General features: G+C 63.3%; 57 protein-coding genes (1 of these 57 only partly in view). 36 read left to right on the plus strand and 21 right to left on the minus strand.

Annotated features, from left to right (window positions below; all coding sequences use genetic code 11):
* The first annotated feature begins 148 nt into the window (after positions 1-148).
* From GQB03_RS11205 to GQB03_RS11245, 9 genes are all read left to right on the plus strand, one after another.
* Entirely contained in the window at positions 149-1,393 is a 1,245-nt protein-coding gene (locus GQB03_RS11205) for an Eco57I restriction-modification methylase domain-containing protein (protein ID WP_159688929.1), read from the plus strand.
* 144 nt (positions 1,394-1,537) lie between these two features.
* Positions 1,538-2,836: a glutamate--cysteine ligase gene (gene gshA / locus GQB03_RS11210; RefSeq protein ID WP_159688932.1), complete on the plus strand. Its 1,299-nt coding sequence runs from the start codon at positions 1,538-1,540 to the stop codon at positions 2,834-2,836.
* 7 nt (positions 2,837-2,843) lie between these two features.
* Entirely contained in the window at positions 2,844-3,785 is a 942-nt protein-coding gene (gene gshB / locus GQB03_RS11215) for a glutathione synthase (RefSeq protein WP_159688935.1), read from the plus strand.
* A gap of 127 nt (positions 3,786-3,912) precedes the next feature.
* Positions 3,913-6,588 (plus strand): sensor domain-containing protein, encoded by a 2,676-nt coding sequence (locus GQB03_RS11220; protein WP_159688938.1) that lies wholly within the window; start codon positions 3,913-3,915, stop codon positions 6,586-6,588.
* A gap of 11 nt (positions 6,589-6,599) precedes the next feature.
* Complete coding sequence (locus GQB03_RS11225) at positions 6,600-7,655, plus strand: FAD:protein FMN transferase (RefSeq protein WP_159688941.1); 1,056 nt, start codon at positions 6,600-6,602, stop codon at positions 7,653-7,655.
* 150 nt (positions 7,656-7,805) lie between these two features.
* Positions 7,806-11,003 carry a transglycosylase domain-containing protein gene (locus GQB03_RS11230; protein WP_200832186.1) on the plus strand — a complete coding sequence of 1,066 codons (3,198 nt, stop codon included), beginning with the start codon at positions 7,806-7,808 and terminating at the stop codon, positions 11,001-11,003.
* Between the two features lie 210 nt (positions 11,004-11,213).
* Positions 11,214-12,341 (plus strand): homoserine O-succinyltransferase MetX, encoded by a 1,128-nt coding sequence (gene metX / locus GQB03_RS11235; RefSeq protein ID WP_159688944.1) that lies wholly within the window; start codon positions 11,214-11,216, stop codon positions 12,339-12,341.
* 2 nt (positions 12,342-12,343) lie between these two features.
* On the plus strand, positions 12,344-12,931 hold the full coding sequence (metW, locus tag GQB03_RS11240) for a methionine biosynthesis protein MetW (protein ID WP_159688947.1): 588 nt from the start codon (positions 12,344-12,346) through the stop codon (positions 12,929-12,931).
* A 65-nt stretch (positions 12,932-12,996) separates the two neighbouring features.
* Positions 12,997-14,313: an MATE family efflux transporter gene (locus GQB03_RS11245; RefSeq protein ID WP_200832187.1), complete on the plus strand. Its 1,317-nt coding sequence runs from the start codon at positions 12,997-12,999 to the stop codon at positions 14,311-14,313.
* Positions 14,314-14,385: 72 nt separating this feature from the next.
* Here GQB03_RS11245 and GQB03_RS11250 read toward each other — a convergent pair whose 3' ends face one another.
* Entirely contained in the window at positions 14,386-14,703 is a 318-nt protein-coding gene (locus GQB03_RS11250) for a hypothetical protein (protein WP_159688952.1), read from the minus strand.
* A gap of 193 nt (positions 14,704-14,896) precedes the next feature.
* On the opposite strand from GQB03_RS11250, the gene GQB03_RS11255 reads away from it, so the two are divergent.
* The gene (locus GQB03_RS11255; protein WP_159688955.1) at positions 14,897-16,180 is read left to right on the plus strand and encodes an AmpG family muropeptide MFS transporter; all 1,284 of its coding nucleotides are present in this window, start codon (positions 14,897-14,899) and stop codon (positions 16,178-16,180) included.
* A complete protein-coding gene (locus GQB03_RS11260; RefSeq protein WP_235027028.1) occupies positions 16,177-16,920 on the plus strand; it encodes a uracil-DNA glycosylase family protein in 744 nt (247 codons plus the stop codon). The genes GQB03_RS11255 and GQB03_RS11260 overlap by 4 nt, the downstream gene beginning before the upstream one ends.
* A gap of 49 nt (positions 16,921-16,969) precedes the next feature.
* On the opposite strand, the gene GQB03_RS11265 is transcribed toward GQB03_RS11260, so the two are convergent.
* The 4 genes from GQB03_RS11265 to GQB03_RS11280 form a co-directional block, all read right to left on the minus strand.
* On the minus strand, positions 16,970-17,629 hold the full coding sequence (locus tag GQB03_RS11265) for a DUF799 domain-containing protein (RefSeq protein WP_235027029.1): 660 nt from the start codon (positions 17,627-17,629) through the stop codon (positions 16,970-16,972).
* 14 nt (positions 17,630-17,643) lie between these two features.
* Positions 17,644-18,003, minus strand: a complete 360-nt coding sequence (locus tag GQB03_RS11270) for a DUF4810 domain-containing protein (protein ID WP_159688964.1) — start codon at positions 18,001-18,003, stop codon at positions 17,644-17,646.
* Between the two features lie 18 nt (positions 18,004-18,021).
* Positions 18,022-18,693, minus strand: a complete 672-nt coding sequence (locus tag GQB03_RS11275) for a CsgG/HfaB family protein (RefSeq protein WP_159688967.1) — start codon at positions 18,691-18,693, stop codon at positions 18,022-18,024.
* 190 nt (positions 18,694-18,883) lie between these two features.
* A complete protein-coding gene (locus tag GQB03_RS11280; protein ID WP_159688970.1) occupies positions 18,884-19,348 on the minus strand; it encodes a winged helix-turn-helix transcriptional regulator in 465 nt (154 codons plus the stop codon).
* A gap of 175 nt (positions 19,349-19,523) precedes the next feature.
* On the opposite strand from GQB03_RS11280, the gene GQB03_RS11285 reads away from it, so the two are divergent.
* Together GQB03_RS11285 and alr are read left to right on the plus strand one after the other, a co-directional pair.
* Positions 19,524-20,837 carry a D-amino acid dehydrogenase gene (locus tag GQB03_RS11285; protein WP_159688972.1) on the plus strand — a complete coding sequence of 438 codons (1,314 nt, stop codon included), beginning with the start codon at positions 19,524-19,526 and terminating at the stop codon, positions 20,835-20,837.
* A complete protein-coding gene (alr, locus tag GQB03_RS11290; protein WP_159688975.1) occupies positions 20,834-21,898 on the plus strand; it encodes an alanine racemase in 1,065 nt (354 codons plus the stop codon). The genes GQB03_RS11285 and alr overlap by 4 nt, the downstream gene beginning before the upstream one ends.
* Positions 21,899-21,904: 6 nt before the next feature.
* Here the strand turns inward: alr and GQB03_RS11295 are convergent, their stop codons facing one another.
* The 9 genes from GQB03_RS11295 to GQB03_RS11335 all read right to left on the minus strand — a co-directional run bounded on the left by GQB03_RS11295 (position 21,905) and on the right by GQB03_RS11335 (position 30,088).
* Positions 21,905-23,332: an exonuclease domain-containing protein gene (locus tag GQB03_RS11295; protein WP_159688978.1), complete on the minus strand. Its 1,428-nt coding sequence runs from the start codon at positions 23,330-23,332 to the stop codon at positions 21,905-21,907.
* Positions 23,333-23,385: 53 nt separating this feature from the next.
* A complete protein-coding gene (locus tag GQB03_RS11300; protein ID WP_159688980.1) occupies positions 23,386-23,574 on the minus strand; it encodes a DUF3460 family protein in 189 nt (62 codons plus the stop codon).
* 65 nt (positions 23,575-23,639) lie between these two features.
* A complete protein-coding gene (ptsP, locus tag GQB03_RS11305) occupies positions 23,640-25,364 on the minus strand; it encodes a phosphoenolpyruvate--protein phosphotransferase (RefSeq protein ID WP_159688983.1) in 1,725 nt (574 codons plus the stop codon).
* 77 nt (positions 25,365-25,441) lie between these two features.
* Entirely contained in the window at positions 25,442-25,711 is a 270-nt protein-coding gene (locus GQB03_RS11310; RefSeq protein ID WP_159688986.1) for an HPr family phosphocarrier protein, read from the minus strand.
* Between the two features lie 7 nt (positions 25,712-25,718).
* Positions 25,719-26,102, minus strand: a complete 384-nt coding sequence (locus GQB03_RS11315) for a PTS sugar transporter subunit IIA (protein WP_159688988.1) — start codon at positions 26,100-26,102, stop codon at positions 25,719-25,721.
* A 12-nt stretch (positions 26,103-26,114) separates the two neighbouring features.
* The gene (locus tag GQB03_RS11320; protein ID WP_159688991.1) at positions 26,115-28,319 is read right to left on the minus strand and encodes a RelA/SpoT family protein; all 2,205 of its coding nucleotides are present in this window, start codon (positions 28,317-28,319) and stop codon (positions 26,115-26,117) included.
* A 27-nt stretch (positions 28,320-28,346) separates the two neighbouring features.
* Positions 28,347-28,562, minus strand: a complete 216-nt coding sequence (gene rpoZ, locus GQB03_RS11325) for a DNA-directed RNA polymerase subunit omega (protein WP_159688994.1) — start codon at positions 28,560-28,562, stop codon at positions 28,347-28,349.
* Positions 28,563-28,565: 3 nt separating this feature from the next.
* Positions 28,566-29,180, minus strand: a complete 615-nt coding sequence (gene gmk / locus GQB03_RS11330; protein WP_159688996.1) for a guanylate kinase — start codon at positions 29,178-29,180, stop codon at positions 28,566-28,568.
* A 41-nt stretch (positions 29,181-29,221) separates the two neighbouring features.
* Positions 29,222-30,088 carry a YicC/YloC family endoribonuclease gene (locus GQB03_RS11335; RefSeq protein ID WP_159688999.1) on the minus strand — a complete coding sequence of 289 codons (867 nt, stop codon included), beginning with the start codon at positions 30,086-30,088 and terminating at the stop codon, positions 29,222-29,224.
* Positions 30,089-30,181: 93 nt separating this feature from the next.
* On the opposite strand from GQB03_RS11335, the gene GQB03_RS11340 reads away from it, so the two are divergent.
* The 21 genes from GQB03_RS11340 (at position 30,182) to GQB03_RS11440 (ending at position 49,027) form a co-directional block, all read left to right on the plus strand.
* Positions 30,182-31,129 (plus strand): serine/threonine protein kinase, encoded by a 948-nt coding sequence (locus tag GQB03_RS11340; RefSeq protein ID WP_159689002.1) that lies wholly within the window; start codon positions 30,182-30,184, stop codon positions 31,127-31,129.
* Positions 31,126-32,049: a PP2C family protein-serine/threonine phosphatase gene (locus GQB03_RS11345; RefSeq protein WP_159689005.1), complete on the plus strand. Its 924-nt coding sequence runs from the start codon at positions 31,126-31,128 to the stop codon at positions 32,047-32,049. The genes GQB03_RS11340 and GQB03_RS11345 overlap by 4 nt, the downstream gene beginning before the upstream one ends.
* 8 nt (positions 32,050-32,057) lie before the next feature.
* On the plus strand, positions 32,058-32,774 hold the full coding sequence (rph, locus tag GQB03_RS11350) for a ribonuclease PH (RefSeq protein ID WP_159689008.1): 717 nt from the start codon (positions 32,058-32,060) through the stop codon (positions 32,772-32,774).
* Between the two features lie 25 nt (positions 32,775-32,799).
* Positions 32,800-33,396 (plus strand): RdgB/HAM1 family non-canonical purine NTP pyrophosphatase, encoded by a 597-nt coding sequence (rdgB, locus tag GQB03_RS11355; protein WP_159689011.1) that lies wholly within the window; start codon positions 32,800-32,802, stop codon positions 33,394-33,396.
* Positions 33,393-34,604, plus strand: coding sequence for a radical SAM family heme chaperone HemW (gene hemW, locus GQB03_RS11360; RefSeq protein WP_159689014.1), 1,212 nt, complete (start codon positions 33,393-33,395; stop codon positions 34,602-34,604). Before rdgB ends, hemW begins: the two co-directional genes overlap by 4 nt.
* A 98-nt stretch (positions 34,605-34,702) precedes the next feature.
* A complete protein-coding gene (tpx, locus tag GQB03_RS11365) occupies positions 34,703-35,203 on the plus strand; it encodes a thiol peroxidase (protein WP_159689017.1) in 501 nt (166 codons plus the stop codon).
* Between the two features lie 125 nt (positions 35,204-35,328).
* Positions 35,329-36,213, plus strand: a complete 885-nt coding sequence (locus GQB03_RS11370) for a DMT family transporter (protein ID WP_159689020.1) — start codon at positions 35,329-35,331, stop codon at positions 36,211-36,213.
* A gap of 70 nt (positions 36,214-36,283) precedes the next feature.
* Complete coding sequence (locus tag GQB03_RS11375; RefSeq protein ID WP_200832188.1) at positions 36,284-37,567, plus strand: cation:proton antiporter; 1,284 nt, start codon at positions 36,284-36,286, stop codon at positions 37,565-37,567.
* Between the two features lie 133 nt (positions 37,568-37,700).
* Entirely contained in the window at positions 37,701-39,605 is a 1,905-nt protein-coding gene (gene mnmG / locus GQB03_RS11380) for a tRNA uridine-5-carboxymethylaminomethyl(34) synthesis enzyme MnmG (RefSeq protein WP_159689023.1), read from the plus strand.
* Positions 39,602-40,231, plus strand: a complete 630-nt coding sequence (gene rsmG / locus GQB03_RS11385; RefSeq protein WP_159689026.1) for a 16S rRNA (guanine(527)-N(7))-methyltransferase RsmG — start codon at positions 39,602-39,604, stop codon at positions 40,229-40,231. The genes mnmG and rsmG overlap by 4 nt, the downstream gene beginning before the upstream one ends.
* A gap of 46 nt (positions 40,232-40,277) precedes the next feature.
* Positions 40,278-41,048, plus strand: a complete 771-nt coding sequence (locus GQB03_RS11390) for a ParA family protein (RefSeq protein ID WP_159689029.1) — start codon at positions 40,278-40,280, stop codon at positions 41,046-41,048.
* A 6-nt stretch (positions 41,049-41,054) separates the two neighbouring features.
* Positions 41,055-41,912, plus strand: a complete 858-nt coding sequence (locus GQB03_RS11395; RefSeq protein WP_159689032.1) for a ParB/RepB/Spo0J family partition protein — start codon at positions 41,055-41,057, stop codon at positions 41,910-41,912.
* Positions 41,913-42,127: 215 nt separating this feature from the next.
* The gene (locus tag GQB03_RS11400) at positions 42,128-42,469 is read left to right on the plus strand and encodes an ATP synthase subunit I (RefSeq protein ID WP_159689035.1); all 342 of its coding nucleotides are present in this window, start codon (positions 42,128-42,130) and stop codon (positions 42,467-42,469) included.
* A 2-nt stretch (positions 42,470-42,471) separates the two neighbouring features.
* Positions 42,472-43,296, plus strand: a complete 825-nt coding sequence (atpB, locus tag GQB03_RS11405; protein WP_159689038.1) for a F0F1 ATP synthase subunit A — start codon at positions 42,472-42,474, stop codon at positions 43,294-43,296.
* Between the two features lie 69 nt (positions 43,297-43,365).
* On the plus strand, positions 43,366-43,614 hold the full coding sequence (gene atpE, locus GQB03_RS11410) for a F0F1 ATP synthase subunit C (protein WP_159689040.1): 249 nt from the start codon (positions 43,366-43,368) through the stop codon (positions 43,612-43,614).
* A gap of 49 nt (positions 43,615-43,663) precedes the next feature.
* A complete protein-coding gene (locus GQB03_RS11415) occupies positions 43,664-44,137 on the plus strand; it encodes a F0F1 ATP synthase subunit B (RefSeq protein ID WP_159689043.1) in 474 nt (157 codons plus the stop codon).
* A 3-nt stretch (positions 44,138-44,140) separates the two neighbouring features.
* Positions 44,141-44,677, plus strand: coding sequence for a F0F1 ATP synthase subunit delta (locus tag GQB03_RS11420; protein WP_159689045.1), 537 nt, complete (start codon positions 44,141-44,143; stop codon positions 44,675-44,677).
* Between the two features lie 10 nt (positions 44,678-44,687).
* Entirely contained in the window at positions 44,688-46,226 is a 1,539-nt protein-coding gene (gene atpA, locus GQB03_RS11425; RefSeq protein ID WP_159689048.1) for a F0F1 ATP synthase subunit alpha, read from the plus strand.
* Positions 46,227-46,247: 21 nt separating this feature from the next.
* Positions 46,248-47,117, plus strand: a complete 870-nt coding sequence (atpG, locus tag GQB03_RS11430) for a F0F1 ATP synthase subunit gamma (RefSeq protein WP_159689051.1) — start codon at positions 46,248-46,250, stop codon at positions 47,115-47,117.
* A 25-nt stretch (positions 47,118-47,142) separates the two neighbouring features.
* Positions 47,143-48,543 (plus strand): F0F1 ATP synthase subunit beta, encoded by a 1,401-nt coding sequence (atpD, locus tag GQB03_RS11435; RefSeq protein ID WP_159689054.1) that lies wholly within the window; start codon positions 47,143-47,145, stop codon positions 48,541-48,543.
* A gap of 58 nt (positions 48,544-48,601) precedes the next feature.
* The gene (locus tag GQB03_RS11440) at positions 48,602-49,027 is read left to right on the plus strand and encodes a F0F1 ATP synthase subunit epsilon (RefSeq protein ID WP_159689057.1); all 426 of its coding nucleotides are present in this window, start codon (positions 48,602-48,604) and stop codon (positions 49,025-49,027) included.
* A gap of 163 nt (positions 49,028-49,190) precedes the next feature.
* On the opposite strand, the gene GQB03_RS11445 is transcribed toward GQB03_RS11440, so the two are convergent.
* Genes GQB03_RS11445 through GQB03_RS11460 form a run of 4 tightly spaced genes read right to left on the minus strand, consistent with a single transcriptional unit; the run spans position 49,191 to position 51,876 of the window.
* The gene (locus tag GQB03_RS11445) at positions 49,191-49,787 is read right to left on the minus strand and encodes a ubiquinone biosynthesis accessory factor UbiJ (RefSeq protein WP_159689167.1); all 597 of its coding nucleotides are present in this window, start codon (positions 49,785-49,787) and stop codon (positions 49,191-49,193) included.
* Between the two features lie 19 nt (positions 49,788-49,806).
* On the minus strand, positions 49,807-50,661 hold the full coding sequence (locus GQB03_RS11450) for a Tim44 domain-containing protein (RefSeq protein WP_159689060.1): 855 nt from the start codon (positions 50,659-50,661) through the stop codon (positions 49,807-49,809).
* A gap of 49 nt (positions 50,662-50,710) precedes the next feature.
* On the minus strand, positions 50,711-51,448 hold the full coding sequence (gene ubiE / locus GQB03_RS11455; protein WP_159689063.1) for a bifunctional demethylmenaquinone methyltransferase/2-methoxy-6-polyprenyl-1,4-benzoquinol methylase UbiE: 738 nt from the start codon (positions 51,446-51,448) through the stop codon (positions 50,711-50,713).
* A 2-nt stretch (positions 51,449-51,450) separates the two neighbouring features.
* Positions 51,451-51,876 (minus strand): gamma-butyrobetaine hydroxylase-like domain-containing protein, encoded by a 426-nt coding sequence (locus GQB03_RS11460; protein WP_159689066.1) that lies wholly within the window; start codon positions 51,874-51,876, stop codon positions 51,451-51,453.
* A 141-nt stretch (positions 51,877-52,017) separates the two neighbouring features.
* Here GQB03_RS11460 and phoB point away from each other — a divergent pair, with 141 nt between their 5' ends.
* Entirely contained in the window at positions 52,018-52,728 is a 711-nt protein-coding gene (gene phoB, locus GQB03_RS11465; protein ID WP_159689068.1) for a phosphate regulon transcriptional regulator PhoB, read from the plus strand.
* A 48-nt stretch (positions 52,729-52,776) separates the two neighbouring features.
* Positions 52,777-54,081 carry a phosphate regulon sensor histidine kinase PhoR gene (phoR, locus tag GQB03_RS11470; protein WP_159689170.1) on the plus strand — a complete coding sequence of 435 codons (1,305 nt, stop codon included), beginning with the start codon at positions 52,777-52,779 and terminating at the stop codon, positions 54,079-54,081.
* Here phoR and GQB03_RS11475 read toward each other — a convergent pair.
* The 3 genes in view from GQB03_RS11475 to GQB03_RS11485 are tightly spaced (at most 58 nt apart) and all read right to left on the minus strand, a layout consistent with a single transcriptional unit that may run on beyond the window.
* On the minus strand, positions 54,056-55,648 hold the full coding sequence (locus GQB03_RS11475) for a hypothetical protein (protein WP_159689071.1): 1,593 nt from the start codon (positions 55,646-55,648) through the stop codon (positions 54,056-54,058). The genes phoR and GQB03_RS11475 overlap by 26 nt on opposite strands.
* Positions 55,649-55,706: 58 nt before the next feature.
* Positions 55,707-56,138 carry an HIT family protein gene (locus tag GQB03_RS11480; RefSeq protein WP_159689074.1) on the minus strand — a complete coding sequence of 144 codons (432 nt, stop codon included), beginning with the start codon at positions 56,136-56,138 and terminating at the stop codon, positions 55,707-55,709.
* Positions 56,131-56,387 carry the 3' portion of a class II glutamine amidotransferase gene (locus tag GQB03_RS11485; RefSeq protein ID WP_159689077.1) on the minus strand. 592 nt of this gene lie beyond the right edge of the window, so 257 of the gene's 849 nt are visible here — the last part of the coding sequence; its start codon lies beyond the right edge, outside the window; the stop codon is at positions 56,131-56,133. Before GQB03_RS11485 ends, GQB03_RS11480 begins: the two co-directional genes overlap by 8 nt.

Here is a 56,387-nt window from a genome sequence, read left to right on the forward strand (position 1 = left end):
TAGATTCCCGCGCATCGATTCGAAACCGGATTGCCGTCCCCGCTCGGGCTGATTGGGGGCGAGTACCGGCGCAGGACCGATGGTAGGATAGCGCGCGCCCGCCACGGCGCCCGGGACCCTTTCCACGAATTCTTCGTTGCACTGCCTGATGTCGCCTGTCCAGTCCGCCCTGCCGTTTCTCGAAATTGAAAGCCTCGGCCAGATATTCACGCCCGAGCCGGTGGTGCGTGCAATGCTCGCGCTCAGGCGGAACCGCGGCCGGCTGCTTGAACCATCCTGCGGTGACGGGGCGTTCATGCGGCACCTGAACGGCGAGGCGGGAGTGGTGGGCATCGAGTTCGATCCGGCGCATTGCCCGGACGGGGCGCTGAACATGGATTTCTTTGCCTACCCGACGAGCCAGCGCTTCGACACGATCATCGGCAACCCGCCTTACGTGCGCTTCCAGGATATTTCTCCCGGGACGCGCGCGTTGCTTGCCGCGGAGCACTTCGATGGGCGCTCCAACCTCTATCTGTTCTTCATCGAGAAATGCCTGCGTCACCTCGCGCCGGGTGGCGAGCTGATCTTCATCACGCCGCGGGACTTCCTCAAGGCGACCTCGGCGGTCAAGCTCAACCGCTTGCTGTGGTCGCAGGGCAGCATTACCGACGCGATCGAACTCGGCGACGCCCGGATTTTCGAGGGTGCATTGCCGAACTGCCTGATCTGGCGCTTTGAGAAGGGCGCCACCGAGCGCAGCATGCGCCATGCGGAACTGGGGCAGGGGCATGACCTCGTTGCCATGCTGGCTGATCCGCCGTGGCAGGAGCGTCGCTTGCTCGAATGCGAAGGCCACCTGATGTTCGCCCGTGGCGATTATCCGCTGCGCCTGTCGCAAGTCGCTTTCGTCAAGGTCGGCGCGGTGTCCGGGGCTGACGAAATCTATGCTGACGCCGAGCACGGGAATCGCGACTTCGTCTGTTCGGCCACGGTGAGAAGTGGGCGGACGCGTCGCATGCTGTGGTGCGAACCGGGCGGACAGCAGGCACCGGCGGCCTTGCTGCCGCACAAGGCCCGGCTGCTCGCGCGTCGCATCCGGCGCTTCGGCGAGGCGGACTGGTGGCAGTGGGGGCGGGGTTATTACCAGTCGCCGTTGCCGCGGGTGTATGTGAACGGCAAGACCCGGGCGGCGGCGCCGTTCTTCATCCATGACTGCCCTCATTACGATGGTGCGGTGCTGGCGGTGTTTCCGCGGCGGCCGGATGTCGACCTCGCTGCCTTTCGCGATGCCCTCAATGCGGTGGATTGGCGCGCCCTCGGTTTCGTTTGCGACGGGCGTTTCCTGTTCACCCAGCGCAGCCTCGAGAATGCGCCGCTGCCGCAGGAGTTCGAGGCCTATCTGCCGGACTGAAAGCTACGGTGGGGGAACCGTAGCGTATCGCACCGGTCTGCCTGCGGTCGGGCGTCTTTTCGAGCCGGTGGCGGCGCTGGTGTAACATTCGCTCCAAAACAAAGGCCTCTTCGAGCGGCATCGCCCAATTCACCGAGAACAGCAATGGTCCCTCATCTCACCACAGCACTTTCCGGCCCGCTCCTCGAGCTGGAGAAGCACTTCCTCGACAACGCCACCGCCATCGAGCACTGGATGCGGGGGCAGTGGCAGGAGCACACTCCGCCCTTCTATGGCTCGACCGATCTGCGCAACAGCGGTTTCAAGCTGGCGCCAGTCGACCTCAACCTCTTTCCGGGCGGTTTCAACAACCTCAACGACGCCTTTCTGCCGCTGTGCATCCAGGCGGCCCAGGCGGCGGTCGAGCGGATCTGCCCGGGGGCGAGTCAGCTGCTGCTGATTCCGGAAAACCATACCCGTAACCAGTTCTATCTGCAGAATGTCGCCAAACTGGTTTCGATCCTGCGTCTCACCGGCCTGAAGATCCGCGTCGGGACCCTGTTGCCCGAGATCACCGAGCCGACCGTGCTGGAGCTGACCAATGGCTCGAAGCTCACGCTCGAGCCGATCCAGCGCAGCGGTGGCCGCCTGGTGATGAAGGATTTCGATCCCTGCGCGGTGCTGCTCAACAACGATCTCTCGGGCGGCATTCCTGCGCTGCTGCAGGGGCTTGACGAACAATGGGTGATCCCGCCGGTCCACGCCGGCTGGCACTCGCGTCGCAAGTCGAATCACGCCGCGGCCTACGACCGGGTGACGCGTGAATTCGCCGACGTCATCGGCATCGATCAGTGGCGCCTCAATCCGGCCTATGACACCTGCACCGGCCTTGATTTCCACGCCCGTGCCGGGGAGCAGGAGCTGGCGGACAAGGTCGCGGCGATGCTCGACAGCATCCGCGCCAAGTACCGGGAATACGGCGTTACCGACGAGCCCTTCGTGGTCGTCAAGGCCGACGCCGGCACTTACGGCATGGGCATCATGATGGTCAAGGACGCTGCCGAGGTGACCGGTCTCAATCGCAAGCAGCGCAACAAGATGAGCGTCATCAAGGAAGGTCTCGAGGTGCATGACGTGATCATCCAGGAGGGCGTGCATACCTTCGAGACGGTCGAGGGCGCGGTAGCCGAGCCGGTCGTGTACATGATGGACCACTATGTCGTCGGCGGTTTTTACCGGGTGCACACCGAGCGAGGCCGTGACGAGAACCTCAATGCGCCGGGCATGCACTTCAAGCCGCTGGCCTTCGAGACCTGCTGCTCGCTGCCCGATTCGGCGCAGGGCCCGGATGCACCGCCCAACCGCTTCTACGCCTACGGCGTGGTCGCCCGGCTGGCGCTGCTGGCGGCTTCGGTCGAGATCGAGGAGACCGCGCCGATCGAACTCGCCGAACTCGCGGCCTGAGCGCAGCATGCAGATCGCTTTCATTCTCGACCCGCTGGACGGACTCAAGGCCTACAAGGATTCGAGTATCGCGATGATGCGCGAGGCTGCACGGCGTGGCCATCGGGTGTGGACCATCCAGCGCGAGGCGCTGGCCTGGCGTGACGGGGCGGTGCTGGCCAGTGCGCTGGCGATCGAGCCATGTGCCGACGATCACGACTGGTACGTGGCGGGCGAGCAGGCGGTGCGACCGTTGACCGATTTCGACGCGGTGCTGATGCGCCAGGACCCGCCCTTCGATTTCGAGTACGTGACCGCGACCTGGTTGCTCGAGCGTGCGGTCCAGGCGGGGGCGCGGGTGTTCAACGATCCGCGCGCGGTCCGTGACCACTCCGAGAAGCTCGCCATCACCGAGTTTCCGGAGTTCACCGCGACAACGCTGGTGAGTCGCGATCCTGATGTGATCCAGGCCTTTGTCGACGAACTGGGCGATACCATCCTCAAGCCGCTCGACGGCATGGGCGGCAGCGGCATCTTCAGGGTTCGTTCGGACGATCCCAACCGCAACGCCATCTGCGAGACACTGACCGATCTTGGCCGGCGCACCATCATGTGCCAGCGTTATCTGCCGCAGATCGCCGAAGGCGACAAGCGCGTGCTGATCATCGGCGGTGAGGTGGTTCCCTACTCGCTGGCCCGAATTCCCAAGGCAGGTGAGACCCGCGGCAACCTGGCGGCGGGCGGCCGGGGTGTCGCGATGGCGTTGACCGCTCGCGAACGCGAAATCGCCGAGGCGCTGGCGCCGACCCTGTGGGCGCGCGGGCTGCTCATCGTGGGACTCGACATGATCGGCGGACATCTTACCGAGATCAATGTCACCAGCCCGACCTGCATGGTCGAGATCACCGCACAGCAAGGTTTCGATGTGCCGGCACTGGTGCTCGAGCGTCTCGAGGCCGGCCTCGCCTGAGCCGTACTGGAAAACGCGGATTGCGGTGTGACGGACTGAACTCCATACTATTACCTTTGTAATAGAAAGTTGCACGATCCGTGCCGGTGCTTGCCGGTCGGGACGGCAGCGGGAGTGCGAAACATCGATGCGCCTGCCGGCCCAAGCCTTGACGAAGATCTGGCGCGCCCTGCCGAGCCTGCTGGCGGGATTGCTTGCGCCCATGCTTCCGGCTGCGGCGAATGCAGCCGGACAATCCGGGGAGCCTCTGCTGGCGGGCATGTCGTTTCCTGCCGGGTTTGCCGCGGTGCTGGCGATTGCGCTGCTGCTTGTCTGGGGGATCGTCGGCCGTCGCAGCGCCTTGGCGCGCGCGCAGAAACTTTCCGCCCGGCTTGACGCGCTCAGTGCCGGCCAGGCGCGGCTGTGTGCCCGGTTTGAAGATGCGAAGCTCCCGGTTCTCATCGTCGATCGTGACTTGCGATGTGTTCTGGCAAGCCGCGGCATGTGTGAACTGCTGGGCTACGGGGATGCGACGCTGGCCGGCCTGACGCTCGGCGACTTGCTGCCGAAGCCGGAACGCGAGGCGCATGCAGCGCGTTTCAGGGCGATGCTGGACGAACCGGGTGGGGACGTCACGACCGCCAGCTTTGCCTTTCTCCGTCGTGACGGCAGTACGCTCGTGCTCGAACTCGAGGTGCTGCCGCTGGCGGACACCTTGCTGATGACCAGCCATGAGAACGACGGCGTGCCGGACGAAGTGGCGCATCAGCTGGCGCTCAGCGAAGCGCGCTACCGCGGCCTGTTCGATGGTGCGGGTACCGCCATGCTGCTGATCGGTCCGGACCGCCGCGTGCAGCGCGCAAACGCCACTGCGGCGGCGATGCTTGGCGCGGAGGCGTGGCAGCTCGAGGGCGTGTTGTTCGAACGATTCATCGCCGAGGAGGATCGGGCGCGCCTTGTCGATTATCATCGCCGCCGCCGCGACCCGGCAGCCGAGCAACCCCCTCGGCAGTTCGAACTGCGCTTGCTGCCAGCCGATGGCGTCCCGCGCTGCGGGCTGGCCAGCGTGGTGATGCTGCCGGATCAGGGCGTGGCGGTCCTCTCGGTGATCGACATCACCGAGCGCAAGGCCGCCGAAGAGGGCATGCGGCTCGCCGCGGCGGTTTACGAGAGCACTGCGGAAGGCGTGCTGATCACCGATCCAGCGCGACGAATCGTCGCCGTCAATCGCGCCTTCTCGCGTATTACCGGATACGCGCCGGAGGAGGTGCTCGGCCGCCAGCCTTCGCTGCTGCGCTCGGGACGCCACGAAGATGATTTCTATCAGAACATGTGGGTGTCGATCGAGGAAGAAGGGTTCTGGCAGGGCGAAATCTGGAACCGCCGCAAGAGCGGCGAGGTGTACCCGGAATGGCTGACGGTCAGCCGTGTCATGAACGACGTCGGCGAGATCCAGAACTTCGTTGGCGTGTTCTCCGACATCACCCAGCTCAAGCACTCCGAAGCCCGGCTCCATCACCTTGCCCACTACGATGCGCTGACCGGTTTGCCCAACCGGGTCCTGCTTTACAACCGGCTCGAACACGCGATTTCCCTTGCGGATCGACACGGCAACAGGGTTGCGGTGCTGTTCCTCGATGTCGATCGCTTCAAGAACGTGAACGATAGTCTTGGCCATCCCGCCGGTGATGCCTTGCTGATAACGCTGGCGCGTCGCCTGAGCAGCAGGGTGCGGAAGGACGACACGCTGGCGCGTGTCGGCGGCGACGAGTTCGTGGTGGTGATGGAGGAGCTTGACCGCCCCGAGCAGGCGGCGGAACTCGCCCAGGACATGATCGAACTGGTCAGCCAGCCACTGAAGCTGGAGGGCGGCGAGGAAGTCTATATCGGCGCCAGCATCGGCATCAGTCTTTATCCCGACAATGCCCAGGACAGTCACGGCCTCATCCGCAATGCCGATGCCGCGATGTACCAGTCCAAGGAGAGTGGCCGCAACACCTTTCGCTACTACAGCGAAGAGCTGACCCGCCTTGCGCGCGACCGGCTCGAACTTGAGGCGCGGCTGCGTCGCGGGCTTGAACGCAATGAGCTCGAGGTCTATTACCAGCCGCAGGTGAAGGCGGGCGATGGTGCGCTGTGCGGGGTCGAGGCGCTGGTGAGGTGGCGATCGGGTGGCGAGCTGATCGGTCCCGAGCGTTTCATTCCGCTGGCGGAAGACACCGGTCTGGTGGTGCCGCTCGGTGAATGGGTCCTGGCCGAGGCGTGCCGTCAGTTGAGTCGCTGGCGGCGCCACGGGCTGACCGGCTTCAACGTGTCGGTCAATCTGTCTCCGCGACAGTTCCGCCAGCGCGATCTGGTCGAAAAGCTGCAAGCGATGCTTGTGGAGAATGCGCTCGACGGCTCCCTCCTGGAGCTCGAGATTACCGAAGGTGCGATCACCGAGTCCCCGGAGGAGGCGGTGCTGTGCATGCAGGCCCTGAAGCGCCTCGGCGTGCGCCTGTCGATCGATGATTTCGGCACTGGATATTCGTCCCTCGCGTATCTCAAGCGCTTCCCGATCGACAAGCTCAAGATCGACCAGAGTTTCGTCAATGGACTGGGGCGACCCGGGGACGATCGCGAGATCGCCAGCGCGATCATCGCGATGGGCCGGAATCTCGGGCTCACGGTGCTTGCCGAAGGCGTGGAGACGCCCGATCAACGGGATTTCCTGGTCGATTCGGGGTGCGACTGCTTTCAGGGCTTCCTGTACGCGGAGGCGATGCCGGTGGCCGACTTCGAGCGCTGGCTTGGCGATGCGCGCCCGCGGAGCAAGCCGGGTTAAACTTGCGCCCCATGTTCCGCTTACAGTCAGTCGGCCGCACCTGGCCATGCTTCGTCCTGGTCCTCGCGCTGCTCCTCTCGGCCTGCAGCCGCGAACAGGTCTTCAAGCAGGAGTCGTTCGTTTTCGGAACGCGCGTCGAAGTGGCCGTGTATGGCAGCGACGAGGCGCTTGCCGGCAAGGCCATGGGTGCCGTCCTGCGAGAGTTCGACCGCCTGCATCGCGCCTACCATGCGTGGGAGCCGTCCGAGCTGACCGCCCTCAACGAAGCCATCGCCGCCGGTGGCCAGGAGATTCCGGTGTCGCACGAGCTGGCAACGCTGCTTGCCGGCGCGCGCGACATTTCGGTTCGTGGCGATGGCCTCTTCGAACCCGCGCTGGGACGGCTGATTGCGCTGTGGGGTTTCCACTCCGACGAGTTCAAGCCAGTTCTTCCGGACCCCGCCGCGGTGGCGCGCATTCTTGCGCAGCATCCGCGCATTGCCGATCTGAGCATCGACAAGGACCGGGTGAGCAGCCGCAACCGGGCGGTCGAGCTCGATCTCGGCGGCTATGCGAAAGGCTATGCGCTCGACCGTGCCGCAGCAATCCTGCGTGCCGAGGGCGTTGCCAACGCGCTCATCAACATCGGCGGCAACGTGATGGCGCTCGGACGCAAGGGCGACCAGCCCTGGCGGGTCGGAATCCAGCACCCACGCGAGCCGGCCCCGCTCGCGTCGATGCCGCTCTATGACGGTGAGGCGATTGGCACTTCGGGCGACTACCAGCGCTATTTCGAGGTCGGCGGAAAGCGTTATTCGCATCTGCTCGATCCTCGCAGTGGTGCGCCGGCGGACGCGACGCGTTCGATGACCATACTGGTGACGCCGCGCGACGGCGCCGGCACCCTGTCCGACGCCGCCAGCAAGCCGGCCTTCATCGCTGGCGACGACTGGCGTGACATGACGAAACGCTACGGCATCGAGCATGCCCTGAGGGTCGCCGCCGACGGGCGCATCGAGGTCACCCGCGAGCTCAATGCCCGCCTGGAGTATTACGGCGGGATCAAGCCGGATGCCGTCGTGCCCTGAATTGCATTGGCGGCCATTGTGTTGGCGTTGATGCAAGTGTGGTATTAATGCAACGCAACATCGGCAGGGCGGTGACAGGCGCCCTCGGCGTCGGCGACACTGTGCCTCCATGTCCGGCGGGTAGCGCCGACCCAAGAGAACGACAGTAACTTGAGCACCCCAGCCCCAACCAGCGGCATGTCGCGCTGGCGTTTCGTCCTGACCCTTCTGGCGGTCCTCCTCGTCATGGCGATTGCCGTCCTTGTGGCGATGGTCGTCGAGGAGATGCGCAGCTCGCGTCTGCAGGCGCACTATCTCAGCCGGCTGGCCGCCGAGCTGCACTACGATGTGCGACCGGGTATCAGCGCGCACATCCGTTTTCCAGGTGAAGGGCCGTACGACCTCCGGCTCGGCTACAGTCGCTTGCCGGCCTTCATCGAGCGCGCCACCGCGCGTGGCTATACGGTGAGCGCCCAGGCGAACATTTCCCCTCGCATGGAGCAGATTGCCGATCGCGGCCTGTTCCTGCCCTACCCCGAGAAGACGCAGGCCGGGCTCAGTCTGGCCGGGTGCGGCGGCGTGCCGATCTACAGTGTGGCGTTTCCGGAGCGGGTTTTCGCATCCTTCGATGAGGTGCCGTGGCTGATGAGCGAAAGCCTGCTCTTCATCGAGAACCGCGAACTGTTCGACGAGCGTCATCCCGAACACAATCCGGCGATCGAATGGGACCGCTTCGGCAAGGCGGTGGTCGATCGTGCCTGGCAGATGATCGATCCCGACCATGATGGTGGCGGTGGCAGCACGCTGGCGACCCAGATCGAGAAATACCGCCACTCGCCGGAAGGCCGCACGACCTCGGGCAGCGAGAAGCTGCGGCAGATGGCTTCTGCCTCGATCCGCGCCTACATGGGCGGCGAGGATACCCGCCCGGAGCGCCGGCGCATCGTGCTCGAATACCTCAATACGGTGCCGTTGTCGGCGCGCGCCGGTTTCGGCGAGGTGAACGGCATGGGCGATGGACTATGGGCCTGGTACGGGCGCGACCTCACCGAAGTGAGCCGCCTGCTGGCCGACCCCGAAGCCGGCCGCATCGGCGCCGGTGCGCCCGCGACGGACCAGCTCGCCGCGCGTGCGCTGGCCTACAAGCAGATGCTGTCGCTGATGATCGCGCAGCGGCGCCCTTCCTATTATCTCGGCGGCAGCGAGACCGCCCTCGAGAACCTCACCGATCGCCACCTGCGCCTGCTTGGCGAACTCGGTGTCATTTCACCCAAGCTGCGCGACGCGGCGCTCGAGGTGAAACTCGCCTTCCGGCGCGACAATCCTGCGCCCCGGCCGGTCTCCTTCGTCACCCGCAAGGCTGCCACTGCGCTTCGCACCAGCATCGCAGGGCTGCTCGGCGTGCCGCGGCTCTATGACCTCGACCGGATCGACCTGGCGGCGGTGAGCACGCTCAACGCGCCGGTACAAAGCGCGGTCACGGATGCCTTGCTGGCGATCGGCGATCCCGACGTGGCCCGCAAATCGGGATTGGTCGAGCATCGGCTGTTCGCGCCCGGTGACGATCCCGCGAAGGTGTTGTTCAGCTTCACCCTGTTCGAGCGGGTCGGCGACGCCAACCTGCTGAGAATCCAGACCGACAACCTCGATGCACCGTTCGACATCAACGGCGGCGCGCGCCTCGACCTGGGCTCCACCGCCAAGCTGCGCACCCTGATCAGCTACCTCGAGGTCATCGCCAAGGTGCATGAGCGCTATGCCGATGCCGACCGCGAAACCCTGCGAGCGGCGCTCGACGAGCGTCGCGGGCCACTGGCCAGCTGGACCATCGAATATCTGCTCGGCGCCAAGGACAAGTCGCTGGCAGCGATCATGGCCGCGGCCATGGAGCGCCACTATTCCGCCAATCCGGGGGAAACCTTCTTCACCGGGGGCGGGCAGCATCGTTTCGGCAACTTCGACCATCGCGAGGACGGCAGTGCGCCGACGGTCAAGGACGCACTGCGCAACTCGACCAACCTGGTGTTCATCCGCATCATGCGCGACGTGGTGCGCCACTACATGTTCGAGACACCCGGCTCGAGTGCGCTGGTGCTCGAGGACAGCGAGGACCCGCGCCGCAAGGAATACCTCGAGCGCTTCGCCGATCGGGAAGGGCGGCTGTTTACCAATCGCTTCTACGCCAAATATCGCGGCAAGAAACCCGAAGAGGTCGAAGCCATCCTGCTGCAGGGCGTGCGTCCGCTGTCGCGACGACTTGCGACGGTATATCGCAGCATCCATCCGGACGCATCCTTCGAGCGCTTCGCGAGCTTCATGCGTGCCCGCATGGAGGGCGACGATCCGTCCGAGGAGAGCCTGCGCCGGCTCTTCGATGCCTACTCCATCGAGCAGTTCAATCTCGCTGACCGGGGTTACATCGCCGGCATCCATCCGCTCGAGTTGTGGCTGGCGACCTATCTGATCGCCCACCCGGAAGCGGATTACCGCAGCATGCTCGATGCCGGCGCCGATGCGCGCCAGTCGGTGTATGGCTGGCTGTTCCGCACCCGTCACAAGAATGCGCAGGACATCCGCATCCGCAGCCTGCTGGAGGTCGAGGCCTTTCTCGAAATCCACCGCAGATGGCAGCGTCTCGGTTATCCGTTCGATGCCCTGACCCCGTCGTACGCCACCGCGATCGGCAGCTCCGGCGACCGCCCGAGCGCGCTCGCCGAGCTGATCGGTATCATCCAGAACAAGGGCGTACGCCTGCCGGTGATGCGTCTGCAGAGCCTGGATTTCGCCAGTGGCACGCCGTTCGAGACCCGTCTGGTGCAATCGCCCGGCAAGGCGGAGCGGGTACTACCCGAGGAACTCACCGCGGTGGTGCGCGATGCGCTCGTCGGGGTGGCGAAGAACGGTACCGCCAAGCGCATCTGGGGCAGCTTCGCTTCGGCCGAGGGCGTGCCGCTCGATATCGGCGGCAAGACCGGCACCGGTGACCACCGTTTCGAGGTCTATGGCCGCGGCGGCCGGCTCGTGTCGTCGCGCGTGATCAGCCGTTCCGCGACTTTCGTGTTCCTGCTCGGCGATCGCTTCTTCGGGGTTATCACCGCGCATGTGCGTGAGCCGTATGCCGAAAAATATGGTTTCACCAGCGCCTTGTCCGTGCAGGTGCTGAAGAACCTCGCGCCGGTACTGCAGCCACTGCTCACCGCTACGGCCGATGCGGCCTGCTTCGCGACGCCGACCCCCGCCGTGGTGCCTTCGGTGGCGCCACCGGTATCTGCCGGAGGGGCGGCGGAGCCGATCGAGGGGACGCCGAACGACATCACACCACCGGCGCAGGACGAGGACCGGGACGCGGCGCCTGCCGCGCCGCGCTGATCTGCTCCGGCCGGTCTGGCCGCCCGCGGGTTTGACATTTGCCGGTGTGCGCGCTAATTTTCGTCCCCTAAGCGCCGATTTGAGAATCAGCTTGCGGGCGCTCAACAAATTCGGCTAAAGCGAGGGCAACCCGGTCCGAGCGCATAGCCGACCGGGTTTTCCGTTTCTTGGGTCGCTGCGCAGGCCGGCCTCTTTCGCGATGGATTCGAAATGAAGCAATCCTCTTCGGTGGGCGTCGTCACCCCGCAGCGCGCGCGCTTCGAGGCGCCGCTGGAACTGCGCAGCGGCGGCGTCCTGCCTGGCTTCGAGCTGGTGTATGAAACCTACGGCACGCTGAACGCGGCGCGCAGCAATGCGGTGCTGGTTTGCCACGCCCTGTCCGGGTCCCACCATGTCGCGGGGGTGTATGCCGATCAACCCGGCAACATCGGCTGGTGGGACAACCTGATCGGCCCGGGCCGCCCGCTCGACACCGACAAGTTCTTCGTCATCGGGGTGAATAACCTGGGAGGCTGCTACGGCAGCACCGGGCCGGCTTCGATCAACGCCGCCACCGGCAAGCCCTGGGGCGCGGATTTCCCTTTCGTGACGGTCGAAGACTGGGTCGATACCCAGGCGCTGCTGGCCGACATGCTCGGCATCGAGCGCTTCGCCGCGGTGGTGGGCGGAAGTCTTGGCGGCATGCAGGCCTTGTCGTGGGCACTGCAGTACCCGGACCGCATCGGCCACGCGCTGGTGATCGCATCGGCGCCCAAGCTCACCGCTCAGAACATCGCCTTCAACGAAGTCGCGCGCCAGGCCATCCTCAAGGACCCGGAGTTCCATGGTGGCAATTACTACGAACACGGCGTGGTGCCGACCCGCGGCCTCGCGCTGGCGCGCATGGTCGGCCACATCACCTATCTCTCGGACGATGCGATGGCCGAGAAATTCGGCCGACAGCTGCGTCACGGCAAGCCGGTTTACAGCTATGACGTGGAGTTCGAGATCGAGTCCTACCTGCGCTACCAGGGTGACAAGTTCGCCGGATTCTTCGACGCCAATACCTATCTGCTGACCACCAAGACGCTGGACTATTTCGATCCCGCCTTCGCTCACGGTGGTGACCTCACCCGGGCCTTGTCGGCGGCCACCGCGGAGTTCCTGGTGGTTTCCTTCACCACCGACTGGCGTTTCTCGCCGCAGCGCTCCAAGGAAATCGTGAATGCGCTGCTGCACAGTGACAAGCGGGTGAGCTACGCCGAGATCGATTCGGTCGCGGGCCACGACGCCTTCCTGCTCGACGAACCCCTCTATCACGGGGTGCTTTCCGCCTACCTCGCCAACATCCGGGTGTGACCATGAGCTATCAACGTTACGACTATGAAGTGATCGCCTCCTGGATCCAGCCCGGCGAGCGGGTGCTCGACCTGGGCTGCGGTGACGGTGGCCTGCTCAAGTATCTGCAGGACGTGCGTCAGGTGCGCGGCTACGGCGTAGAGAAGGAAACCGAAAAGGTGATGGCGGCGATCGGCAACGGCATCAACGTGCTGCAGCTCGATCTGGAGCAGGGGCTTGCCGGCATCGAGGACGATTCCTTCGACCACGTCATCATGAGTCTCTCGCTGCAGGCCATGCACAACACCCAGCGCATTCTCGCGGAGATGCTGAGGGTCGGCCATGAGGCCGTGGTGAGCTTTCCGAACTTCGGTTACTGGCGTCACCGCCAGTCCATCCTGAACGGCCGCATGCCGGTCTCGGAGAGCCTGCCGCACCAGTGGTTCAACACCCCCAACGTGCGCTTCTTCACCATTGCCGACTTCGAGGCGCTGTGCGAGCAGGAGGGCATCGTCATCCACGAGCAGCTGGCGCTGGACGACGGCAAGGTCATCCTTGAGGAGCCCAATTTCATGGCGAGCATGGCGGCCTACCGGTTGGGGCGCGGCTAACCGCGGAGAAGGGCTGGCGGTTGCAGAGCGAGCCGACCGAATCGGGGCCGATGCGGGAGCCGAGCGTGGGGAAGGGGGCGACCGTGTTTCCCGGCCATCGTTCGGTACTTCGCATCGCCCTGCCTGTGATGCTCTCCAACGTGTCGACGCCGCTGATCGGCGTGGTCGACACCGCGATCGTCGGGCGCATTCCCGATCCGGTCTACATCGGCGCAGTGGCGCTCGGCGCGCTGGTGTTCACGTTCGTCTTCTGGGCCTTCGGCTTCCTGCGCATGGGCACCACCGGGCTGACTGCCCAGGCGCTTGGCGCCGGCGACGGCGAGGAGCTGGCGGCGGGGTTGGGGCGGGCCTTGCTGATTGCGGCGGTGGTCGGTGGCGTGCTGATCGCCTTGCAGTGGCCGATACGGGAGATGGCTTTCGGGCTGATCGAGGGCAGCGAGCGGGTCGAAGCGCTGGCACGCCGCTATTTCGACATCCGCATCTGGGCTGCCCCGGCCACGCTTGCCAATTATGCGTTGCTGGGCTGGTTCATCGGCCTGGGGCGCACCGATATCGGGCTGGTGCTGCAACTGGTGCTCAACATCGCCAACATTGCACTGGATGCGTGGTTTGTGCTGGGCCTTGGGCTGGACGTGCGTGGCGTGGCGATGGGCACGCTCTTTGCGGAGTATTTTGCGGCGTTGGTCGGCCTCGCCATGGCGATCCGCCACTTCCGGCTCCATGGCGTGCAAATGCGCCTCGCCCGGCTGCTTCTGGCGGATCGGTTGCGGCGCACGCTGGCAGTCAACCGCGACATCATGATCCGCTCGCTGGCCTTGATCGTCGTTTTCGTGTGGTTCATGGCCGAGGGCGCACGGCGTGGCGATGTGACGCTTGCCGCCAACGCGGTGCTGATGCAGTTCGTGTCGATGAGCGCCTATTTTCTCGATGGTCTCGCCTTTGCCGCCGAGGCGATGGTGGGGCGGGCGCTCGGTGCGCGCGATCGCGCAGCGCTGACGGCCTCAGCCCGTCTTACGACGATCTGGGCCGCGGCGGTGGCATGCCTGGTCAGTGCGACGTATTTCGTGCTTGGCCCATGGATCATTGACCTGCTGACCGCCGATCCGGCCACCCGGGAGGCGGCGCGGGCCTATCTGCCGTGGGCCGCGCTTGCTCCCCTGGCGGGGGTGTGGGCCTTTCAGCTCGACGGTATCTTCATCGGTGCAACCCGCAGCGTCGAGATGCGCAAGGCCATGCTGGTCTCGCTACTCGTCTTCATTGTTGCCTGGTGGTTGCTGCGTCCATGGGGCAATCACGGCCTGTGGGCGGCGCTTTATGTCAACTATCTGGCGCGTACGCTGGCGCTCGGCCGCTATTATCCGGCGCTGGTGCGCAGCGCGTGAGCCATATTCGGGCCGCGCGTCGAGGCTGCCCGAGATGCATCCGGGGCAGCCTCGACGGTCCGTGGACAAGTTTCAGCCGACCACGAAACCGGCGACATCGACCTTGATCACCGGCCGCTCCAGGGCCGCCGCCGTCATTACCGCAAAGCGGCGCGCCCAGTCACTCTCGTCGCGAAAATGCTGCTCGCCGCCGTACTTGGCGACGTTGAGGATCATGTCCAGCACCAGCACCTTGCCCATCGGGTTGGAGGGGGTGCATTCCAGATCCTCGAATTCCTTGGCCAGCCATTCGCGGGCCTGATTCTTGCCGATTCCCTCGGTATCGTGGGCGGAGAGATTGAATTCGTATTCCCGTTCGCCGCCGAACGAGACGATGATGTGGTGGCTCATGAAGGGTGTCCCTCCTCGTCTGAATTTTCTGGTAGCGGCATTCTTGTTGCTCGTCCCCGATGACGCAAGGAAAGTATCGAATTGTGTTTACCGGCGATGAATTGCCTGTCCGCATCGGTCCTGGACGCATCGCCGACCCAGATCCGCGATAATGGTTGCCCCTGCTCTTCCGGCTGTCCTTTCCGTGCCCCAGATGTTTGCGCCCGCCTGGCTGCTCGCCTTGCTCAACCGCCGGATGCTGGTGTGCATCTTCACCGGTTTCGCCTCGGGTTTGCCGCTCTACCTGCTCCTCAACCTGGTGCCGGCCTGGCTCAAGACCGAAGGCCTGAGCCTGAAGGCGATCGGTGCCTTTGCACTGATCCAGTTTCCCTACACCTGGAAGTTCCTGTGGGCACCGCTGCTGGATCGCTTCGGCATCCTGCCGTTGATGGGGCGCCGGCGCAGCTGGATGCTGGTGACGCAGCTCGGCCTGCTGGCGGCGATCGCCTGGCTGGGGCGCCTGTCACCGGCCGAGCACTTGCCTACGGTGGTCGCGCTAACCGCGGCCATTGCCTTGCTCTCCGCGACGCTTGACATTGCCCTCGACGCATTCCGCCGCGAGCTGCTGCCCGATGCGGAGCTGGGCCTCGGCAATGCGATTCATGTCAATGCCTACCGCATCGCCGGGCTGGTGCCGGGTTCGCTGTCGCTGATCCTCGCCGATCATCTGCCGTGGCAACAGGTGTTCCTGATCACCGCCCTGTTCATGGTGCCGGGGGTGGTGATGACGATGATGGTGAAGGAGCCGCTGGTGGCAACCGGCACGCCGCGGACGCTGCGTGCCGCGGTGATCGAGCCCTTCCGGGAATTCTTCGGCCGCCACGGCGTGAAGTCGGCGCTGCTGGTGCTGGCCTTCATCTTCTTCTACAAGCTCGGCGATTCGCTGTGCACCGCGCTGGCCACGCCCTTCTACCTCGACATGGGCTACAGCAAGACCGAGATCGGCATCATCGCCAAGAACGCCGGACTCTGGCCGATGGTCATCGGCGGCATCGTCGGCGGCATCTGGATGGTCAAGCTGGGCATCAACCGGGCCTTGTGGCTGTTCGGCGTGGTGCAGCTGGTGACCATCCTCGGTTTCGTGTGGCTGTCCTGGCTGGGGCCGGCGCCCTCCGACGCCGGCCGGCTGGCGGTGCTGGCCACGGTGATCGCCGGCGAGGCAATCGGCGCCGGCCTCGGTACCACCGCCTTTGTCGCTTACATGGCGCGCACCACCCATCCCGCCTACACTGCGACCCAACTCGCCCTGTTCACCAGCCTGATGGCGGTGCCGCGCACCTTCATCAACGCTTCGGCGGGCTGGCTGGTCGAGTCGCTGGGCTGGAACCACTTCTTCTGGCTATGTTTCGTAATGGCGTTTCCCGGGATGCTGCTGCTGCTCAAGGCCGCGCCCTGGAATGCCTCGCCCGAGCCCATTGCCCAACCCGCAAGTCCATGACGCCGATGAAACCCGATCCACTTCTTGCAGATGCGCTCGTCGAGGCCGCCCGTAACTTGAATGCAGCCGTCGATTCGATGCGCTTTGCCGCGCCGGTGAGCCATGTCTATAACCCGCTCGACTATGCCTGGGCGCCCAACGAGCTTTACCTTCGGCGTTACGGCGCGAGCCGCAAGCGGGTGATCTTCGTCGGCATGAACCCGGGCCCCTTCGGCATGGTGCAGACCGGTGTGCCGTTCGGCGAAATCGACACGGTGCGCGACTGGCTGGGCCTCGAGGCGGAGGTAGGCCGGCCTGTCACGGAAAATCCGAAACGGCCGATCGAGGGCTTCGACTGCACCCGCTCCGAAGTCAGCGGGCGACGCCTGTGGGGCTTGTTTCGCGAGCGCTTCGGCAGCCCGGAGGCTTTCTTCGCGGAGCATTACGTCGCCAACTACTGCCCGCTGGCGTTCTTCGACGGTGGCCGCAACCTGACCCCCGACAAACTGCCGGTGGCCGAATCCGCACCGCTCGAAGCCGCCTGCGACGCTCATCTGCGCCGCGTGGTCGAGCTGCTCGAACCGGAGTGGGTGATCGGTGTCGGCGTATGGGCCGAGGGCCGCGCACGTGCCGCACTTGCCGGCACGCCGGTGCAGTTCGGCCGCGTGCTACACCCGAGCCCGGCCAGCCCGGCCGCGAACCGCGGCTGGAGTCCGGCGGCGACGAAGCAGCTGCTGGAACAGGGCGTGTGGGCGGCCTGAACTGACCTGGAGCATGACCAAAGCCGGCTATCGCACGGCCCGCCGTTGACTATGGCTGCACGTATTTTGGCGAGCGCGGGCCGTAGAGAATGCCGTTGGGCATCCCGGCACTCAGCAGTCGGGTCGTTGCGACGCCGGCGACGACGTGGCCCTGATCGGTAATCGAGGCCATGATCTGGTTGACGACGGCTTTTACCAGCAGCCCGACCAGGCCGCCGCTGTTGTTGCCGCCTTCGTCGCTGGCCGCACTCGCCGTGCCAGCCCACAGCAGCGCGCCGGTCTTCAGGTCGATGAGCCTGGCGTTTGCGGACACGAAGGTCTGGCTGGCAATGATCGCGTAGGTGGTGCCGTACTTCGTGACGTCGATGTACAGCCCCGCGTCTGCGCCGAAGATTTCCCGCAGTCTGGCCGGCGCCACCGCGTGAATGTCACTGGGTGTGGTCAGGCCGTTTTCGCGAAAGGTCTGCTCCACCAGGGCCACCGGCAGGACGTAGTAGCCCGATTCGGCCAGCGGCATGGTGGCATGGGACATGACGCTGATTCCGGCATTCACGTCCGGAGACTCGTTGAGCGGCGGCAGGACCAGGATCGAGCGTGGGTTGCTCTGGCGCAGGGCCGTGTAATCGTAGGGCTGGGTGGTGGCGCACCCGGTTGCGAGCGCCGCCATGGCAAGCAGCGCGGCCACGCGCGGGGTCGTTGTTCGGGGCACGATATCGGTTCCGCTCATTTCTTGAAGTTGCGCATCAGGAAATCCATGTACGTTGCCGACTCGGGAAAGAGTGTCTTCTCCGTCTCGAACTCCTGGCGGACCTGGTCTTCCTTGCCGATCTCGGCGTACAGCAAACCGAGATGGGCGTGATAGCCGGGTGGCAAGGCGAGGCCTTTGGAGCGGGCCTTCTGGACGTCCTCTTCGAGTGCGCCGATCTGCTCTTCGGGCGTGGTTTCGCCCTTCAGGCGCTGGTATACCTGCGGCTGGTAGCTGCCCCAGTAGTAGAGAGGTTGCGACCCCGATGCGCAGCCGCCGAGGATGAAGCCGGCGATGCAGGTGATGCCCAGCGCGCGGCCGGCGATTCGGTATGGCATGTTGCTGCGTCCCGGAGATCAGCGAGCCGGACGCCAGGCGCCGGAATCGATGCCCGCGACGAGCTTGTTGATCGCTTCACGGATCGCCAGGTCGAGGACCTTGCCGTTGAGGGTCGAATCGTAGCTGGCGGTGCCGCCGAATCCGATGATTTCGCGGTTCGAGAGGGCATATTCGCCAGCGCCCTGCGACGAGAACACGACTTCCGAGGTTTCCACATTCACGATATTCAGGCTGACTTTCGCATAGGCGACCTGCGTCTTGCCGCGACCGAGAATGCCGAACAGTTGATGGTCGCCGGTGACCTTGCGGCCGAACTCGGTGACGTCGCCGGTCACTACGTAGTCTGCCACCTTGAGCTGCTGTGTCTTCCTGGCCAGTCCGGCCTCCTGGCCGAGCTCCTGCATATTGTCGCGATCGAGCACGCTGAAGCGGCCCGATTGCTGGAGGTGGGTAATGAGGATGGTCTTGGCCTGGCCGCCGAGCCGGTCGACGCCGTCGCTGAACAAGCCGCGCATGTAGCTCGAGCGGTTGTCGAACTTGCCCACCGCAATCGGGCTGCGGACGCCCTTGTAGGGCGTGCTCGCGGTCGCGACCTGGGCGACCTCGAGGCTGCGGGAGGTTTCGGTGGCGCATCCGGCGAGCAGGGCCGTGGCGGAAAGAAGCGCGAGCGTGAAGTGCCTGGAGGACATGATGGGGGCCCGATCTGATCAGTGGGAAGGAGGCGGGAGAGTATCACCATGTCCTAGCGGGTGGGTGCCCACTCGAGCACGGAATCGCATGTTTGGCTGGATCGAGATGGAAGGGCTGGCCCCGCGGGTGGGGCAATGCCGCGCCGTCCCGCGATTGCTGGCGTGCCGAGGCGGGGCCGGGCATGGCGCCTCAGCCGACCGGCAGGTAAAGCGTTTCCTTCAGCTCCTCCATCACCACATAGCTGCGCGACTCCGCCGCAGAGGGCAGCTTGAGCAGGATGTTGCCGAGCAGGCGCCGATATTCGCTCATCTCGCTCAGTCGGGCCTTGACCAGGTAGTCGAAGTCGCCCGAAACCAGGTGGCACTCCATCACCTCGGGGACGAACATCATCTCCTTCTTCACCCGCTCGAAGACCTCCCCGCTCTTCGCCGAGAGCTTGATCTCGACGAACACCAGCAGGTTGAGGCCGAGGGCCTGCGGATTGATGCGGGCGTGGTAGCCGGTGATGACCTCCTCGCGCTCCAGGCGCTTGACCCGTTCGGTGACCGGGGTGGTGGACAGGCCCACTTTCGCGGCCAGGTCGGTCATCGTGATACGTCCATCCTTCTGCAGGATATCGAGGATTTTCCGGTCGGTCTTGTCGAGGTCGCGCATTTCACCAGGCTCCGTGGCTTTTGAGCGTTCAAAAGGTGAATTGCATGGTACCACCCCGATAGTTAAGTGAAATTCACTGCATGAGGCTCTCTAAACTTTGCATATTCAACGGAGTGCAGGAGATCGGTAGGCGATCATCCCAAAGAGCTCCGGCAATGCCCCAGGAGAGTCCCTCATGCACGTCGTCGTTCTCGGAAGCGGTGTCATCGGCACCACTACTGCCTACTTTCTCGCCCGCGCAGGTGCTCGCGTGACTGTCATAGACCGTCAGAACGGCCCGGCGCTGGAAACCAGCTATGCGAATGCCGGTCAGGTCTCGCCCGGCTATTCCACTCCGTGGGCAGCTCCGGGCATTCCGCTGAAGGCGCTCAAGTGGCTGTTCCAGCGTCATGCGCCGCTCGCCATCCGCGCTGACGGCAGCCTGTTCCAGCTCAAGTGGATGGCCGAAATGCTGAAGAACTGCTCGGCCGACCGTTACGCGGTTAACAAGGAGCGCATGATGCGCCTGTCCGAATACAGCCGCGACGTGCTGCGCGAATTGCGCGCCGACACCGGGCTGCATTACGAAGAGCGCAAGGGCGGCACGCTGCAGCTGTTCCGTACCGAGGCTCAGATGGAGGCGGCGCAGCGCGACATCGCCGTGCTTCGTGAGTGCGGTGTTCCGTTCGAGCTGCTGGAGCGCGACGCCCTTGCCGGCGCCGAGCCCGCGCTGGCGCGTGTGAAGGACAAGCTGGCCGGCGGACTGCGTTTGCCCAACGACGAGACCGGTGACTGTCACCTGTTTACCCGCAGACTTGCCGAGATGGCTGCCAGTCTTGGCGTGGAATTCCGCTACGGGGTGTCGATCGATGAGGTTATTTCCGGCGGCGGTGCGGTGATCGGCGTGCGCTGCGGCGATGAGGTCATTGGTGGCGACCGCTTCGTGCTTGCGTTGGGCAGCTATTCGCGCAAGCTCGCGGCAGGCCTTGGCCTCGACCTGCCGGTGTATCCGGTAAAGGGCTACTCGCTCACGGTGCCGCTCGGCAATGCCGACCTGGCGCCGGTATCGACCGTGCTCGACGAGACTTACAAGGTCGCTGTGACCCGCTTCGACGACCGGATCCGGGTCGGTGGCATGGCCGAGCTCGGCGGCTTCGACCTGCGCCTCAACCCGCATCGGCGCGAAACCCTGGAGCTCGTGGTGAATGATCTCTTCCCCGGCGGCGGCGATGTTGCGAAGGCGGAGTTCTGGACCGGCCTGCGGCCGATGACGCCGGACAGCACGCCGATCGTCGGGTCCACCAGCTTCCCCAACCTGTATCTGTCGACCGGCCACGGCACGCTCGGCTGGACCATGGCCTGCGGCTCCGGCAAGCTCATGGCGGATTTGGTGACCGGTCGCAATCCGGCGATCCGTTGTGATGATCTGGCGCTCGCGCGTTATGGCAAAGTAGCGTCTTCGGGCCGCGCATCGCGTCCCGGCTTCGCACACGCCAAAGAATCCGCATGAGACCAGCCCGCGCCCTCGTCGATCTCGACGCATTGCGTCACAACTACCGCCTCGCCAAGGCGCTGCATGGCGACCGTGCCCTCGCGGTCGTCAAGGCGAATGCCTACGGGCACGGGGCGCTGCGGTGTGCCCGTGTCCTCGAGGGCGAGGCCGACGGCTTCGCGGTGGCGGCGATCGAGGAGGCGATTGCCCTTCGTGATGGTGGTATCACTGCCCCGATCCTGTTGCTGGAGGGCGTCTTCGAAGCGGCCGAACTCGCCGAGGTGGACGCGCGCAACCTGTGGATGGTGGTGCATCACGCCGAGCAGCTTCGCATGCTCGATGGCTACACCCCTAAGAAGCCGTTCAATGTCTGGCTCAAGCTCAACACCGGCATGAACCGCGCCGGCTTCGCGCCTGGGCAGGCTCGCGAACTGCACGATCGGCTGCTTGCCGGCGGAAAGGTCGGGCGGGTCACGTTGATGACCCACTTCGCCCGTGCTGACGAGCCCGACGCGGACGCGACCGAGCAGCAGTTCGCCCGCTTCCAGGCTGGCGCTGCCGGCATCCCGGCCGAGCACAGCATCTGCAATTCGGCCGCGATCCTCGGCTGGCCCGCGGTGCGCGGCAACTGGGCGCGGCCCGGCATCATGCTCTACGGCGCCGACCCGATGCCGCTTGACGGCGGGCAGCTCAAGCCGGTGATGACGCTGGAGAGTCGTGTCATTGCGGTGCGCGAGATCGCCGCCGGCGAGCCACTGGGCTACGGCGCCCGCTTCGTCGCGGAGCGGCCGACCCGTGTCGGGCTCGTTGCAATGGGCTATGCGGACGGGTATCCGCGGGTCGTGCCCTCCGGTACGCCGGTCAGCATCGATGGCAGGCCGAGCCGCATCATCGGCCGGGTCTCGATGGACATGCTCACGGTCGACCTGAGCGCGCTCGACGAAGCCGGGTTCGACAGCCGGGTGGAGTTCTGGGGCGCCGAGGTACCGATCAACGCGGTCGCCGGCGCTGCCGGCACGATCGCCTACGAATTGCTGTGCAACGTGAAGCGCGTGCGGTTCGAGTACCGGGGCAGCTGAAGGGCTTCAGGCCGGACCGGTCGGGATGACCTGTTCGCGGTGCGCTTCCACCGCAAGCCAGCGGCCGAGGATGCGATAGACGTCGAGATCGAATTGTCTGGCTGGTGGATTCGCGACAAGCCTGGCGAACGCCGCCTCGTCCGCGACCGTGCCGAGGTAGCACCATCGATCGATCACGTGGATCTCGACGCAGCCGCTATCCTTGTCCGTTTCGGGAATACCTGCTGGACCCGGCCAGGGCCAGGGTTTGATGCGCAGCGGGGCCAGTGCGGCAGCAAGCCGCTCATCGTGGGCAGTCGGGCTCTCGCGGCCCGCGCAGACGCCATTGCAGCGTTTGGTCTGGCAGGCGGAGCAGGGGCCATCCTGGCCCGGTTCGAGACCGAGTCGCCGTGGGCACAGGCGGTACAGGTGCGCAAACTCCCGCAGGGTGTTGTCGATTTCCCGCTTGTTGCGAAAGGTCCCGTAAAGATTGTCGCCCCAACTCGCCGGATCCTTGCGTGCGAGCTTGACGCGTTCGAAGATCGGCGGCTTGCGGCGATTGGCGACGAGGCGCAGGCCGGTGACCTCGTCGTTGGGCCGCAGCGAGCGGTTGTGCTGGGGTTCGTGCTGCTTGAGCAGTCGCGCTTCGAGCAACTGCGTGCCGAGTTCGCCGGCGCTTGCCACCCATTCAACCCGCCGCACCTGTTGGGCGATGCGCGCATCCTTGCCGTTCTGGTGCTCGCCGGTGAAGTGCGAGCCGACGCGAGAGCGCAGGTTCATGCTCCTGCCGAGATAGAGCGGTACGTCCTTGCCGCCGTTCCCCTCGCCGAAGAAGAGATAGACCCCAGGCTTCGGCGGAATGCCTTCGAGCATACCCTCCGGAAGCCCCGCCGGGCGGGGCGGCATCTTCATCGCCCTCGCCGCGGCATCGCGGACGGTTTCGGGGCTGAACGCAGAACTCGCCTTCTGCAGGAAATCCCACAGGACTTCCGCATCGCCGAGCGCACGATGGCGAGCACTGCAGGTGAGGTCATGACGCTGGATCAGGGCGTCGAGGCCGTGACGATGGTGCTCCGGATAGAGTGCCCGCGAGAGCTTGACGGTACACAACACCTCGGCGTGGTAATCCTCGCCGATCAGTGCGAAGGCATTGCGGACGAAGCCGTAATCGAAGCGCGCGTTGTGCGCCACGAATGTGCAGTCCCCGAGGCGGGCACGAACATCGTCGGCAAGCGCGGCAAAGACGGGGGCATCGGCGACCATCTCGTCGGTGATGCCGATCAGTGTCTGGATGTTGTCGGGAATCGGTCGGCCGGGATTGACCAGACTGGACCACCGCTCGGTCACGCGGCCGTCTTCGACGCGCAGGATAGCGATCTCGGTGATACGGTCACTTACCGGGTTGGCACCGGTCGTTTCGACATCGACGATGGCCAGCGAAGCGGGCAGGGACACTGCCGCACTAGGCCTGGCGTGCCGGTTCGAAGCCTGCCGCCCGGGACGGGTTTTCAGTCACCGGTTTGATAGTAGTAGGCCTTCTGCGGCACTTCCGCTTCGCGATACTGCTTGCTGGTTTCCAGTGTCTGCGGCTTGTCCCACCACAGAGCCCGGCCTTTCGCCTGCTCCGCCGCTTCCTCGGGATGCTTGTCCATCCACTCGCGCATGAATTTGGTGTGTTCGGATTCGTAGATCGCCATGACGCTCTCCGCAAAGGAAAGCGGAATTCTAGCAGTCGCACAGCGCGGAAGATACGGCCCGCGGGTCAGAGACGTTCCATCGCCTCGCGAATGCGGGCAGGCTCATCCATCTTGAGGATGCGCTGGACCTTGGGTGCGATGTCGCCGACGTCGGCACGCAGGATTTCCTGCTTGACCTCCAGAATCTGCGATGGGTGCATCGAGAATTCGCGCAGCCCCATGCCGAGCAGCAGACGCGTGTAGGTGCTGTCACCAGCCAGTTCGCCGCATACCGATATCGGCAAGCCGAAGCGTGCGCAGCTCTGGATGGTGCCGCCGATGAGTTTCAGCACGGCGGGGTGCAGCGGATCGTAGAGATGCGCGACAGCTTCGTCGGTGCGGTCGATGGCGAGGGTGTACTGGATCAGGTCGTTGGTGCCGATCGAGAGAAACTGCAGGCGCCGGATGAACATTCCGAGTGCGAGTGCGGCGGCGGGCACTTCGATCATGCCCCCGATCTCGAGATGTTCGTCATATTTCTGCTTTTTCTCGCGCAGCTGTTCGCGCGCCTGGGCGATCAGACCCAGCGTCTGGTCGATCTCGTGGGCATGGGCCAGCATCGGCACCAGCAACTTGAGCTTGCCGTAATGCGAGGCTCGCAACAGGGCACGCAACTGCGCAAGGAACATCTGCGGTTCGGCGAGCGAGAAGCGGATTGCGCGCAGGCCAAGCGCGGGATTGGGTTCGACCCGGGTGTTGATGCCTTCGAGTGCCTTGTCCGCTCCGATGTCGAGGGTGCGGATGGTGACCGGCTTGCCGGCCATGCCTTTGATGACCTTGCGATAGGCCTCGAACTGTTCTTCTTCGTCGGGCAGGGTCTCGCGGCCCATGAACAGGAATTCCGTGCGATACAGACCGATCCCGTCCGCACCGGCGGCCTTGACCTGGGCGACGTCGGTGGGGAGCTCGATATTGCCGAACAGGCCGATGGCCTCGCTGTCGAGCGTAGCGGAGCGCGCCGTCACCAGACGCTTGAGTTTTGAGCGCTCGAGTTCGAGCTCGGCCTTGCGCAGTTGATACTCTTCGAGCACACGCTCGTCGGGTTCGATGATGACCACGCCGCGGGTGCCGTCGATGATCACCAGTTCGTCGTCCTCGACGAGGTGGCGTATGTGATGCAGCGCCACCACGGCAGGGATGCTCTGACTGCGGGCAACGATGGCGGTGTGGCTGGTCGGCCCGCCGACGTCAGTGACGAAGCCTGCGACATGATGTTCGCGGAAGCCGATCGTGTCGGCCGGCGAGAGATCGTGCGCGACCACGATGGTGCCCAGACCGTCCTTGCGCCGCGGCGGCAAATGGCCGGGACGCCCGAGCAGCACCTTGACCAGGCGTTCCACGACCTGCACCACGTCGGCCTTGCGCTCGCGCAGGTAGGCATCGTCGATCTGCTCGAACTGCTCGACGAGCAGTTCCATCTGTTGCACCAATGCCCACTCGGCGTTGCAGCGACGTTCTTCGATCAACTGCCGTGCGGCGTCCAGCAGCATCGGATCGTCGAGCAGCATGATATGCAGGTCGACGAAGGCGCCGACCTCGCTATGCCCCTGTCCCGAACCGGTCGCTGCCTTGAGACCCGCCAGCTCTCCGCGCACAGTGTCGACCGCGATGCGCAGGCGTTCGAGCTCCTTCTTCAGGTGACGCGGCTGCACATGGTAGTGATTGACTTCGAGCAGCGCATGGGAGACCAGGTGAACATGGCCAATGGCGATGCCGTGCGATACCGGTAATCCGTGCAGAGCGAAAGTCATTGGCGCGTTCCGCGAGTGGTGTCCACGGGAATGTTAGCCGATGCTTGGCATGGTGGCACGCCGGTTGCGCCCCGGATTTACTCTCCCTCGCCGAAATAGTCAGCGATCAGAGCCAGAATCGCCTCGAGCGCTTCATCTTCGTCGGGGCCTTCCGTATCGACGACGATGGTGCTGCCCTTGGCTGCGGCCAGCATCATCACGCCCATGATGCTCTTCGCATTGACCCGGCGGCCATTGCGTTCCAGCATGACTTCGGCCTTGAAGTTGCTCGCAGTCTGGGTCAGTTTGGCCGAGGCGCGGGCATGAAGGCCAAGTTTGTTGATGATTTCGGCATCTGCGCGGGGCATTTTTTCCTCAGGTGATGTGAACCACGCCGTCGCAGGCTCCCGAGACGGCGCGTTGAATCAGGGTTCTGAAATCTTTCTCGCGGTAGGTGAGCGCCCGCAACAGCATTGGCAGATTGACGCCCGAAACGGCCTCGATCCGGTTTTTCTCCAGCAGCTTCATGGCCACGTTCGACGGAGTCGCGCCGAACAGGTCGGTCAGGATCAGCACGCCGTCACCCGAGTCGACCATCTCCTTCATGCGCTGTGCCAGCGGCACCAGGTCAAGCGGATCGTCCTGGGCGGCGATGCCCAGTTGCGCAATCTGCGGCGGACGGCGGTTGAGTACGTGGCAGGCGCACTGGAGCAGCGATTCGCCCAGACTGCCGTGGGTAATCAGCAGGATGCCGATCATCGCCGCCCCCCGTCAGCTGACCGTGCCATCGCCCCTGGTCCGCATGATGCGCACCACTTCGGGAATCCGCCGTATTCCCTTGAGCAGGCGCGCGAGATGGATCCGGTCAGTTACCTGAAGGGTGAACTGGAGGCTGGAGTAGGGCACCTGTTCGGAATCCATGCGCACATGCTGGATGTTCGCGTTGTTCTCGGCGATCGCATTGGCCACCTTGGCCAATACACCGCGCGCGTCGTGGGTAAGGACCCGGATCGAGACATCGAAGTGTCGGCCGTCGGTATGTTCCCACTCCACGTCCACCCAGCGTCCGCGTTCGCCGCGCAGCCGCTGGATGGTCGGGCAGTCATGCACGTGCACCTCGAGACCCTGGCCCTTGCGGATGATGCCGATGATCGGATCTCCGGGGATTGGCTGGCAGCATTTTGCCAGCTGCACCGCGATGCCTTCGCTGCCGCGGATCAGGATGGCGCCGGCAGGCTTGGGCTTGACGACGTCGGGCCGGCCGGTCTCCATGTCCTGGGCCTCGGCCAGACGGCGGGCGACGATGACCGGCAGCCGCTTGCCGAGGCCGATGTCGGTGAAGATTTCCTTGCGGTTGCGCACGCCGCGGTCGCGCAGGAAGCGGTCCCAGGCGAATATGCTGATCTGCCCAAGCGTCAGCCCGTGGGGCCGCAAAGCCTGATTGAGCAGGCGCTCGCCGAGTGCGGACGATTCTTCCTGCTGGACGTTCTTGAGGAAGTGGCGGATCTGGGCACGGGCCTTGCCGGTACGCACATAGGACAGCCAGGCGGGATTCGGGCTGGCATGCGCGGCGGTGATGATTTCCACCTGGTCGCCGTTGCGCAGTTCGGTCCGCAATGGCATGAGTTCCGCATTGATGCGGCAGGCCACGCAGCGATTGCCGACATCGGTGTGTACTGCGTAGGCAAAATCAACCGATGTCGAGCCGCGTGGCATCGAGAAAATCTTTCCCTTGGGCGAGAAAACATAGACTTCCCCCGGGAAAAGATCGATCTTGACGTGCTCGAGAAACTCCGCGGAGTCTCCGCTCGCGTTCTGCAACTCCAGGAGCGACTGCAGCCACGAGGTGGTCTTGTGCTGGAGTTCGGAGAGGGTCTTCTCGTCTTCCTTGTAGAGCCAGTGCGAGGCCACGCCGGTTTCGGCAATGTGGTGCATCTCGTGGGTGCGGATCTGGACTTCCACCGGTGTGCCGAACGGTCCGATCAGGGTGGTATGGAGCGACTGGTAGCCGTTGCCCTTGGGTATCGCGATGTAGTCCTTGAACTTGCCGGGCACCGGTTTGTAGAGGCCATGCAGCGCACCGAGGGCGAGATAGCAGGTGGCGGTGTCGGTGACGATCACCCTGAAGCCGTAGATGTCGAGGACCTGCGAGAAGGACAGACGCTTTTCCAGCATCTTGCGGTAGATGCCGTACAGATGCTTTTCGCGGCCCTGGATCTCAGCCGCGATGCCCCATTGCGGAAGCCGTTCCTCGATCGCGGCAAGGACCTTGCTGACCACCTCGCGGCGGTTGCCGCGGGCGGCGCGGATGGCCTTGGCAAGTACCCGGTAGCGCATCGGATACTTGTGCATGAAGGACAGTTCCTGCAGCTCGCGGTAGAGCGCGTTGAGGCCCAGGCGGTTGGCGATCGGCGCGTAGATCTCGAGCGTCTCGCTGGCGATGCGGCGCTGCTTGGAGGGGCGCACATAGTCGAGCGTGCGCATGTTGTGCAGGCGATCGGCCAGCTTGATGAGGATCACGCGCAGATCGCTGGCCATCGCCAGCAGCATCTTGCGGAAGTTTTCGGCTTGCGCTTCTTCCTGGCTGCGGAACTCGATCTTGTCGAGCTTGGAGAGGCCGTCGACAAGTTCGGCGGTGACCTTGCCGAAGCGATCGGCGATTTCCTGCTTGGCGACGGTGGTGTCTTCCATCACGTCGTGCAGCAGTGCCGCGGTCAGCGCCTGAGCGTCGAGGCGCCAGCCGGCGACCAGTTCGGTTACCGCTACCGGATGGGTGATGTAGGGTTCGCCACTGATGCGGAACTGGCCGCTGTGGGCCTGGGCGGCGAAATGATAGGCCGCCTCGACCCTGCCGACGTCTTCGGGTCGGAGGTATTCCGAGATCGTCTTCTTGAGTCGCTCGAAATCGAGCGAAAGAACACTGGATCGTGGTGTTTCGATCAGAACTTCGGGAACGGTGGAGCTGCTGCCGGCCATGTCCACTCCTCCGTCCCCCCGCGGGGATCAGGCCTGGCCGCGGTTGAGCATTTCCAGTCCGACCTTGCCGGCGGCGATCTCGCGCAACGCGACGACGGTCGGTTTGTCCTTGTCGGACTTGTCGATCTCGAGTTGCGGCGTCGCGCCGACCGTCAATTGACGGGCGCGGTAGGTGGCCACGAGGGTCAACTGGAAACGGTTGGGGATACGTTCGAGGCAGTCCTCGACGGTGATGCGGGCCATGGTTCAGTCCTGTTCTAGATAATCGAAATAACCTGGATGTCGCGCCCGTTGCTTGGTGTAGCGCAGGCGCGAGGCACGCACGACAGACACCAGATCGTCGAGCGCGACGTGTAATTCGTTGTTGATTATAACGTAGTCGAATTCGCCTACATGACGCATCTCGCTTCGCGCGCCAAGCATTCGCCGCGCAATCGTCGATTCGCTGTCGGTGCCGCGCCCGACCAGCCTGTTCTCCAGCTCTTCCATCGAAGGGGGCATGATGAATACCCCGACCGCCTGCGGGAACACCTTGCGCACCTGCTGCGCGCCTTGCCAGTCGATCTCGAGCAGGATGTCGTGATCCTTCTCGATCTGTTCCTTGATCCACACCTTCGAGGTCGCGTAGTAGTTGCCGTGGACCTCGGCCCACTCGAGAAATTCGCCCGCGTCGCGCAGTGCCTTGAAGGTCTGCACGTCCACGAAATGATAATCACCGCCGTCGCGCTCGCCGGCACGCGGCACGCGGGTGGTGTAGGAAATCGACAGCCGCACCTGGTGGTCGCGCCGAAGCAGGCTGCGCACCAGGGTAGTCTTGCCGGCGCCCGACGGGGCGGTGATGATGAACAGGGTTCCGGACACGGGATGGCTCCGCAGGGCCCCGGCGAGTGGCCGGGCGGGGGTTATTCGATGTTTTGCACCTGCTCGCGCATTTGCTCGATCAGCAGCTTGAACTCCATGGCGATACCGGTGAGTTCTGACGAGAAGGATTTCGAGCCGAGGGTATTTGCCTCACGGTTGAGTTCCTGCATGAGGAAATCCAGCCGTTTCCCGGAAGCGCCGCCGGACGACAGGATGCGTTCGACCTCGTCGAGGTGGGTGTTGAGGCGCGCCAACTCCTCCGCAACGTCGACCCGCTGGGCAAAGACCGCGACTTCCTGGCGGATCCGATCCTCATCCAGCCCCGCCATCGCTTCTCTCAGGCGGGTCGCCAGCTTTTCCTGGTGCTCACTCACCTGACGTGGAATGATCGGTGCAGCATGGGCTACCAGCTCGCGCATCCTGGCAACCCGCTCGAGGATCACCGCGGCCAGCTTTTCGCCTTCGCGGCGACGCGTTGCGAGCATGTCCTGGATGGCGGCCTGGGCGATTTCGAGCAGGGCCGGCTGCATTTCGTCGAAGCCGATGCTGTCGTCGGAGAGCATGCCGGGCCAGCGCAGCACCTCGGCGACCGACAAGGGCGCGGCTTCCGGCAGGCTGGTCCGAACCGTCGCCTGCGCACGCTCCAGTTGACCCAGCAAGCCGGTGTTCAGCGAAAGATCACGCGGCGCCGAGGTGTTGACCTGCAGGTTGAGGCGACATTCGACCTTGCCGCGATTGAGTTTTGCGCCGATCAGTTCGCGCAGCCTGGGTTCGATCTGGCGCAGGTCTTCGGCGACGCGGAAGATCAGGTCGAGGTAACGAGAATTGACACTTCGTAGCTCGAGATGGAGAGTGATGGGGCCGAGGTCGCGGCTCTGAACCGCGAAGCCGGTCATGCTGTGGATCATGGTGTATTCCCGTAAAGCCGCGGTATCGCGCTTTACAGCGCCGGTTGCAAACAAGACAATGCCGCGGAAACGCGAATCTTAGCGCCCCTGCCGATGGCCTCTCAAGCGAATTACCCCCTGCCCTCCGGCTTCGCGCTGGAGCATTACCGTATCGAGCGGCAACTTTCGCTTGGGGGATTTTCCATTGTCTATCTCGCCTACGACGAGGATGGCACGCCGGTGGCCATCAAGGAATATCTGCCGAACTCGCTGGCCTTGCGCAAGGAGGGCGAGATAACGCCGACGATTCCGAGTGACAGTCAGGCGGCCTTCCGCTACGGCATGAAGTGCTTTTTCGAGGAGGGGCGCTCGCTTGCGCGGCTGATGCACCCCAACGTCGTGAGGGTGCTCAACTTCTTCCGCGCAAACGGTACGGTGTACATGGTGATGCAGTTCGAACGCGGCCGCACCATGCATGACTACATCCAGAAGCACAAGGGCGACATCAGCGAGAGATTCCTGCGCGGGGTGTTCACTCGCATGCTCAACGGTCTGCGGGAAGTGCACGCCCACAAGTTGCTGCATCTGGACATCAAGCCTTCGAACATTTACCTGCGTACCGACGGTACGCCGGTATTGCTCGACTTCGGGGCGGCCCGGCAGACGCTGGTCTCAGACCAGCCGATTCTCAAGCCGATGTACACCCCCGGGTTTGCGTCGCCAGAGCAGCTGAATGGTCGAGAGGGCCTGGGGCCGTGGAGCGATATCTACAGTGTCGGGGCCAGTCTCTTTGCATGCCTGGCCGGCGCGGCACCACTGCGGGCCGACCAGCGGACCCGGAAGGACGAGTTGATCCCGGCAGAGAAACAGTTCGCCGGGCGCTACAGCCGGCAGTTGCTGCAGACCGTGGATTGGTGTCTGCACCTTGACCATCTGAAGCGGCCGCAGAGCGTCTATGCGCTGCAAAAGGCCCTCGCGCGACGCTTTGGCGACGATCCGGTGCCCGCATCCTGGTTCACCGACTGGTCGAGCCGCCTACGTACATTCATCGGACGCCAATGAAATTCACCATCTTTCAGGAAAGCCGGGTCGGACAGCGACGTACCAATCAGGACCGGGTCGCATATTGCTACTCGCGCGAGGCTCTGCTCATGATCCTTGCCGATGGCATGGGCGGGCATCTGCATGGCGAGGTTGCAGCGCAGATCGCGGTGCAGTTCGTGACCCAGTCGTTCCAGCGCGAAGCCAAGCCCAGCCTGCCGGACGTCGTGCTGTTCCTGTCGCGCGTGCTGTCGAGCGCCCATCATGCGATCCTCGATTACGCCTTTGACAAGAATCTGCCCGATGCGCCGCGCACCACGGTGGTCGCCTGCATCGTCCAGGATAGCCAGGCCTACTGGGCGCACGCGGGTGACTCGCGTCTCTACCTGTTCCGCCGGGGCGGGGTCGCCGCGCAGACGCGCGATCACTCGCGGGTGCAGATGATGATGGACCAGGGCCTGCTCGACGCGGAGAGTGCCGCCAAGCATCCCGGTCGCAACCGTATCTACAGCTGCCTCGGCGGCAGTCATTCACCGCAGATCGAGTTCTCCAAGCGCACCCCGCTGCACAAGGGGGACGTGATCGCGATGTGTTCCGACGGCGTGTGGGGCCCGATCCAGACCGACGTGCTGTCGCGCGGGCTATCCGGCCCCAACCTGATGCAGGCGGTGCCGCGGGTCATGGACATTGCCGAGGAAAAGGCCGGCACGACCTGCGACAATCTCTCGCTGATCGCCATGCACTGGGACGAGGACTTTGCCGAGGATTCCGCGGAAACGGTTTCCACCCAGACCATGGCGCTCGGCTCGTTTACCACCCAGATGGAAGGCTTTGCGCGCACCCGGCCCCAGGGCGTACCGGGCGTTGAAGAGCTCTCGGACGACGAGATCGAGCGTGCGATCCAGGAGATCAACTCCGCCATCCAGAAATTCTCGAAGTAGGAAGAACAATGAGACCCAGTCACAGACGTCCGGACGAGATGCGCCCGGTGCGCATCACCCGCGGTTTCACCCGACATGCGGAAGGTTCGGTGCTGATCGAATTCGGCGATACCCGGGTGCTGTGCACCGCCAGTGTGGAGGAGTCGGTGCCGGGCTTCCTGCGCGGCAAGGGGCAGGGCTGGCTGACCGCCGAGTACGGTATGCTGCCGCGCTCGACTCACACCCGCAGCGCCCGCGAGGCGGCTCGCGGCAAGCAAAGCGGCCGTACCCAGGAGATCCAGCGGCTGATCGGCCGCAGTCTGCGTGCGGTGGTCGATCTCGAGAAGCTCGGGGAGCGTCAGGTCATCATCGACTGCGATGTGCTGCAGGCCGACGGCGGTACCCGTACTGCGTCGATCACGGGGGCCTGCGTGGCCGTCGCCGATGCGTTGAACGGGCTGGTCGCACGCGGTCTGCTGGCCGCCAGCCCAATGAACGACTTCGTCGCCGCGGTGTCAGTGGGCATGTATGAGGGCGTTCCGGTTCTCGATCTCGACTATCCCGAGGATTCGGGCTGCGAGACCGACATGAACGTGGTCATGACCGGCTCGGGTGGTTTCGTCGAAGTGCAGGGCACTGCCGAGGGCAAGCCTTTCCGTCGCGACGAGCTCGACTGCCTGCTCCAACTCGCGTCGAACGGGATCGCTCACCTGGTCGGTCTGCAGCGCGAGGCCCTGAAAGACTGAAGCTTCTTTCCCGGGAGAGTATCCGATGAGCAAACTCGTTCTCGCCAGCGGCAATGCCAAGAAAGCGCGCGAACTGGATGCGCTGCTGGCGCCGCTGGGCCTCGAGCTCGTCCTGCAGTCGGCGCTGCAGGTGCCGGAGGCCGATGAGCCGCATGCGACATTCGTCGAAAACGCGATTGCCAAGGCGCGCCATGCCTCGCGGCATACCGGCCTGCCGGCAGTGGCCGACGATTCCGGTCTCTGTGTCATCGCGCTGGACGGCGAACCCGGTGTCCGGTCGGCACGCTTCGCCGGCGAACCCCGTTCCGATCTGCGCAACAACGAGCTGCTGCTGTCGCGGCTAGCAGGAAAGGACGACCGGCGGGCCTATTTCTATACGGCCGTCGTACTCGTCCGCCATCCGGATGATCCTCGGCCTCTGATTGCCGATGGGGAATGGCATGGCGAGATCCTGCATGCACCGCGCGGCGAGAACGGCTTTGGCTACGATCCGCTGTTCTACGTTCCCGAACTCGAACAATCCGCGGCGGAACTCGATGCCGGTTTGAAGAACACCCTCAGCCACCGGGGTGCCGCAATGCGCCACATGCTGGACCGCTTGAGGGTGCATCCGATCGAATGAGTTCCCGTCGCGTCATCCCGCTGGTCAGCGAGCCGCCGCTGCCGGAGAACACGGCAATCGAGCTGACCGCCCCACCGCCGCTTTCGCTGTATGTCCATTTTCCCTGGTGTGTCAGGAAGTGCCCATACTGCGACTTCAATTCGCATGCGGTGCGCGACGGTGGTATCCCCGAGGCCGCATACATCGATGCGCTGATTGCCGACCTTGAAGCGGCGTTGCCACAGATATGGGGTCGGCGGATCCATACCGTTTTCATCGGCGGCGGTACGCCGAGTCTGATCTCGCCCGAGGGGCTGGACCGCCTCCTTGCAGCAGTGCGCTCCCTCACGCTGCTCGCCCCGGCCGCCGAGATCACCCTGGAAGCCAATCCCGGCACCGTCGAGGCTGCGCGTTTCAAGGGCTTCAGGGAGGCCGGCGTGACCCGGGTGTCGCTGGGCATCCAGAGCTTCAACGATGAGCATCTGAAGGTGCTCGGACGCATCCACGATGCCGCCGAGGCCCGGGTCGCAGTCGATCAGGCAATGACGCATTTCGAGTTGGTCAATCTCGATCTGATGTACGCGCTGCCCGGCCAGTCCCTTGACCAGGCACGTGCCGACCTTGAAACGGCGCTCGGTAGCGGTGCGACGCACCTGTCCTGCTATCACCTGACGCTCGAGCCGAACACGCCGTTTCATGCCGCGCCGCCGGCCTTGCCCGACGACGATCTTTCGGCCGACATGCAGGACATGATCGAGGCTCGACTCGCGGAAACCGGATTCACGCATTACGAGACGTCGGCGTTCGCACGACCTGGCAAGGCGTGTCGCCACAACCTGAACTACTGGCACTTTGGCGACTATCTCGGCATCGGTGCCGGGGCGCACGGAAAACTTTCCTCGCACGCCGGCATCGTTCGCGAGATGCGCCACAAACACCCTGCCGCCTACCTTGCCGGCGCGCAGCGCGGCGATTTCGTGCAGGAGCGTCGCAGCGTGAGTGTGCGCGACCTGCCTTTCGAGTTCATGATGAATGCCTTGAGGCTGACCGACGGTTTTCCACTGGCGCAATTCGGCGCACATACCGGCCTGCCGCTGGCGGTGGTGCAGCCGCGCCTGATCGAAGCGCGCAAGGCCGGTTTCGTCGAAATCGACGAGGAGCGGGTAGTGCCGACCGCGCACGGGCGGCGCTTCCTCAATGAACTGCTACAGGGTTTCCTGCCCGACTGAGACGGTTGCGCCACCGTGTACTTGCTTCCTGCGGCATGACGCGCCACTCTTGGAAAAAACAGAACAACCCCAGCCCCAACCCCTGAAGGAGAACAAAGATGGCCTCAGTAACACTCGGCGGCAATCCAATCGACGTCGCCGGCAGCTTTCCGCAAGCCGGTGCGACGGCGCCCGCGCTCAAGCTCACCGGTGCAGATCTTGCGGATGTCGGACTGGACGCCTTCGCCGGCAAGCGCAAGGTGCTCAACATCGTGCCCAGTCTCGACACACCCACCTGCGCGACCTCGACCCGAAAGTTCAATGCCGAAGCAGGTAACCTCGAAAACACGGTCGTGCTGGTGATTTCGGCCGATCTTCCGTTTGCCATGTCGCGCTTCTGCTCGACCGAGGGACTCGAGAACGTCAAGACCCTGTCCAACTTCCGCAGCCCGGATTTCGCACGCAATTATGGTGTCGCGATTATTTCCGGCCCGCTGACCGGCCTCACCGCGCGTGCGGTGGTGGTGATCGATGAGAACGACAAGGTGGTCTATTCGCAACTGGTTCCCGAGATCAAGAACGAGCCCGACTACGCTTCGGCTTTGGCTGCGCTCAAGTAAATCGTGTGACTACATGCCGCGGCCCGCAGCAGCGGGCCGTTTTCCGTTGACCGGGCGGAGCCGCCCGGCTGTCTGGGCCCGTCGGCATGACAGTCCGCGCGCCCCTTTATCGCCATGAGTGCTTGATGCTTCCTGTTCGCAATCTCGTCGCGCTGGTCCTGCTCACGCTGATGTGGGGTGTGAACTGGCCGGTGATGAAGCTGTCACTGCGCGAGATGACGCCCTTGTATTTTCGCGCTGTGACGATGACCGGTGGCGTGCTGCTGCTGATCGGTTGGTATCGCAACCGTGGCGCGAAGCTCGCTCTGCCGCCCGGCAGCCTGCCGCGGGTGGTGATGCTGCTGGTGCCGAATATCCTCGGTTGGCATACCTTGTCGATCTTCGGGGTGCAGGCACTTGCATCCGGCCGCGCCGCGATTCTCGGTTTCACCATGCCGATCTTCACGGTGCTGTTCGGGGTGGCGTTGTTTCGCGAGAAGATGACACCGCGCCTGTGGCTGGCCACCGGCTGCGCGGCTGGTGCGGTGATGCTGCTCCTGTGGCACGAACTGGCGACGATTGCCGGCCGACCGGCCGGCATGGTGTGGATGCTCAGCGCAGCGGCCTGCTGGGCCATCGGCACCCTGCTGCTCAAGCGGATGCCGCTGCAGGTACCCACCGAAGCACTGACCGTGTGGATGATCGGGCTGTCGGTGCCGGTGTTGTGGATGCTCGCGATCACGCTCGAGCAGGCGCCGAGCTGGTCGTTCTCACCGACGATGTGGGCGGCGCTGGCATACGGATTCGCGATCAACTACGGTGCAGCGCAGATCATCTGGTTCGGCATCGCGCGTAGCCTGCCGCCGGTGGCGAGTGCGCTGTCGATCATGTTCGTCCCGGTGATCGGCCTTGGCTCTGCGATGTGGATCACCGGCGAACGGCCCTTCACGGAGGACTATCTGGCGGCACTGCTGATCATTGCTGCGCTGGGTGCAACCCTGCTGCCGGCCGGAAAGGCGCGTACGGCCTGACCGGAGCGGTGGGGTTTCGTGCGCGGCAGTCATATGGCATTGTGTGCGCTGCACAAAATCCGAAACCGTCATGACCCATTCCATTTCCGTGTTCGAGCTTGTCGGCATCCTGGTCGGACTTTCCGCGCTGTTCGGCTTCCTCAACTACCGCTTCCTGCGCCTGCCCGATGTGATCGGCATCACCGCGGTGGGGCTGGTGTTCTCGGTGCTGATGCTGGTTGCCGGGGTGTTCGTGCCGGAGCTCACCGATACCGCCGGTGCGCTGGTCGAGCGCATCGAGTTCGCCGAGGTGGTGTTTCACGGGATGCTCAGCGCGCTGCTGTTCGCCGGCAGCCTGCACGTCAACCTTGCCAGCCTGTCGCGCGAGCGCTGGCCGATCCTCACGCTTGCCACCGGCGGGGTGCTGCTGTCGTCCTTCCTGGTGGGCGGCATCGCCTACGGCCTGGTCCAGCTCGCCGGCTGGCAGGTGTCCTTTATCTACTGCCTGTTGTTCGGCGCGCTGATCTCGCCGACCGACCCGATCGCGGTGCTGGGCATCCTCAAGCTGGTGGGAGCCTCGAAGAAGCTCGAATCGCGTATCACCGGGGAGAGCCTCTTCAACGATGGTACCGGCGTGGTGCTGTTCATGGTGCTGCTCGGGCTGGCGACCGGCACGGGGGAGGCGACGACCTCGTCGATCATCGGCCTGTTCGCGCTCGAGGCCGGCGGCGGCATCCTGTTCGGCATGGCGGTCGGGGCAGGCGCGTTGTGGATGCTGCGCCAGATCGATAGTTACGCGGTCGAGATCATGCTCACCCTGGCACTGGTGACCGCGGGCTATTCGCTGGCCGAATTGCTGCATCTTTCGGCGCCGCTGTATGTTGTTGCCGCCGGCCTGGTGATCGGAAACCTCGGGCCGGGCGAGGCCTTGTCAAAGCACACCCAGGCGCATCTGTTCCCGTTCTGGCAGCTGGTGGACGAGATCCTGAACCTGCTGCTGTTCGGTCTCATCGGCCTGGAACTGCTGGCGCTCGACTACCAGGGGGGCTACGTCCTCGCCGGGGTGGTGATGGTCGTGGTGGTTCTTTTCTGCCGCTGGTTGAGCGTGGCGCTGCCGATGCGCGGCCTGCAGCGCTTTCTGCCAGAGCGCGACGAGCGCCATACCGTGACGGTGATGACCTGGGGCGGCCTGCGCGGCGGGATCTCGATCGCGCTGGCGCTGTCCCTGCCCGGTGGGCCGGAAAAGGATCTGATCGTGTGGGTCACCTATATCGTGGTGCTGTTCAGCATCCTGGTGCAGGCTACCACGCTCGCGCCGCTCATGAAGAAGCTCGGTATCAGTGGCGCCGCGGCGGGGAGTGTCGGCGGGCATTGAGTGTGTCGTTTGCGTAAGCACCTGTTTCGTCGCGCGATTCCGCGAGTGAAGGAAGGGGCGAGCCTAGGATTCTGCAGCGCAACAGCGTAAAATCCGCTCCCTTGCAGATTGCTTCCATTGCGCGGGGTGCGCCATGCTCTATCCCACCCGTTTTGATGTCATCGTTGTCGGCGGCGGCCATGCCGGGACCGAGGCTGCGCTCGCGGCCGCGCGGATGGGCTGCCAGACCCTGCTCCTGACCCACAATATCGAGACGCTCGGTGCGATGAGCTGCAATCCCTCGATCGGCGGCATCGGCAAGGGACATTTGGTCAAGGAGGTCGATGCCCTGGGTGGGGCGATGGCCGCGGCGACCGACGAGGGCGGTATCCAGTTCCGCATCCTCAATGCCTCCAAGGGACCGGCCGTGCGGGCGACCCGCGCCCAGGCCGACCGGGTGCTGTACAAGGCCGCGATCCGCAAGCGTCTCGAGAACCAGCCCAACCTCACGCTGTTCCAGTCCGCGGTGGACGACATCACTGTTACCGGCGAACGCGTAACCGGCGTGGTGACCCAGCTGGGTATCCGCTTCGAGGCGCCTGCCGTGGTGCTTACCGCCGGGACCTTCCTGAATGGCCTGATCCACGTCGGCTTGAGCAACCATTCGGGTGGCCGCGCAGGCGATCCTCCGGCGATTTCGCTGGGCGCCCGGCTCAAGGAATTGAAGCTTCCGCAGGGACGGCTCAAGACTGGCACGCCGCCGAGACTCGATGCCCGCACCATAGATTTCTCGGTCATGCAGGTTCAGCCGGGCGATGATCCGGTACCGGTGTTCAGCTTCCTCGGCTCGGCGGCGCAGCACCCGCGCCAGCTGCCGTGCTGGATAACCCATACCAATGCACGCACCCACGAAATCATCCGCAACAACCTGGATCGCTCGCCGATGTACTCCGGCGTGATCGAAGGCGTCGGCCCGCGCTATTGCCCCTCCATCGAGGACAAGATCCATCGCTTCGCCGACAAGGACAGCCATAACGTGTTTCTCGAGCCCGAGGGTCTCGAGACGCACGAGATCTATCCCAATGGAATTTCGACGTCGCTGCCCTTCGATGTACAGCTGCAGGTGGTGCGCAGCATTCGCGGTCTCGAGAACTGCCACATCCTGCGGCCGGGCTACGCCATCGAGTATGACTACTTCGACCCGCGCAACCTCAAGTCCAGCCTCGAGACCAAGACCTTCGGCGGCCTGTTCTTCGCCGGCCAGATCAACGGCACCACCGGTTACGAGGAAGCGGCCGCGCAGGGCCTGCTTGCGGGGGCGAATGCGGCGCTGCAGGTACAGGGCCGAGAGCCGTGGTGCCCGCGCCGCGACGAGGCCTACCTCGGCGTGCTGGTCGACGACCTGATCACCCGCGGGGTGTCCGAGCCCTACCGCATGTTTACTTCGCGGGCTGAATACCGGCTGAGCCTGCGCGAGGACAACGCCGATCTCAGGCTTACCGAGAAGGGCCGCGAGCTGGGTCTGGTGGATGACGTGCGCTGGGACGCCTTCTGTCGCAAACGAGAGGCGGTCGAGCGCGAGACCGGGCGCCTCAAGGCCGCATTCGCGCGTCCCGAACAGGTGTCGGCCGAGGATGCCGAGCGAGTAGTCGGCAAGGCGCTCGAACGCGAGTACCGCTTCTTCGAGCTGCTGCGCAGGCCGCAGACCCGTTACGCGGATTTGATGCAACTGCCGGGTGCGCCCGACAATCCGGAAACCGACCCGCAGGTGGTCGAGCAGCTCGAGATCGCTGCCAAGTACCAGGGCTACATCGACCGCCAGCATGACGAAGTGGTGCGCAACGCCGACGCTGAGGCAAAGCGTCTGCCGCCCGATCTCGACTACGCCGAGGTGAGGGGGCTGTCCAAGGAAGTGCAGCAGAAACTCTCGGCGGCGAGGCCCGAAACGATCGGCCAGGCGAGCCGCATCCAGGGGGTTACCCCTGCCGCGATTTCGCTGCTGCTGGTATGGCTCAAGCGCGGCGAGCTCGCGCGCGAAGCGGAGCGTCGTCTCGCATGAGCGTGGCAGCAAGCCTGGCCCGCGGTCTGACCGAGATGAGGCTCGAACTGCCACCCTCTGCGGAGGAGCGGCTGGTCGCGTTCGCTGAACTGTTGAACAAGTGGAACAGGGTCTACAACCTCACCGCGATCCGCGATCCGCAGCAGGTGGTGACTCACCATCTGCTCGACTCCCTGTCCGTGTTGCCTTGTCTGGGGGCTGTGAAAACGCTGGTTGATGTCGGCTCAGGCGGTGGCCTGCCGGGCATTCCCTTGGCTATCGCCCGGCCTGACCTGCAGGTGACCTCGATCGAGACGGTCAGCAAGAAGGCGAGCTTTCAGCAGCAGGCGAAGATCGAGCTTGGTCTCGACAACTTCGCGCCGCTGTGCGCACGCGTCGAGAAGGTGCGCCTCGATGCACCGGTCGATGCGGTGATTTCGCGGGCATTTTCTGATCTGGCCGACTTCGTCGACCTGACGGCCCACCTGCTTGCCCCGGAAGGGCGCCTGTACGCAATGAAGGGTATATATCCTGACGAGGAGCTCGCACGCCTGCCCGCCGGGTTCGTGCTTGAGCGCGCGATCGAACTGACCGTGCCGGATCTAGACGCCAGCCGGCATCTGCTGGTCATTCGGCGTGAATCATGAATGCCTGCGGCCGCGCAGCCTGAACAATATTGACCGGACGGACTGAATGGCCCGAATTTTTTGCGTCGCCAACCAGAAGGGCGGAGTCGGCAAGACCACCACCTGCGTGAATCTCGCCGCGGCACTCGCCGAGGCCGGGCAGCGTGTGCTACTGGTCGATCTCGATCCGCAGGGCAACGCGACGATGGGTAGCGGTATCGACAAGCGCACGCTCGAACGATCCGTCTATCATCTGCTGGTCGGGCTGGCCGATCTGCCGGCTGTGCGCGTCGCCTCGGAACCGGGCAAATACGATGTGCTTCCGGCAAATCGTGATCTCGCTGGAGCCGAAGTTGAACTCGTCGAGTTGGATCGGCGCGAAAACCGCTTGCGGGATGCGCTCCGACTGGTCGTCAACGATTACGATTTCGTGCTGGTCGACTGTCCGCCGTCGCTGTCGATGCTGACTCTGAATGGATTGTGCGCGGCCCATGGCGTGATCATCCCGATGCAGTGCGAGTACTATGCGCTGGAGGGGCTGTCGGACCTGGTCAATACGATCAAGAAGGTGCATGCGAACCTGAACCGGGACCTCAAGATCATCGGCCTGTTGCGGGTCATGTTCGATCCGCGGGTGACCCTGCAGCAGCAAGTGTCCGCACAACTCGAGGGCCACTTCGGCGACAAGGTATTCAGCGCCATCGTGCCGCGTAATGTGCGCCTTGCGGAGGCACCGAGTCATGGCATTCCCGGTGTCGTTTTTGACCGCGCCTCGAAGGGCGCCAAGGCCTATATGGCATTTGCAAACGAAATGATCGAACGGGTGAAGACCCTCTAAGAAATTATGGCACCTCCCAAACTCAAGGGGCTCGGCAGGGGCCTCGATGCGCTGTTGTCCGGCAACAGGGACGACGCGGCAGCAGCGGGTGATCTGCGCACGCTTGCGGTCGAGGATCTTCAGCCCGGCAAGTATCAGCCGCGTACCCGCATGGATCCAGGCTCGCTCGAGGAGCTGGCTGCGTCCATCAAGTCGCAAGGCGTCATGCAGCCTGTGCTGGTGCGCCCGCTCGATCGCGCCGGAAGCTACGAGATCATCGCTGGCGAGCGACGTTGGCGGGCCGCACAGATTGCGGGCCTGGATGAGGTGCCATGTCTCGTCAGGGAGATCCCGGACGAAGCCGCGCTGGCGATGTCGCTCATCGAGAACATCCAGCGCGAAGACCTCAATCCGCTCGAAGAGGCGGCTGGCATCCAGCGGCTCGTCGATGAATTCTCGATGACCCATCAGCAGGCTGCCGATGCGGTCGGCCGCTCGCGCCCTGCTGCTTCGAACCTGCTGCGTCTGCTGCAGCTTGCCCAGCCCGTCCAGGAACTCCTCATGGCTGGCGATATCGACATGGGACACGCCCGCGCGCTGCTGCCGCTCGACGGAGCGCATCAGATCCAGCTGGCAAATCAGGTTGCCGCAAGGCAGCTGTCGGTTCGCGACACCGAAAAGCTGGTGCAGCAGATCGTCGATCCGCGGGCGAAGAAGAGTGCGCCGCCTCCCGATCGTGACCTGCTTCGCCTCGAAGAAGAGGTGGCCGACCGACTCGGCGCGACTGTCAGGATTCGTTCGAACCGCAAGGGTGCGGGAACCGTGACGCTGCATTTCGGCAGTCTCGATCAGCTCGATGGCTTGCTCGAATACCTCAAGGGCTGATCTAGGCGAAAAGCATGCCAGCGCGGTGAATGTCGTCGTGCTGCAGGCTTTCCTCCGCTTTGCCCGGAACGCCGCATTTGGCGGGCTGCTCCATCTTGAAGCAACGGAATTGCTGCGCCGCAATAAGGTTTGACTTCGTGTCGGTAAACCCCTAGTATTGCGCCGGTTTCAAGCGGCAGTCGGCGATCAATCACAGGGTTCGCCCAACTTATAAAATGTTTAAAGCAGTTTATCTGCAAGTTGGCGCGACAATAATTGCTGCTATAGCAGCGAGTCTTTTCCTGGGTTGGCGCGGTGCGGTGTCGGCAGCGTTGGGAGGCGCAGCCTGTTTTCTTCCCAATTTGATGTTCGCCATGCGCCTGCATCTCGTCTCGAAGAGAGATGATGCATCGTACATGTCTGCTTTTTTCGTAGGCGAATTCTTCAAGGTCGCCTCGACGGTTGGATTGTTGGTGTTGGCTCAGGCTCTATATCGCGACGTCCACTGGTTGGCGTTGTTCTTGGGTCTTGTGCTCGCACTTAAAGCGAATTTATTTGCATTTTTGGTGAAGACTTGACCATGGAAACAGGGCACGCACCTACCTCATCCGAGTACATCGTCCACCACTTGACGCACCTGAACAGTACCGGTCATGCCCAGAAGGCCGTGATCGACTGGTCGGTGCTGAACATCGATTCGATGTTCTACTCGGTGGTTCTCGGGATCATCACGCTTTACTTCCTCTGGCGCGCAGCCTCGAAGGCCACTTCAGGCGTTCCCGGGCGCTTCCAAGCGGCCGTCGAAATTCTCGTTGAGATGGTGGCGGACCAGGCGAAGGGCATTGTTCATAGCGCCGAATCGCGCAAGTTTGTGGCGCCGGTGGCGCTGACCGTGTTCGTGTGGATCTTCCTGATGAACGCGATGGACCTTCTGCCGGTCGATCTGCTGCCACGTATCGGCGCGCTGTTCGGCATCCACTACATGCGGGTCGTCCCCTCTGCCGACCTGAACATGACGCTCGGTCTGTCGATCGGCGTGCTGCTCATGTGTCTCTACTACAACGTCAAGATCAAGGGTTTTGGTGGCTGGGTGCATGAACTCTTCACTGCACCGTTCGGTAGTCATCCGCTGCTCTATCCGGTCAATTTCGTGATGCAGATGATCGAGTTTCTGGCCAAGACCGTTTCGCACGGCATGCGACTGTTCGGCAACATGTACGCCGGCGAGCTCGTCTTCATGCTGATTGCGCTGCTCGGAGGCACGGCCACGGTCATGGGGTTTGTCGGCCACGTTATCGCGGGCTCGATCTGGGCGGTGTTTCATATCCTGATCATCACCCTCCAGGCGTTCATCTTCATGATGCTGACGCTGGTTTATATCGGCCAGGCCCACGAAAGCCACTAAGCCGACAGAGAGTTTGGTAGTTCGATTTCATAGCTTCACAATTTAATACTTCAACATAAAGGAGTTGTCATGGAACAAGTTCTGGGTTTGGTTGCTCTGGCTGCTGGTCTGATCATCGGTCTTGGTGCCATCGGCGCCTGTATCGGTATCGGCATCATGGGTTCCAAGTACCTTGAAGCTTCTGCGCGTCAGCCGGAGCTGATGAACGCTCTGCAGACCAAGATGTTCCTGCTGGCCGGTCTGATCGATGCTGCGTTCCTGATCGGTGTCGGTATCGCCATGATGTTCGCGTTTGCTAACCCGTTCCAGCTCGCCTAACCGTCCGCGCTTCAGTCGTTTTCGTTAATCAACACTGAGGGCACGAACAGTGAATTTGAACGCAACCCTGGTAGCCCAGCTCGTTGTGTTCTTCATTCTGGCGTGGTTCACGATGAAATTCGTGTGGCCGCCCATCGTGAAGGCACTGGACGAGCGTGCACTAAAGATCGCCGACGGGCTGGCCGCTGCCGACAAGGCCAAGGCCGATCTTTCTCTTGCCGAGAAGAAAGTCGTCGAAGAGCTGCGCAAGGCACGTGAATCCGCCGGAGATGTTCGCGTCTCGGCGGAGAAGCAGGCCGCAGCGCTCATTGACGAAGCCCGGGCCGAAGCCGCCCGCATCGTAACCCAGGCCCGTGAGGCAGCCGAAGCCGAAGCCGGTGTCGCCGCCCAGCGTGCCAAGGAAGCTCTGCGCGATCAGGTCGCCCAACTGGCTGTCGCCGGTGCTGAGAAAATTCTCCGCAAGGAGATCAATGCACAGGCTCATGCCGATCTGCTGGCAAACCTGAAACAGGAACTTCAATAAGCCATGGCCGAGAATGTCACCATCGCTCGCCCGTACGCCGACGCCGCATTCGAGCTGGCGCGTGGGGCAGGTGCGCTGGAGGCCTGGTCGGAAGCACTCGACCGGCTCGCCACCGTAGCCGCCAATCCCGATATGCAGGCCTGCTTCACCGATCCGAAGTTTTCCGAGGATGATGTCGTGAAGCTGGTGCTTGATGTGGCGAACGGCAAACTCGATGGAGAGCAGCAGAATTTCGTCCGCATTCTCGCGGACAGCGAACGTCTGCAGGTGCTTCCCGAGATCCGTGACCTGTTCGTTCAACTCAAGAACGAGCACGAGGGTGTCAAGGAGGTGGCAATCGAATCCGCCTTCCCGCTCGACGACGCAACGCTGAAGACTCTGACGGCCGACCTGGAAGCTCGCTTCCAAGCCAAGCTCAATGTGTCCGTCAGTGTTGATCCCGAATTGATTGGCGGGGTCAGGATTACTGTCGGCGATGAAGTCATCGACGCCTCGGTCCGCGGCAAGCTCGCGAACATGGCCTCTGCGCTAAAGAATTAGGAGCTTATCTATGCAACTCAATCCCTCTGAGATCAGTGATCTGATCAAGAGCCGGATCCAGAACCTGCAGATCTCCGCGACCGCTCGGAACGAGGGTACGGTAGTGTCGGTGACGGACGGTATTTGCCGTGTTCACGGTCTGACCGACGTCATGCAGGGTGAAATGCTGGAGTTTCCCGGCGATACCTTCGGCCTCGCGCTGAACCTTGAGCGTGACTCCGTTGGTGCCGTGGTGCTCGGTGAGTATGAGCACATCACTGAAGGGGCCACGGTCAAGGCGACCGGCCGGATTCTCGAAGTGCCTATCGGTCCGGAACTGATCGGCCGCGTGGTCAATGCCCTCGGGCAGCCGATTGACGGCAAAGGTCCCATCAACGCCAAGCTGACCGACAAGATCGAAAAGGTCGCGCCCGGCGTTATCGCCCGCCAGTCGGTTTCCCAGCCGGTCCAGACCGGTCTCAAGTCGGTCGACTCCATGGTCCCGATTGGTCGTGGCCAGCGCGAGCTGATCATCGGCGACCGCCAGACCGGCAAGACCGCAGTCGCGGTTGATGCGATCATCAACCAGAAAGGGCAGAACATGTTCTGCGTCTACGTCGCCATCGGTCAGAAAGCCTCGACCGTCGCCAACGTGGTACGCAAACTCGAAGAGCACGGTGCGATGGAGTTCACCATCGTCGTCGCCGCGACAGCTTCGGAATCTGCCGCCATGCAGTACCTGTCGGCCTACGCCGGCTGCACGATGGGCGAGTACTTCCGCGATCGCGGCATGGACGCGCTTATCGTCTATGACGATCTGACCAAGCAGGCATGGGCCTATCGTCAGGTTTCGCTGCTGCTGCGTCGCCCGCCAGGCCGCGAAGCCTATCCTGGCGACGTGTTCTACCTGCACTCCCGTCTGCTCGAGCGCGCCGCCCGCGTGAATGCCGACTATGTCGAGAAGTTCACCAATGGCGAAGTGAAGGGCAAGACCGGATCGCTGACCGCTCTGCCGGTCATCGAAACCCAGGCTGGTGACGTTTCCGCGTTCGTTCCGACCAACGTGATCTCGATTACCGACGGTCAGATCTTCCTTGAGACCGATCTGTTCAATGCGGGTATCCGTCCTGCAATCAACGCCGGTATTTCGGTGTCACGCGTGGGTGGTGCGGCGCAGACCAAGGTCATCAAGAAGCTCTCCGGTGGTATCCGTACCGACCTCGCGCAGTATCGCGAATTGGCTGCCTTCGCGCAGTTTGCCTCCGATCTCGACGAAGCGACCCGCAAGCAGCTTGAGCGTGGCCGCCGCGTGACCGAGCTGATGAAGCAGCCCCAATACGCGCCGCTGTCCGTAGCGGAGCTGGGGATCTCGCTGTTCGCGGTCAACCGCGGTTATTTCGACGATGTCGAAGTTGACCGTCTGCTGGCGTTCGAATCCGGCCTTCAGCAATTCGTGAAGACCAAGAACCCCGCTCTGGTCGATCAGATCATGTCCAAGCTCGAACTCGACGCCGAAGGCGAGAAGCAACTCGTTGCCGCGATCGAAGAGTTCAAGAAGAGCTGGGCTTAAGACAGCGGACGGAGACGGAAAATGGCTAGCGGTAAGGAAATCCGAACCAAGATCAAGAGTGTGCAGAACACTCGCAAGATCACCAAAGCCATGGAGATGGTGGCTGCATCCAAGATGCGCAAGGCGCAGCAACGGATGCGGGCCGCCCGTCCCTATGCAGACAAGATCCGCCGCCTCGCCGCCAACCTTTCCCAGGCAAACATCAGTGACTACAAGCATCCCTTCCTGGTCAGTGCCGACAAGGTGCGCCGGGTAGGGATCGTTCTGGTTACCACCGACAAGGGTCTGTGTGGCGGTCTGAACACCAATATCCAGCGTGTTGCCCTTACCTCCATGAAAGAGTGGGAGAGTCAGGGCGTGACCGAGTTCAAGGTCACCGCGATCGGCAACAAGGGTCTGGGTTTCATGCAGCGCCTGCGGGCCAATGTGGTGTCCAGTGCGGTCCAGCTCGGTGATACGCCGCATCTGGAAAAGCTGATCGGTCCGGTCAAGGTCATGCTGGATTTGTTCCAGGCGGGTGAGCTCGACGCAGTCTTCATCGGCTACTCGCGCTTCATCAATACGATGAAGCAGGAGCCGGTGCTGGAGCAGTTGCTGCCGCTTACAGGCGAGAAGCTCGGTACTCCGGAGACCTCGTGGGACTATCTCTACGAGCCCGACCCGGAAACTGTCATCGACGAGATGCTCGTGCGCTACGTCGAGGCTTTGGTCTATCAGGCGGTCGCCGAGAATATGGCTTCCGAGCAGAGCGCACGCATGGTGGCGATGAAAGCCGCATCCGACAATGCGAAATCCGTTATCGGTGATCTCCAGCTGGTCTATAACAAGACCCGTCAGGCTGCGATTACGAAAGAGTTGTCGGAAATCGTTGGTGGCGCCGCTGCGGTCTAACGGATTATTGATTTAAGGAAAAACGATGAGTCAAGGTACGATCGTTCAGTGCATCGGCGCGGTGGTTGATATCCAGTTCCCGCGTGAAGCGATGCCCAGGGTGTATGACGCACTGAAGCTCGAGGATGCCTCGAGTTCGTTTGCCGAAGCTGGTCTGACCTTCGAGGTTCAGCAGCAGTTGGGTGATGGTGTCGTGCGTACGATTGCGATGGGTTCTTCCGACGGTTTGCGCCGCGGCATGAAGGTGGGAAATACCGGCAAGGGTATCTCCATCCCCGTGGGCGAAGGCACGCTGGGACGAATCATGGACGTGCTTGGCCGCCCGATCGACGACGCGGGCCCTATTGCTTCCGAGGAACTGCGCGAGATCCACCAGAAAGCGCCGAAGTTCGACGAGCTTTCGCCGTCGGTCGATCTGCTCGAAACCGGCATCAAGGTTATCGACCTGGTTTGCCCGTTTGCGAAGGGCGGTAAGGTCGGCCTGTTCGGTGGCGCCGGTGTGGGCAAGACCGTGAACATGATGGAACTCATCAACAACATCGCCAAACAGCACTCGGGTCTGTCCGTGTTTGCCGGTGTGGGTGAGCGTACTCGCGAGGGTAACGACTTCTACCACGAGATGAAGGACTCCAACGTTCTCGACAAGGTCGCGATGGTGTTCGGTCAGATGAACGAGCCCCCGGGCAACCGTCTGCGCGTGGCGCTGACCGGTCTGACCATGGCTGAGCGTTTCCGTGATGACGGTCGCGACATCCTGTTCTTCGTGGATAACATCTACCGTTACACGCTGGCCGGTACCGAAGTGTCGGCACTGCTTGGCCGGATGCCGTCTGCGGTGGGTTATCAACCTACGCTGGCCGAGGAGATGGGCCGTCTGCAGGAACGGATCACGTCGACCAAGGTGGGTTCGATCACGTCGATTCAGGCTGTTTATGTGCCTGCGGATGACTTGACCGACCCGTCGCCGGCAACGACCTTCCTGCACCTTGACTCGACCGTCGTGCTGTCGCGTGACATCGCTGCCCTGGGTATCTACCCGGCTGTCGATCCGCTCGACTCGACGAGCCGTCAGCTTGATCCGCTGATCGTCGGTGAAGAGCACTACAACGTTGCCCGTCAGGTCCAGCAGACTCTGCAGAAGTACAAGGAACTGCGTGACATCATCGCAATTCTGGGTATGGACGAATTGTCGCCGGACGACAAGCTTGCGGTCGCTCGCGCACGGAAGATCCAGCGCTTCCTGTCGCAGCCTTTCCACGTTGCCGAGGTCTTCACCGGCTCGCCGGGCAAGTACGTCAGCCTCAAGGACACCATCAAGGGTTTCAAGATGATCGTCAGCGGGGAATGCGATCAGCTGCCCGAGCAGGCGTTCTATATGGTTGGTGGCATCGAGGAAGCCTTCGAGAAGGCCAAGACGCTCCAGTAATGGACTGATCTCTCCAGCGGGCCAGTGGGCCCGCAAGGAGTGATCGGAGGAAAAGTTTATGGCAATGACAGTACACGTGGATGTGGTCAGCGCGGAAGAGGAGATTTTCTCCGGCCTCGCCGAATTCGTTGCGTTGCCGGGCGAGTCGGGCGAACTGGGGATCCTCCCCGGTCACATGCCGCTGATGACGCGTATCAAACCGGGTGCGGTGCGTCTCAAGCTTCCGAATCAACAGGAAGAAGAGTTGATCTTCGTTGCTGGTGGCATCCTTGAGGTCCAGCCTGGCCGGGTATCGGTTCTGGCTGACACCGCGATTCGCGGCCATGATCTCGACGAGGCCAAGGCGCTCGAGGCAAAGAGCAAGGCTGAAGAAACGCTCAAGAATCAAAGCTCGCAGCTTGATTATGCTCGTGCCCAAGGCGAACTGGCCGAGGCGATCGCACAGCTGGCGGCAATTCAGCGCCTGCGCAAGCGCGGACACTGAAATCCCGATTCTTCAGTAGGAAAAGGCGGCCTCGGCTGCCTTTTTCATTTTCCGATAGGCAAGGCAATTCTTCCACGAAGCTGGACCGGGTTTGCGCCATGGCCGCCCACGTCGTGGGCCGTTCGAAGGGCAACTGCCCCACGCGAGCCAGCAGAGTTGGCGCTCACGAATGGGCGGGAGCCCCCTTTAACCTGTGCTCTACACCTTCGACGTGCTTTTCCAGGCGCGCAACAGAATCTCTCAACGCCCTAAGATCACTCGCATGTTGTGAAAGACTGGCTCGCTCGAGCAGAACGTTCCTTTCGATGGTGAGGTATTCGATCAGGTTGTCCCTAATTGCCTTGGCTGCCGTCGCCTGTCCTGTCAGCAGCCGCAGGGCGCCGCGATGGAGGCGATGAGCTGCCACGTCGCCCACGACTCCGGCGAGATCCGCCTCGGGGTCCCATCGCAGATTGCGGAACACGAAACCCAAGGCGTCGGCCATTTCCGCGTTGCCATTGATGCGTACAGATTTCATAACCCGCTCCCATCCATCGATGAGATCAGGCAACGCCGCAAGCGGTGCGCTGATCGTCACATCAGGCTCGGCGGGCCCGCCTGAAGCGGCTACATGACCGTCAGCCTCAATCGTGAAATCAATGCTGACAGCTTCAAGCACGAGTCTCGCCGGACGGCCGGAAAACGGAAGTAGCCGTCGCCGGGCCCACTCGGCCCGGTTGAGAAGATGATTGAAGAGCGCGACAAAGGCTGACGAGAGCATGCTGTCCGGGTATTGGCGTTCAGCCGATCTGTTGAAGGCCAGCGACACGCCATCCGTTATTGCCACCAATCGGCTTGACCAGATGCCACAACTCCTCGAAGCGTGCAGGTACGGCGCCTTCTTCCTCGCGGAGCATGCCGCTGAAGCGGACTGTGACCACATGCTGGCCTTCAAGCTCCGAGACATCGAGGACCTCGGCATCCAACTCCAGTACATCGGTCTTGTGGGTTCCGGTCGAACGCTCCGCCATCTGCAAGCTGAGTTCCGCAAATACTTCCGGTGTCGTGAAATTACGGATGTCCTCGAGATTGCCTGCATCCGAGGCGGCCTGGAGGCGAATGAAATTCAATTTTGCCTGCCGCTCGAAAGCTGCGGCGTCAAAATCGGCGGCGACTGCGGTCTTTTCCGATGTGGCTCTCGGATCGGTCTGGGTGCCGTAGGTCTCCGCACGGCCCGTGTATTGCATTGCTGCCGGAGATATGCCCGCAGGACTGGGAGATGGGCCGCCCGCACGGCGCAACAGCATCCTGATGACTGCTATTGCCGCAAACGCGAGCAAGGCCATCAACACAATCGATCCGAACTCTTCGCCAAGTCCGAGGTGCGACATCAGTGCAGCCAGTCCGAGCCCCGCCGCCAGTCCTGCTAGGGGGCCCATCCACGAGCGCTTGGGTGCCGGCCCGGCCGTGTTTGTCGCACTGCTCTTGCTGGGCTGTGTCGCCGTATTGCTTGGTGGCGTCGCCTTGCTGAAGCTATTGCTGTCCCGCTGCATGCCGAAGGATCGGCTACCGCCGAGGCGTTTCGCCTCCGCCTCAGGAATGACGCTTACGAAACCGATGAAAAATGCAAAAACCGTGACGAGAAGGCGGGTCATGCGTTGATGTCTCCTGGATGGGGCCCGGCTGTACGGACTGATTGGGGGGTCAGATCTTGAATCCGCGGTGCAGGGCAACGACCCCACCGGTCAGATTGAAGTATTCGACTTTCACCAGGCCGGCTTGTTCCATCATTGATTTCAAAGTTTCCTGATCCGGATGCATGCGAATCGACTCCGCGAGATAACGATAGCTGTCCGCGTCATCCGCAACCTTCTTTCCGAGCCATGGCAGGATCTTGAAGGAATAGAAGTCGTACACCGGGGCGAGCGGTTTCCAGACTTGGGAAAACTCGAGCACCAGCAGGCGGCCACCGGGCTTGAGCACCCGACGCATCTCGGCCAGGGCACGGTCCTTGTGGGTCATGTTGCGAAGGCCGAATGCCACCGTCACGCAATCGAAATAGTCGTTCGGGAAAGGCAGCTTCTCCGCATCGCACTGGGCGACCGGCAGGGGTTTGCCGTGGTCGAGCACACGGTCTCGTCCGCGGGAGAGCATCGCGTGATTGATGTCGGTCAGCCAGACCTGCCCGTCATTGCCCACTCGCCGCGCAAACGCCAGTGACAGATCCGCGGTGCCGCCTGCGACGTCGAGCACACGCTGACCCGGGCGAACACCCGCGATCTGTATCGTGAACGCCTTCCACAACCGATGAAGTCCGCCGGACATCAGGTCGTTCATGACATCGTAGCGACTCGCCACCGATGAAAAAACGCCGGCCACGCGCCGGGCTTTCTCCGACTCCGCAACCGTGTCGAAGCCGAAATCGGTCTTGTTGTCTTCCATGATCAGTGCCCGTGATGACCGCAGCCGTGCGCGGGTGCGGCAGGCGGTGTTGCTGAAGGTTCGCGGCTGGCCCCGGCGGCTTCCAGCCGCTCGAGATAGGCCTGCCACCATTCTGCCTGCCGCACGCCCAGTTCGTAGAGATAATCCCAGGAATAGAGGCCGCTGTCGTGCCCGTCACTGAACACTGGCTTGATCGCGTAGCTGCCGACCGGGTCGACGCTCTGGATCGTGACTTCACGCTTTCCGGTCTGGAGGGTCTCCTGTCCGGCGCCGTGGCCCCTGACCTCGGCCGATGGCGAATACACCCGCAGATACTCGTAAGGAAGCTCGAAATGCGCCCCATCATCGAAGCGCAGTTCCATGCGCCTGGATTTCTGATGGAGCCTTATTTCGGTGGGGATCGGGGTGTTTTTGTCGAGTCCGGCCATGCTTGGTGACCTGCGCCGATGAGGTCATCTATGATACCCGAAAGCCGTCGGGTGTTCGGCGAAGCCCATTGCAGGCCGATGACGTGTCATCAAAGCGTCAAATTGCTGCAATAGACTGCGTCAGCTCAATGGAGATTCGATATGCCTGCAAATATCCTTCTGGTTGAAGACGAGCCCGCAATCCAGGAGCTCATCGCCGCCAACCTCGCCCGCGCGGGGCACCATGTGGTGCGTGCCTCGGACGCCGAGACCGCCCAGCGGCTGGTGCGTGAAGCGCTTCCGGATCTGGTACTGCTCGACTGGATGCTGCCGGGTATGTCGGGTATCGAATTCGCTCGCCGCCTGCGCGCAGAAGAGCGCACGAAGACGATTCCGATCATCATGCTTACCGCGCGCGGCGAAGAGCAGGACAAGGTAAGTGGTCTTGAGACAGGCGCCGACGATTACATCACGAAGCCATTCAGCCCACGAGAGCTCGTGGCCCGTATCAAGGCGGTACTGCGTCGGCGTGCCCCCCAGGCGACCGAGGATCCGGTATCAATGGGGGGACTTACGCTCGATCCGGCGACGCATCGTGTCAGTGCAGGGGAGCAGCCGCTCAACCTTGGTCCCACCGAGTTCCGCCTGCTCCACTTCCTCATGACCCATCCCGAGCGGGTGCACTCCCGGGCTCAGCTGCTCGATCAGGTCTGGGGGGATCACGTATTCGTGGAGGAGCGTACCGTCGACGTGCATATTCGCCGCCTGCGCTGTTCGCTCGAACCCACCGGACACGAGTCGCTGATACAGACTGTCAGGGGGAGTGGCTATCGCCTGTCGGTCCAGCAGGATGCTCCTGCGACCGTGCGATAATTTGCCTCCCGGCTCCATCGGAGTTTCATCATTCGCTCCACAAGTTATATCTGGGCTGCCGCACTTACCACCGTATCCCTCGTCCTGCTGCCGTCGCTTGGGTTGGCCTTTTTTTTCGGGGCCGTGTGGGGCCTCCTGTTCTTTGCCGTGGCGTCGGTACTGTTCGGCTCCTATTATCTGACCAACCTGATGAGGCTCGTGAAATGGTCGCGTGAGCCGCTTGGGACACCCTTGCCGCGTGCCCTGGGGGTCTGGGACTACGCGTTTTCGGACCTCAGCCGTCGCGCCCGGGTTGGTTATGATCAGCGGGAGCGTCTCTCGGCGACGCTCGATCGCTTTCGAGAGGCCAGCCAGGCAATGCCGGACGGTGTGCTGTATCTGTCCGAAAGCAATGCCATCGACTGGGTCAATCAGCGCGCCGAAGAGCACTTCGGTCTTGACCACGGACGTGATATCGGGGCGCAGGTGACCAATCTGGTGCGGCATCCGGACTTCGTTCACTATCTCGAGGCCGGAAACTACGCAGAGCCGCTGTTGATGCGGTCTACACGAAACGCGGGTCATACCTTGATCGTGCAGATCATTCCGTACGCAGAAGACCAGAAAATGGTGTTGTCTCGCGACGTCACCCAGCTCGAGCGCCTCGAAACAGTGCGTCGCGATTTCGTCGCCAACGTCTCCCACGAGCTGCGCACGCCGCTCACGGTTGTCATCGGATTTCTCGAAATCCTGGAGGATGGTGTAGACGACCTGTCTCGCGACGAGAAGCTGAAGTATCTGAGCATGGCAAGCGACCAGGCGACGCGGATGCAACGCATGATCCAGGACCTCCTGGCCCTTTCTGCCCTGGAGACAGGGGCACCTGCGCCGGCTGAGGAAAGTGTCGACGTTTCCACCCTGCTCGAAGAAATCCGCGCCGAGGCAGAGGCCTTGTCGGCGGGCCAACATACCCTCTCTCTTGAAGTGGACGGGCCGGTACGGATCCTTGGATCGGCAAAGGAACTACGCAGTGCCTTCGCCAATCTGGCAAGCAACGCGGTGCGCTACACCCCCGACGGGGGTCATGTGGCGATGCGATGGCAATGCAGTGGTGGCGACGGCATCTTTTCCGTCAGCGACGATGGAATCGGTATCGATGCCTCCCACATTCCGCGGCTGACCGAGCGCTTTTACCGTGTCGATCGCGGTCGCTCGAGAGAGACCGGAGGCACCGGTCTCGGACTGGCGATCGTCAAGCATGTATTGACACGCCACCAGGGCGAACTGCATATCGAAAGCACGCTCGGACAGGGAAGCACTTTTTCCGCCACGATCCCGCGCCGACGGATTATCGCGTCGTCTGTAGCGGCGTGATGCTGATCTGGTCGTAATTGGTACCGCTTGCGGTCTGGGCGGTCATTCTCGCCTGAAAGGGGCGGGCGGCATGAATCTCCAGCACGCGCTCGGCCTGATACCACCCGCCGGGCGTCACGACCGACGATTCCGCCTTGAGCGCAGGGACGGCAGGCAGCAGAAAGCAGGGCAGGAACGGCGCGCGGGTGCCCGCATGCGCGCTGACCTGGCGCGCCGCGGCGACCGTCGGGATTCCGGGCATCATGTAGATCCCGGCTTCGAGAAGGCCGTCGGCGCGGAACATCAGCCAGCTGACGCGTGCGAGCAGGATCTGGTCCCCGTCGGGCGGGCGCACACCCACTAGTTGGTGATGGTTCAAGCGCAACCCTTCCGGGCGGCAGCGGATCCGGAAACCGCCTACCGACTGGTCAAGCACTTCCCAGTGCGACGAGGTATACCCCAGGCGTTCAGCATTTTCACGAATCTTTGCGCGATCCGGCGTGACTTCGGCGGCCCGTTCGCCGAAGGTAAGCAGCGAGATGTCGTTCCGGATGTTCGATGCGCTGCGGGTCGAGGGCGGCACGAAGGGGCGGCCGGCGATGTGAAAGGCAATTGCTTCCCAATCGACGAACATCTCGAGATTGCCGCGCGCCCCTCTCCTGGGAAAACGCCTGCCCGCCGCGGAGAGGCCCCAGGGACGGTAAAGGGAAAGCAGAAGCTTGCCTGCCTCCCGTGCAGCACAATCGTCACCGAGACCCAGTGAGGCCGGCGAGACGCCGCGCTTGAGTTGCTGCAGCACCCCCTGTATATGGTTGGCGAGACGAGTGCCGTCGAAGTAGCGCAGGCTGTCGCTGACGGTCAGCAGACCCAGGGGCCGAACGCCGTGATCGGCCGCAAGATCCAGCCCATAGCTCAGCGGCTTGGCGTTGGCGCTGGTATTGTCGAGGCCACAGTAGGGCGCAAAGCGCTGCGCCCATCGGGTAATCCAGACGAGTTCCCGCTGCGTTCTTCCGAACGGATTGGAGAGGTCGACCAGCAGCAACGCAACATAGGCCTCGGACGAGCTTTGCGCCTTCCAGACTTCGTTGAGCGGGTCTGCAACCCGCGTGCGTGCGACATTGTTGCGTTCCGCCGCGGAGTAGGCCGCGTGCAGGTCGGTCCAGGTGCCGGCGGGCAGTGCGCGTCGGGCCCGGAAATACTCCAGCAGCACTTGGGCGTTGTAGTGCAGTTGTCGCTGGAACAACTGTGGCATGTTCTCGCTGAGCCCGCTGTCGATGGCGTCGGCAAGTATGACCCGGGTATAGGAGCGGGCCATGTCACGCCACAGGGTTACGGCCTTGAGCAGCGTTTCATTCTCGGTGCTGTCGGGCGGCAAGGGGTGCGCCGCATAGCGTTTCGATAGCTCCCCCTGGACGAACGCGACGATCGGTCGTGCAGTCTCGAGGACCTCGAGATGCTGATTTGCCGCCGGAGGGTAGGATTGCAGCGTCGATATCATGCGCGACAGGATGCTGTGCGTCTCCTCGACGTTCGTGGGATGCAGACGTCGCAGCAGATCTAGGCAGGATGCGGGATTGCGATAATCCATATTGTTTCCTGGGGCGTTTCGGACCGGGTTCCTGGCGGCCGGAAAACGTTGCGTATTGTCAGGACGGGTGCTGCAGGTATTGGCGAATCCGTTCGGTCAGTGCTCCCGGATCCGGGGTGCGCTCCGGTCGGTGTGCGGGCTCACGTTGTTGCCTGCCCCAGACAGGTTCAGGAAAGTGACGATCGTCCGTGAAGCGCGGTATGACATGCCAGTGCAGATGCGGCACCATGTTCCCGAAACTGGCAATATTGATTCTGTCCGGCGACACCAATGCACGCAAACCGGCTTCGACCGCGTACACCACTTCCATGACATGCTGGCGATCGCGCCACGACAAGTCACTCATTTCCTTCACGTGAGCATGCCAGATTACACGGCAGAACCCCGGATAGTCGAAATCGTCGACCGCGATGATCCGGCAGCGGTCGTCTGACCAAAGCACGTTTTCCGCTGCTGGTGAGCAAAGCGGGCAGTCGGGTGTCTCAGCCATTGTTTCGAATTTCCGTCATGGTCGAGGTTTCGGCGCAATCGCTGGCAAGGTTCGGCGAGGCCCGGGTGACGAAACTGCCTGCGGGCTTGCCGTCACTGAAGCGCAGCAGGGTTCCCGGGGCAATGGGCTGCCACGCCTCGTTGTCGGTGAGGGGCGTTGTGACGACCACCGCGACACGGTCGTTCGGCGTGGTCACCTTGCTGAAATCGACGGTCACGTCCTGGTCGGCGAGGTGGGCGACGCTGAACG

The sequence above is a fragment of the Cognatazoarcus halotolerans genome (assembly GCF_009800965.1).
Lineage (GTDB): Bacteria > Pseudomonadota > Gammaproteobacteria > Burkholderiales > Rhodocyclaceae > Cognatazoarcus > Cognatazoarcus halotolerans.

Bases quoted from the DNA above. Each gene is read 5' to 3' on its own strand.
- GQB03_RS11315 (WP_159688988.1), bottom strand. From the start codon at position 26,102: ATGATCGGCATCCTGCTGATTACCCACGGCAGTCTGGGCGAATCGCTG.
- metW (WP_159688947.1), top strand. From the start codon at position 12,344: ATGAGCTATCAACGTTACGACTATGAAGTGATCGCCTCCTGGATCCAG.
- GQB03_RS11280 (WP_159688970.1), bottom strand. From the start codon at position 19,348: ATGCGCGACCTCGACAAGACCGACCGGAAAATCCTCGATATCCTGCAG.
- GQB03_RS11440 (WP_159689057.1), top strand. From the start codon at position 48,602: ATGGCAATGACAGTACACGTGGATGTGGTCAGCGCGGAAGAGGAGATT.
- atpE (WP_159689040.1), top strand. From the start codon at position 43,366: ATGGAACAAGTTCTGGGTTTGGTTGCTCTGGCTGCTGGTCTGATCATC.
- GQB03_RS11450 (WP_159689060.1), bottom strand. From the start codon at position 50,661: ATGACCCGCCTTCTCGTCACGGTTTTTGCATTTTTCATCGGTTTCGTA.
- gshA (WP_159688932.1), top strand. From the start codon at position 1,538: ATGGTCCCTCATCTCACCACAGCACTTTCCGGCCCGCTCCTCGAGCTG.
- GQB03_RS11225 (WP_159688941.1), top strand. From the start codon at position 6,600: ATGTTCCGCTTACAGTCAGTCGGCCGCACCTGGCCATGCTTCGTCCTG.
- GQB03_RS11300 (WP_159688980.1), bottom strand. From the start codon at position 23,574: ATGGCGATCTACGAATCCGAACACACCAAATTCATGCGCGAGTGGATG.
- atpB (WP_159689038.1), top strand. From the start codon at position 42,472: ATGGAAACAGGGCACGCACCTACCTCATCCGAGTACATCGTCCACCAC.
- ubiE (WP_159689063.1), bottom strand. From the start codon at position 51,448: ATGGAAGACAACAAGACCGATTTCGGCTTCGACACGGTTGCGGAGTCG.
- hemW (WP_159689014.1), top strand. From the start codon at position 33,393: ATGAGTTCCCGTCGCGTCATCCCGCTGGTCAGCGAGCCGCCGCTGCCG.
- GQB03_RS11395 (WP_159689032.1), top strand. From the start codon at position 41,055: ATGGCACCTCCCAAACTCAAGGGGCTCGGCAGGGGCCTCGATGCGCTG.
- GQB03_RS11475 (WP_159689071.1), bottom strand. From the start codon at position 55,648: ATGGATTATCGCAATCCCGCATCCTGCCTAGATCTGCTGCGACGTCTG.
- GQB03_RS11340 (WP_159689002.1), top strand. From the start codon at position 30,182: ATGGCCTCTCAAGCGAATTACCCCCTGCCCTCCGGCTTCGCGCTGGAG.
- rph (WP_159689008.1), top strand. From the start codon at position 32,058: ATGAGACCCAGTCACAGACGTCCGGACGAGATGCGCCCGGTGCGCATC.
- GQB03_RS11370 (WP_159689020.1), top strand. From the start codon at position 35,329: ATGCTTCCTGTTCGCAATCTCGTCGCGCTGGTCCTGCTCACGCTGATG.
- GQB03_RS11390 (WP_159689029.1), top strand. From the start codon at position 40,278: ATGGCCCGAATTTTTTGCGTCGCCAACCAGAAGGGCGGAGTCGGCAAG.
- atpG (WP_159689051.1), top strand. From the start codon at position 46,248: ATGGCTAGCGGTAAGGAAATCCGAACCAAGATCAAGAGTGTGCAGAAC.
- gshB (WP_159688935.1), top strand. From the start codon at position 2,844: ATGCAGATCGCTTTCATTCTCGACCCGCTGGACGGACTCAAGGCCTAC.
- GQB03_RS11220 (WP_159688938.1), top strand. From the start codon at position 3,913: ATGCGCCTGCCGGCCCAAGCCTTGACGAAGATCTGGCGCGCCCTGCCG.
- GQB03_RS11400 (WP_159689035.1), top strand. From the start codon at position 42,128: ATGTTTAAAGCAGTTTATCTGCAAGTTGGCGCGACAATAATTGCTGCT.
- GQB03_RS11320 (WP_159688991.1), bottom strand. From the start codon at position 28,319: ATGGCCGGCAGCAGCTCCACCGTTCCCGAAGTTCTGATCGAAACACCA.
- GQB03_RS11460 (WP_159689066.1), bottom strand. From the start codon at position 51,876: ATGGCCGGACTCGACAAAAACACCCCGATCCCCACCGAAATAAGGCTC.
- GQB03_RS11270 (WP_159688964.1), bottom strand. From the start codon at position 18,003: ATGCCATACCGAATCGCCGGCCGCGCGCTGGGCATCACCTGCATCGCC.
- GQB03_RS11480 (WP_159689074.1), bottom strand. From the start codon at position 56,138: ATGGCTGAGACACCCGACTGCCCGCTTTGCTCACCAGCAGCGGAAAAC.
- tpx (WP_159689017.1), top strand. From the start codon at position 34,703: ATGGCCTCAGTAACACTCGGCGGCAATCCAATCGACGTCGCCGGCAGC.
- rdgB (WP_159689011.1), top strand. From the start codon at position 32,800: ATGAGCAAACTCGTTCTCGCCAGCGGCAATGCCAAGAAAGCGCGCGAA.
- GQB03_RS11205 (WP_159688929.1), top strand. From the start codon at position 149: ATGTCGCCTGTCCAGTCCGCCCTGCCGTTTCTCGAAATTGAAAGCCTC.
- GQB03_RS11335 (WP_159688999.1), bottom strand. From the start codon at position 30,088: ATGATCCACAGCATGACCGGCTTCGCGGTTCAGAGCCGCGACCTCGGC.
- phoB (WP_159689068.1), top strand. From the start codon at position 52,018: ATGCCTGCAAATATCCTTCTGGTTGAAGACGAGCCCGCAATCCAGGAG.
- atpD (WP_159689054.1), top strand. From the start codon at position 47,143: ATGAGTCAAGGTACGATCGTTCAGTGCATCGGCGCGGTGGTTGATATC.
- ptsP (WP_159688983.1), bottom strand. From the start codon at position 25,364: ATGACTTTCGCTCTGCACGGATTACCGGTATCGCACGGCATCGCCATT.
- GQB03_RS11310 (WP_159688986.1), bottom strand. From the start codon at position 25,711: ATGCCCCGCGCAGATGCCGAAATCATCAACAAACTTGGCCTTCATGCC.
- GQB03_RS11285 (WP_159688972.1), top strand. From the start codon at position 19,524: ATGCACGTCGTCGTTCTCGGAAGCGGTGTCATCGGCACCACTACTGCC.
- rpoZ (WP_159688994.1), bottom strand. From the start codon at position 28,562: ATGGCCCGCATCACCGTCGAGGACTGCCTCGAACGTATCCCCAACCGT.
- GQB03_RS11250 (WP_159688952.1), bottom strand. From the start codon at position 14,703: ATGAGCCACCACATCATCGTCTCGTTCGGCGGCGAACGGGAATACGAA.
- metX (WP_159688944.1), top strand. From the start codon at position 11,214: ATGAAGCAATCCTCTTCGGTGGGCGTCGTCACCCCGCAGCGCGCGCGC.
- mnmG (WP_159689023.1), top strand. From the start codon at position 37,701: ATGCTCTATCCCACCCGTTTTGATGTCATCGTTGTCGGCGGCGGCCAT.
- GQB03_RS11255 (WP_159688955.1), top strand. From the start codon at position 14,897: ATGTTTGCGCCCGCCTGGCTGCTCGCCTTGCTCAACCGCCGGATGCTG.
- atpA (WP_159689048.1), top strand. From the start codon at position 44,688: ATGCAACTCAATCCCTCTGAGATCAGTGATCTGATCAAGAGCCGGATC.
- rsmG (WP_159689026.1), top strand. From the start codon at position 39,602: ATGAGCGTGGCAGCAAGCCTGGCCCGCGGTCTGACCGAGATGAGGCTC.
- GQB03_RS11275 (WP_159688967.1), bottom strand. From the start codon at position 18,693: ATGTCCTCCAGGCACTTCACGCTCGCGCTTCTTTCCGCCACGGCCCTG.
- alr (WP_159688975.1), top strand. From the start codon at position 20,834: ATGAGACCAGCCCGCGCCCTCGTCGATCTCGACGCATTGCGTCACAAC.
- GQB03_RS11375 (WP_200832188.1), top strand. From the start codon at position 36,284: ATGACCCATTCCATTTCCGTGTTCGAGCTTGTCGGCATCCTGGTCGGA.
- GQB03_RS11345 (WP_159689005.1), top strand. From the start codon at position 31,126: ATGAAATTCACCATCTTTCAGGAAAGCCGGGTCGGACAGCGACGTACC.
- GQB03_RS11420 (WP_159689045.1), top strand. From the start codon at position 44,141: ATGGCCGAGAATGTCACCATCGCTCGCCCGTACGCCGACGCCGCATTC.
- GQB03_RS11260 (WP_235027028.1), top strand. From the start codon at position 16,177: ATGACGCCGATGAAACCCGATCCACTTCTTGCAGATGCGCTCGTCGAG.
- GQB03_RS11445 (WP_159689167.1), bottom strand. From the start codon at position 49,787: ATGCTCTCGTCAGCCTTTGTCGCGCTCTTCAATCATCTTCTCAACCGG.